Genomic DNA, 56,078 nt, shown 5'->3' with positions numbered 1-56,078 from the left:
GACGCGGTGAGGAGCGCGCTCGGCGAGGCGGATCGGGCGGCCTACCTGCGGGACCGAGAGCAGCCGGACGAGTTCTGGGAAGAGGTGGAAGCGTGGGGTGACCGGTGAATCGCGGCGAGGTGTGGTGGGCCGAAGCGGGCGGAAAGCGACGGCCGGTGGTGGTGCTCACCCGATCCGAGGTCATCGATGTGCGGGAGTCGGTGACCGTTGCCGAGGTGGCCACCAGAATTCGGGGTCTGGCGGTGGAGGTTCCGATTGGTGACGACCAGATGCCCCTGTCCCGACCATCGGTGGTCAATTGCGACGGCCTGCACACCATCCGGATCTCCGCCCTCGCCGGGCGGGTGGGCGTGTTGAGCGAGGCGACCATGCAGCAGATCTGCCGATCGGTGGCCTACGCCTTGGGCTGCTAGCAGTCGGGGCCTCGGCAAAGCCTTCGTTGACCGGATGGGCGCGGCGGTAGTTTTGACGGCGGTGCTGGATCGAGTGGACCTGCGAGGTGAGGCCGACCCCCTCGGCCGTCTGCCCCGACCGGAACCGGTCCCGGCGGCCTCGGTGGCCGCGGTACGCGCCATCGTCGACGCGGTGCGCGCCGAGGGCGACGCTGCGGTGGCCCGGTACACCCGACAGTTCGACGGCGCCGTGCCCCCCACGTGGCGGGTGGCGGCGGCCGATGTCACCGCCGCCCGGGCCCGCATCGACCCCGAGTTGCGGGAGGCCCTGGAGGCGGCGGCCGAGTCCATCGACGGGTTCCACCGGCATCGGAAGCCAACGACGCACGTTCACCGCCGCGACGGCCTGGTCATTCGGAGCTGGGATCAGCCGGTGGACCGGGCCGGGTGCTACGTGCCCGGGGGCCGGGCCGCCTACCCCTCCACCGTGCTGATGACCGCGCTGCCCGCCCGGGCGGCGGGCGTGGACCAGGTGGCGGTGTGCGTTCCCCCCGGCCCCGACGGACGGGTGGCCGATGTCACCCTGGCCGCGGCGGCCGTTGCCGGGGTCCACGAGGTGTACGCCATGGGCGGCGCCCAAGCGGTGGCGGCGATGGCCTACGGCACCGAGTCGGTCGCCGCGGTGGACGTGATCGTGGGGCCGGGCAACGTGTACGTGGCCCTGGCCAAACAGTTGGTGGCCGGGGAGGTGGGCGTGCCGGCGGCCTTCGCCGGACCGTCGGAGATCGTGGTGGTGGCCGACGGCACCACCCCGGCGGAAAGCGCCGCCATCGACCTCCTCGTGCAGGCCGAGCACGGTCCCGACGGCCTGGCGTGGCTCATCACCTGGGACGAGGCCGCGGCCGATGCGGTGGAAGCATCGGTGGCCGAGCTGCTGGTGTCGGCGGCTCGCCGGGAGGACATCGCCGCCACCTTCGCCCGCAGCGGCCACATCGTGCTGGTGGACGGTCCCGAGGCGGCGGCCGAGGTGGTGAACGGCATCGCCCCCGAGCACCTGCAGGTCATGACCGCAGCACCGGAAGCGGTCATCGAACGGGTCCGCCATGCCGGGGCCATCTTCCGGGGCGCGTGGACGCCCGCCACCCTGGGGGATTACGTGGCCGGCCCCTCCCACGTGCTGCCCACCAGCAGGACCGCCCGCTTCTCCGGGGCCTTGGGCGTGCGGGATTTCGTCAAACCCATGCACGAGATCACCGCCACCCCCGAGGGCCTGGCCGCCGTGGGCCCGTGGGCCGCCACCATGGCCGACGCCGAGGGCCTGGACGCCCACGCCCGGTCGATCCGCCTGCGGACCCGCGCCCAACCGGACCAGGAGCACCACCCATGAGCAACTCGGCGCGACTGGCCGCCCGCGACAGCGTGGCGCTGATGGCGGGCTACCACTCGCCTCAGCTCGACGTGGCCGTGCGCCTGAACACCAACGAGTCGCCCACGCCCCCGCCCGAGGGCTGGGCCGACGAGGTGCGGGCCGCCCTGGCCGACATCGACTGGCACCGTTATCCCGATCGGGGCGCCCACGAGTTGCGGGCCGCGCTGGCCCGACACGAACGGGTGGCCCCCGAGCAGGTGTTTGCGGCCAACGGTTCCAACGAGGTGCTCCAGTGTCTGCTGTTGGCCTTCGGCGGGCCCGGTCGCAAGGCCCTGGCCTTCGAACCCACCTACGCGCTGCACTCCCACATCGCCGGCCTGACCGCCACCGAGATGGTGTCCGGGGAGCGAAACGGGGACTTCACGCTGGACGCCGACCAGGCCATTGCCATGGTGGGACGGCACCGGCCGGCGGTGACCTTCCTGTGCTCGCCCAACAACCCCACCGGCATGGTGGAACCACCGGATCTGGCCATGAGGCTGCTGGAGCACGTGTCGGCGCTGCCCGGCATCTTGTTGGTGGACGAGGCTTACGGGCAGTTCAACCCCCACTCGGCGGTGGGCGAGGTGGACGAGAGCCGCCCGTTGGCGGTGTCCCGCACCTACTCCAAGACGTGGTCGATGGCCGCGGCCCGACTCGGCTACCTGGTGGCCCCCACCTGGGTGGTGGCCGAGCTGGACAAAGTGGCCCTGCCCTATCATCTGGACGCCTTCAAGCAGGTGGCGGGCCGCTTGGCCTTGGCCTACGAGGACGACATGAAGGCCCGGGTGGCCGAGTTGGTGGCCGAGCGGGAACGGTTGGCCGCCGGGCTCGACTCGCTTCCCGTCCGCCAGTGGCCGTCGGGGGCCAACTTCATTTTGTTCCGCCCCGACTCGGGCGACGGCGACGGCGTCTGGCAGAGGCTCGTGGATCGGTCGGTGCTGGTGAGAAACTGCTCGTCCTGGCCCCGGCTGGCCGGGTGCCTGCGGGTTACCGTGGGAACCCCGGCGGAGAACGACGCGTTCTTGGCCGCGTTGCGAGAGGTGCTGTGATGACCGGCCCATTCCCCTACCCGCTCTCCCCGAGGAACTGATCCCGAGGTACTGACATGGCCCCTTCTGTTCGCACCGCCACGACGTCTCGGACCACGGCCGAGACCAGCATCGACATTGCCATCGACCTGGACGGCGACGGCCGGGGCGAGGCGGCCACCGGTTTGCCGTTCTTCGACCACATGCTGAGCCAACTCGGACGCCACGGCGGCTTCGGGCTGCGCGTGGAGGCCACCGGCGACCTGGAGATCGATGCCCACCACACGGTGGAGGACGTGGGCATCCTGCTGGGCTCATGCTTCGCCGAGGCCCTGGGCGACAAGGCCGGGGTGCGCCGCTTCGCCTCCATCTCGGTGCCGCTGGACGAAGCGGTGGTGGAGGCGGTGGTGGACCTGTCGGGTCGACCGTTCCTGCACTACGACGTGCAGCCCCCGGGCGAGAAGATTCTGGGCGACCCGCCGTTCGACCCGCAGCTCTGCGAGGAGTTCTGGCGGGCGTTCGCCACCTCGGCGGCGCTGACCCTGCACGTCACCATGGTCCGGGGCCGCAACACCCACCACATCATCGAGGCCAGCTTCAAGGCGGTGGCCCGGGCCCTGCGCGACGCCGTGCGGGTGGAGGGCACCGGCATTCCCTCCACCAAAGGGGTTCTGTGATCCCCAACGGGTCTGCGGGGGCCAATGGATGACCGACCGCTGATCGCGGTGCTGGACTACGGCATCGGCAACCTCCGCTCGGCCCAGAAGAGCCTGGAGCGCATGGGGGCCGACGCCCGGCTGACGGCCGATCCCGCAGTGGTCGCCGACTCCGCCGGGGTGGTGCTGCCCGGCGTGGGGGCGTTCGGGCCGTGCATGGCCGCCCTCGAACGCACCGGCCTCGACCACCAGGCCCGGTGGGCGGTGGCCGCCGGGCGGCCCTTTCTCGGCATCTGCATCGGCCTGCAGCTTCTCTACGAGGGCTCGGAGGAGGCGCCGGGCGTCGCCGGTCTGGGCATCCTGGGTGGCCACGTGCGCAAGCTGCCCGACACCGTGAAGCGTCCGCAGATGCAGTGGAACCGGCTGGAGGTGCGACGGTCGGACCCTCTGCTGGAGGGTTTGGAGGACGCCTGGGTCTACTTCGTCCACTCCTACGCCGCGCCCCCGGCCGACAACGTGGTGGCGGTGTGCGACTACGGCGGCCCGGTGGCCGCGGTGGTGGCCGAGGGCAACGTGTGGGCCACCCAATTCCACCCCGAGAAGTCGGCCCGCCCCGGTCTGAAGCTGCTGGAGAACTTTGTGCACCGGGCCCGGGCGGCCTGAGGTGCAGCTCTACCCGGCCATCGATCTGCGGGGCGGCCGCTGCGTGCGCCTCTACCAGGGGTCGTACGACGCCGAGACCACCTACCGGGACGACCCGGTGGCCCAGGCCCGGGAGTTCGCCGCCGCCGGGGCCTCGTGGCTGCACGTGGTGGACCTCGACGCCGCCCGGAGCGGGGATCCGGTCAACCTGCCGGTGATCGCGGCCATGGCCGAAGCGGTGGACGTGCCCCTGCAGACCGGCGGGGGGGTCCGCAACCGGGACGCGGCGGCCGCGCTGGCCGACGCCGGGGCGGCTCGGGTGGTGATCGGCACCGCCGCGGTGGAGAATCCCCGATTGGTGGAACAGGTGGCGGCCCGCCAGCCGGTGGCGGTGGGATTGGACGCCCGGGGTCGGGAGGTGGCCACCCACGGGTGGGAACGATCGGGGGGCGCCGACCTGTTGGAGCTGGCCGCCCGCTTCGAGTCGTCGGGGGCCGAGGCGGCCATTGTCACCGAGATCAGCCGGGACGGCACCATGGCAGGGCCCGACACCGAGGGGCTGACCACGGTGTTGGCGGCCACCGGTCTGGCGGTGATCGCCTCCGGTGGGGTGGCCGAGCTGGCCGACCTGGAGGCGTTGGAGGCCGTGAGCGCCGGGGGTCGGGGACTGGCCGGGGTGATCGTGGGTCGGGCCCTGTACGAGGGTCGATTCACCGTGGAACAGGCTCTGGTGCGGTTGGCCCCGTGAGCGAGTCGGGGATCGGCATTCCTTCCCTGAAGGAGCCCTACTGTCGGATGTCGGCGCCGTGAGCCCGCAGGTGCCCGCGGCCACCAACGCCCGGGTCATCCCCTGTTTGGACGTGGACGCCGGGCGGGTGGTGAAGGGGGTCAACTTCGTGGACTTGACCGACGCCGGCGACCCGGTGGAGCTGGCCGCCCGCTACGACCACCAGGGAGCCGACGAGGTGGTGTTCCTGGACATCACCGCGTCCAGTGACCGGCGGGAGACGACGGTGGAGTTGGTCCACCGCACCGCCGAGGAGGTGTTCATCCCGTTCACCATCGGCGGGGGCATCCGCACGGTGGACGACGCCCGTCGTCTGCTGCGGGCCGGGGCCGACAAGGTGTCGGTGAACACCGCGGCGGTCAACCGGCCCCAACTGGTGGCCGAGATCGCCGATGAGTTCGGCAGCCAGTGCGCGGTGGTGTCCATCGACGCCCGCCGGACCGGTGGCGGGCCGTTCCCGTTCGAGGTGTTCACCCACGGGGGTCGTACCCCCACCGGCATCGACGCCGTCGCCTACGCCACCCGGGTGACCGAATTGGGGGCTGGGGAGATCCTGCTCACCTCCATGGACCGCGACGGCACCCGCGACGGGTTCGATCTGGAGTTGACCCGGGCGGTGGTCGAGGTGGTCAACGTGCCGGTGGTGGCCAGCGGGGGGGTGGGCACCCTGGATCACCTGGTGGAGGGTGTGCTCCAAGGCGGGGCCGACGCGGTGCTGGCCGCCTCCATCTTCCACTTCGGCGAGCACACCGTGGCCGAGGCCAAGGTGGCCATGGCCGCCGCCGGTATTCCCGTCCGCCCCGCCGAGGCTCCCGCCCCCCGTTAGCCGATCGGGGCACCCGGCGGCGCCGTCACTCAGGTTTCCAGTTCCCTCAGGAGTCCAGTTCCCTCAGGTACCCAGTTCCCTCAGGTGCCCAGCGTGTCCAGGAACCGGTCGACGAGCACGTTCAGCCGGTCGGTGCGCCCGACCAGGAAGTGGTCGGCGCCCGCCACGGGGTGGACCTCGGTGTTGATCCAGTCGGCGGTGGCGGTTCGGGCCTGATCCGGGGGATTGAACTGGTCGCGCTCGGGCACGGCCAACCACGTGGGACGAGGATCGGGGCCCGCCTTGAACCGGCCGGGGTCCAGCACCCGCAGCGGCGGGGCGACCAGGAACCAACCGGCCACCTCGGGCGCGGTGCAGGTGGCGGCCAGATCGGCCCCGAACGACCAGCCGGCCAGCACCACCGGGACCGGAGCGGGCCCGGCGTCGGCCAGGGTGGCCACCGCGGCGGCCACGTCGAGCTGTTCTCCCTCCCCGAAGTCGTGCTCGCCCTCCGAACCGCCCACCCCCCGGAAATTGAACCGCAGCACGGCACAACCGGTGTCCACCAGATGGGTGAACAGAGTGGACACCACCAGCGAGTGCATGTTGCCCCCGTGCTGGGGATGGGGGTGGGCGATCACCACCGTGGAGCGGGGCCGGGCGGGTCGGACCCACTGGGCCTCCAGGTGGAGGCCGTCGGCGGTGGTCACGGTGGTGGGGGCGGGCGCCAAGTCGTCTGTCATCCACCTGCAGGGTAGCGTTGACCGTCCATGGCCAAGCCCGCGAATCCGGTCTCCCCCAAGGACAAACTTCCCATCAAGATGCTGAACGACCGCATCCTGGTGCAGATCGCGGTGCCCGAGGGAGAACGGCGATCCACCGGGGGCATTCTCATTCCGGCCACCGCCCAGGTGGGCAAACGCCTGGCTTGGGCCGAGGCCATTGCCGTGGGGCCCAACGTGCGCACCGTGGAGGCGGGCGACCAGGTGTTGTTCAACCCCGAGGATCGCTACGAGGTGGAGGTGCGGGGCGCCGACTACCTCATCCTGCGGGAACGGGACATCCACGCGGTGGCCGCCCCCCGCCTGGACGAGGGAAGCACCGGCCTCTACCTCTGACAATACCTCTGACAATGCCTCTGGCAGCCTGGGGTGCCTCCAAGGTCCCGGCGCGGGGTGGCGGTCGGACGGGCAAATGGCTCTGTCCGACGGGGGATGCGCTCCTACCATGGGACGATGCCGGAGACCGTGTCGCCCGAGTTCACGCCACAGACAGCCCCCGAGGCCACGCCCATCGTGGCTGCGCCCGGGGCATTGGATCACGTGACGTTCGACCGGGACGGGCTGGTGCCGGCCATCATCCAGGAGCACGAGGGCGGGCAGGTGCTCATGATGGCCTGGATGAACCGGAAATCGCTGGAGCGGACGCTGGAGACCGGGCGAACCTGGTTCTGGAGTCGCTCCCGCCAGGAGTACTGGTGCAAGGGGGAGACCTCCGGCGACCGCCAGTACGTGCGGTCGGCCTACTACGACTGCGACGGTGACACCCTGTTGTTCACCGTGGAGCAGGAGGGCCGGGGGGCGTGCCACACCGGGGTGTACTCCTGCTTCTTCCGGGCCTTCGACGATCCGGTGTCCCCGCCCCCGGAATGATCCGCCGAGGAGCGCCGTGATCAGCCCCGATCGCCCCACCTTCCACCGGCTGGCCGCCGAGTGGACCGTGGTCCCGGTGTGGCAGGAGCTGGTGGCCGACCTCACCACCCCGGTGGCCGCCTTCATGCGCACCGTGGGCGACGAGCCCGGATTCCTCCTGGAGTCGGTGGAGCACGGCGAGCGCTGGAGCCGGTTCTCCTTCATCGGCCGACGGCCGTTGGGAACCCTGGTGGCCCGGGGCCAACGGGTCACCGCCACCGGGGCGATTCCCGACGGCACCCCCCTCGATCAGGGGATGCTGGCCGCGGTGGAGCACCTGTTGTCGCGGTGGCGGTCCCCGGCGATCGACGAGCTGCCGCCGCTGCACGGCGGGCTGATGGGCTACCTGGGCTACGACGTGGTGCGGGAAGTGGAGCACCTGCCCGAGGTACCGACCGACGACCAGGGCCTGCCCGACGCAGTGCTGTCGGTGATCGGCGAGCTGGCCGTGTTCGACCACTGGCGCCAGCGGGTCACCCTCATCGAGAACGTGATCATTCCCCCCAACGCCTCCCCGGCCGACATCGACGCCGCCTACGACCGGGCCGGGGCGGCCCTGCAACAACTGGCCGCCGACGGCGCCCGACCGGTGGACGAGCCCCTGTTGGAGCCACCGCAGCCCGACGAGGAGCTGCCCGAGGTGGAGTCCACCATGGGGTCCCGGCTCTACTGCGCCGCGGTGGAGGCGGCCAAGGAGCACATCCTGGCGGGCGACATCTTCCAGGTGGTGCTGGCCCAGCGCTACGACTTCGACCTGGAGGCCGAGCCGTTCGACGTGTACCGCTCACTGCGACAGGTCAACCCCAGCCCCTACATGTACTTCGTGCGGCTGCCCGAGGTGTCGTTGGTGGGATGTTCCCCGGAGCCCATGGTGCAACTCCTCGACGGGCGGGTCATCTCCCGGCCCATTGCCGGCACCCGGCGCCGGGGCCGCACCGAGGCCGAGGAGCGGCGGATGGCCGCCGAGCTCACCGAGCACCCCAAGGAGGTGGCCGAGCACATCATGTTGTTGGACCTGGCCCGCAACGACGTGGGCAGGGTGGTGAGGTTCGGCTCGGAAAAGGTGGACGAGATGATGACCCTGGAGCGCTACAGCCACGTCATGCACCTGACCTCGCAGGTGTCGGGTGATCTGGCCCCCGGTTGCACGCCGGTGGACGTGCTGCGGGCCACTCTGCCCGCGGGCACGGTGTCGGGGGCGCCCAAGGTGCGGGCCATGGAGATCATCGACGATCTGGAACCGGTGAAGCGGGGTCCCTACGCCGGGGTGGTCGGCTACCTGGACTTCTCGGGCAACATCGACACCGCCATCGCCATCCGCACCATGGTCGTCCAGGGGGGTCGGGCCTCCATCCAGGCGGGGGCCGGGATCGTGGCCGACAGCATCCCCGAGCAGGAGGATCTGGAGTGCCGCAACAAGGCCCGGGCGCTGCTGGAGGCCGTGCCCGCCGCCCGGCGCATGCACCGAGGCCGATCCACATGAGCGCGCCGGTGGACCTGCGCACCCAGGTGGGGGTCTGCCCCACCGAGCGGGCGGTGCTGGCGGCGACCGGGCCCGACTCCGAGACCTTCCTGCAGGGCCAACTCAGCCAGGACATGGTCGCGCTGGCTCCCGGCCGGTCGGCCTGGTCGTTGATCCTGCAACCCCAGGGGCGCATCGACGCCTTCGTGCGGGTCACCCGCCGCACCGCCGAACGGTTCGTGCTGGACACCGATGGGTCGTTGGAGCAGGTGGTCGCCCGGTTGCGGCGGTTCATGCTGCGCACCGACGTGACCCTGGAGCCGCTGGACTGGAAGTGCCTGGCGGTGCGAGGGCCCGGCGCCGCCGAGGTGCAGGCCGCCGGGGAGATCGTGGCCCCGGTGCCCACCGGTGGGATCGACGTGCTCGGCCCCGCCCCGGAGGTGTCCCCGGCGGTGCCCCGGGTCCCCCCCGAGGTGCTGGAGGCCCATCGGATTTCCGCGGGGTTTCCCCGCATGGGGGTCGACATCGACGACCGCACCATCCCGGCCGAAGCCGAGGTGGTGCCCTGGACGGTGAGCTTCACCAAGGGGTGCTTCACCGGCCAGGAGTTGGTGGCCCGCATGGATTCCCGGGGCAGTTCCGCTCCCCGGTATCTGCGTCGGTTGGCACTGGACGGGCGCCGGGAGGTGGCCGCCGGCGACCCCGTGGCCGACACCGACGGTGCCGAGATCGGGGCCGTGACCAGTGCGGCCTACGACGCCGTGGCTGACGCCACCGTGGCGCTGGGCTACCTCAAGCGCTCGGTGACCGTGCCCGCTGAGGTTGTGGTGGCCGGGGCCCCGGCTCGGGCCACGGCCGTACCCCGCGCCCAACCCCCGACCTGAGGCCGGCGAAAGGTAGTTTGGGCAGCAGTGTTCATCAAGATCTGCGGCATCACCAACGCCGACGACGCCCTGCTGGCCACCGCCCTGGGGGCCGACGCGGTGGGTTTCATCCTGGCGCCGTCGTCCCGGCAGGTGGCGCCGACCCGGGTGCAGGAGATCACCCGTCGGCTGCCGCCCGGAATCCTCACCGTCGGCGTGTTTCGCGACGAGAGCCCCGACCGGGTGGCCGAGTTGGTGGGCCGCTGCGGCCTCAAGGCCGCCCAACTGCACGGGCGGGAGAGCGTGGCCGACACCCGGTCGGTGCGCGCCGAGGTGCCGGTGGTGATCAAGGCCTTCCCCGGCGGTCGGGCCTCACTGACCGAGGTCCGGCGGTACGGCGCCGACATGGTGCTTTTGGACGCCGACACGCCGGGTTCGGGGCGGGTGTTCGACTGGTCCCTGGCCGAGGACGCCCCCGCCGGGGTTCGGCTCATCATGGCCGGCGGTCTGACCCCGGAGAACGTGACCACCGCCATCGCCAAAGTGCGCCCGTGGGGCGTGGACGTGGCCACCGGCGTGGAGATCTCTCCCGGTCGCAAGGATCCTGAGCGTCTGCGAGCCTTCATCAACGCCGCCCGGTCCGCGGCGGGGGCTGTCCCGTCGGCCTCCTCGCACCGCCGGACCCCCGCCGATGAACCTTACGACTGGCGGGACGAGGAGCCCCGGTGACCATGGCCGAGCCCGCAAGCGGGCGCTTCGGGGATTTCGGCGGGCGGTTCGTGCCCGAGACGCTGGTCCCGGCCTGCGAGGAGCTGGAGGCGGCCTTCCGCACGGCCTGGGCCGACGACGACTTCCGCGGCGAGCTGAACCGGCTGTTGGCCGACTACGCGGGCCGACCGTCGCCGCTGACCGAATGCCACCGCCTGTCGGAGGAGTTGGGACTGCGCCTGCTGTTGAAGCGTGAGGATCTCAACCACACCGGCTCCCACAAGATCAACAACGTGCTCGGCCAGGCGCTCTTGGCCGTGCGGATGGGCAAGACCCGGCTGGTGGCCGAGACGGGGGCGGGCCAACACGGCGTGGCCACCGCCACCGCCGCCGCCCTGTTGGGCCTGGAGTGCGTGGTGTACATGGGGGAGCTGGACATGGAGCGCCAGGCGCTGAACGTGTTCCGGATGCAGCTCCTGGGCGCCGAGGTCCGCAGCGCGGTCTCGGGCAGCCGCACCCTCAAGGACGCCATCAACGAGGCCATGCGGGACTGGGTGGCCACCGTGGAGTCGTCCCATTACTGCCTGGGCTCGGCCATGGGTCCCCACCCTTATCCGTGGATGGTGCGGGAACTGCACCGGGTGATCGGCGACGAGGCCCGGGCACAGTGTCGGGACCGTTTGGGCCGCGATCCCGACGTGGTGACCGCCTGCGTGGGCGGCGGCAGCAACGCCATCGGCATCTTCAGCGGGTTCGTGGACGGTGATGCCCAGCTCGTGGGGGTGGAGCCCGCCGGCGGGGCGGCCATCGGGCGGGGGGTGCCCGGCGTGGTACACGGCTCCAAGTCGTACCTGATGCAGGACGAGCACGGGCAGGTGCTGGAGGCGGCGTCGATCTCGGCCGGGCTGGACTATCCCGGCATCGGGCCGGAGCACTCCCATCTGGCGGCCATTGGTCGGGCCCGCTACGAGTCGGTCACCGACGAGGAGGTCATCGCCGCCTTTGCCGCCCTGTCGCGGGCCGAGGGCATCATCCCCGCCCTGGAGCCCGCCCACGCCCTGGCCTGGGTGCTGCGGGCCCGCCGAGAGCTGGCCGGCCGGACGGTCCTGTTGAACCTCAGCGGCCGCGGCGACAAGGACGTGGACCAGATGATGGGCCACCTGGACGTGAACCCCGGCGCCAACGGGGAACTCGGGCCGAACGGATGACCAGATGACCGGGAGCACGGTTCGGGCCGGGTCGGTGGCCGGATGACGGTGCCCGTTGATCCCGGCCCCTTGGAGGCTGCCCTGCGGGCCCGCCGCTCGGGGGGCGGCAAGGCCCTGGTTCCCTACCTGACCGGGGGACTGGGCGACTGGCAGGCCGCCTTGGCCGCGGCCGCCGATGCCGGGGCCGACGCGGTGGAGGTGGGGATACCGTTCTCCGACCCGGTGATGGACGGCCCGGTCATCCAGGAGGCCAATGATCGGGCCCTGGCCGCCGGGGTCACCCCGGTGGGTGTGCTGGACGACCTGGGTCGCGTGGACGTGGGCATCCCGCTGGCGGTGATGACCTACTACAACATCGCCTTCCGCTTCGGGTTGGAGCGGTTCGCCTCCGTGCTGGCCGACCGGGGGGTGGCCGCGGCCATCCTGCCCGATCTGCCCCTGGAGGAGACCGGCCCGTGGGCGGAGGCGGCCGACGCCGCCGGGGTGGAGACCGTGCTGTTGGCCGCCCCCACCGCCACCGAGGAGCGGCTCCGCCGCATCTGCGCCCGGACCCGGGGCTTCGTCTACGGGGTGGGCCTGTTGGGGGTGACCGGCGTGCGCGACGAGTTGGCGTCGTCGGCGGTGGACATGGCCGCCCGGCTCAAGCAGATCACCGACACGCCCGTGCTGGTGGGCGTGGGGGTGGGCACCCCCGAACAGGCCCGCCAGGTCTGCCGGGTGGCCGACGGCGCAGTGGTGGGCTCGGCGGTGGTGCGCCGCATGTTGGACGACGGGGGTCCGGTGGCGGTGGGCGGGCTCGTCGAGGGGTTCCGCCGGGCTTTGGACGACAGCGGTGTCTCCGGCTGAGCATTTCTTCACCCGAACTTTGCATTGCCCGTGAGGGCTGTTTGACTCTTAGGGCTTTGTGGCAGCCACAAGGCGATTGAGGCGCCCGTGCCTCAACGATCCGTTCGAATGATTCACCAACGAGGGAGGATTCCATGAACAAGGCAGAGTTGGTCGGCGCCATCAGTGCCCGCACCGGCGAGAGCAGGGCCACCGTGGAGGCGGTCATCAACAGCTTGGAGAAGACGGTGACCGAGCAGGTCATCCTGGGGGAGAAGGTGGCCATCACCGGGTTCGTCTCCTTCGAGCAGACCTCGCGGGAGGCTCGCACCGGTCGCAACCCCCGCACCGGCGAGACCATCCAGATTGCGCCCACCAAGGGGTGCAAGGTCACCGCAGGGGCCCGCCTGAAGGCCGCGGTCAAGGGCACCTGAGCCGGTAGGGTCTTGGCCATGACCGATTGGCTCCTGTCCCCAGGGGACGCAGCACCGGCCTTCTCCTTGTCGAACCAGCACGGCGACCAGGTGTCGCTGGCCGACTTCGAGGGTCGACGCCTGTTCATCTTCTTCTACCCGAAGGCGCTCACCCCCGGTTGAACGACCCAGGCGATCGGCGTGCGTGACATTGCCGCAGAACGACCGGACCTCGCCGTGGTGGGCATCAGCGGGGACAAGCCCGACCGGCAGAATCGCTTCGAGGAGAAGAACAGCCTGGGCTACACCCTGCTGTCGGACGCCGACCACGAGGCCGCCGAGGCCTACGGCGTGTGGCGGGAGAAGAAGATGTACGGCAAGACCTACCTGGGTATCGTCCGTTCGGCTTTCCTGGTGGGGGCCGACGGCCGCATCGAGCACACTTGGTACAAGATCAGCCCCAAGGACACGGCCAAGAAGCTGGCCGCGGCGCTGGCCGACGGGTAACGGAGGGCCGGGCCACCCTCATGAGACCTCCCCACGAGGTTCTGCCCCATCGCGATCCGTTCTTGTTCCTGGATGAGGTGACGACCCTGGAGGCCGGGGAGCGGGCCGAGGGGCATTGGCAGCTCCGGGGTGACGAGCCCTTCTTCGCCGGGCATTTCCCGGGCCGGCCCACCCTCCCGGGGGTGCTCATGGCCGAGGCCATCGCCCAGCTCGGGGCCTACGTGGTGCTGAACGACGAGCGGTTCGCGGGCAAGCTGCCCCTGTTCGGCGGCTTGGACGGGGCCCGCTTTCGCCGACAGGTCAACCCCGGCGAGCGCCTTGACCTGGAGGTGACCATGACCCGGCTCTCGGCCCGGGCGGGCCGGGGCCACGGGCGGGCCTCGGTGGACGGCGAGACCGCGTGCGAGTGCGACTTGCTGTTCGTGGTGGTGGACGCCGACTGATCCGCGGCGGGGGCGGGGCGGGCGCCGGTCAGGCCGGCGGGGGCCCGATCACCACGGTGCCGTTGTGGCCCCCGAAGCCGAAGGAGTTGGACAGGGACGGGCCCGGTGTCCACGGAGCCGCCTCACCGGCCACGATACGGATGGGGGCCATGTCGGGATCGGGGGTGACGTACCCGTAGGTGGGGGGAATGAGGGCCCGTTCCATGGCCAACAGCACGGCCACGGCCTCGATGGCCCCGGCGGCGCCCAGGGCGTGTCCGGTGACCCCCTTGGTGGAGGTGACCAGCGGCCCCGGCGTGCCGAACACTTTGACGATGGCCTCCGCTTCGGCGGCGTCGTTCAACGGGGTGGACGTGCCGTGGGCGTTGATGTGGACGATGTCGTCCGGTTGGAGCCCGGCGTCGGCCACGGCCAGCTCCATGCACCGCACCGCCCCCGCGCCCCCCGGTGCGGGCGCGGTGATGTGGTGGGCGTCGGCCGTGCTGGCTCCGCCCATGATCTCGCCCAAAACGGTGGCCCCCCGACCGCGGGCCACCTCCAGTTCCTCCAGCACCAAGATGGCAGCCCCTTCGGCCTGGATGAACCCGTCTCGTTCCAGGTCGAACGGCCGGCTGATGTTGGAGCCGGACACGGCGGTCATGTTGCGGAAGGTGGCCTCGCCGGTGGTGGAGTTGGAGGCCTCGGTGCCCCCGGTGATGACCGCGTCGCAGCGGTTCGAGCGAATGAGCTGGGCGGCGTTGTAGATCGACTGGGTGCCCGCCGCGCACGCCGTCACCGTGTTCTCGCAGGGGCCGGAATAGCCGTAGCGCATGGAGATGGCCGCCGAGGCGGCGTTGGCCATCATCATCGGAACCAGGAACGGCGACACCCGGCGCTCGCCCCGGTCGATGCGAACCTGGATCTGGTCTTCCAGCGTGCGCAGGCCCCCGACCCCCGTTCCCACCCACACTCCGGTGCGGTCGGGCGTGGTACCGGGTTCCCCGGATTGCTCGAGGGCCTCGGCCACTGCGGCCAGGGCCATCTGGGTGAACCGGTCGGTGCGCCGGGCCTCCTTGGGGTTGTCGAACCAGGGGAGGGGGTCGAAGTGGTCCATCACTCGCTTGCCCTCGGCCGGGGCGTCCAACAGGCCCTGCCAGAAGGCGTCCTGCCCGAAGCCCGGCCAGGCCAACACCCCCATGCCGGTCACCGCCACGCGGCGCGGCTCGGTCATGGCCCGGTGCTCCGGGGTAGGGCGTCAGCGGTGCTGCGATCGGCCGGCGGCGGGGTCATCCCAGCTTGACGGTCACCAGGTCGAAGGCTTGGCCGACGGTGGCGATGTCCTCCAGCTCCTCCTCGTCGATGGTGATGTCGAACTCCTCTTCGAGAGCCATGACCAACTCGACCAAATCGAGGCTGTCCGAGTCCAGGTCATCGGCGAAGCTGGCCTCAAGGGTGACCTGATCGGCCTCCACCGAGAGCACCTCGACGGTGCAATTCTGGAAGCGGGTGAAGTTGTCGTCGCTCACGCTAGTTTCCCTCCTGTTCGGGACCGGTTGTCCCCACGTGGTTGTTGCGGAACCTCATCCTCCCATGCCCAAGCCCCCGTCCACCGGTATCACCGCGCCGGTGATGTACCCGGCGGCGTCGGAAGCCAGGAATGAGATGGTGGCGGCCACCTCGGAAGGTTCGCCCAATCGGCCGAGGGGCACGGCCTCAATGATGGCCGAACGGCGGGTCTCGTCCAATTCATCCAACATGTCGGTACCCACCGGGCCGGGGGCCACCACGTTGGCCGTGATGTTCCGGCCGGCCAGTTCCTTGGCCACCGAGCGGCACAGCCCGACCAGGCCGGCCTTGGAGGCGGCGTAGTTGGCCTGGCCCGCTTGGCCCATCTGCCCCACCACCGAGGACACGAACACGATGCGGCCCCAGCGGTTGCGCATCATGGTGCGGGCCGCTCGCTTGGCCACCCGGTAGCCCGCGGTCAGGTTGGCGTCGATCACGTCGGTGAAGTCGGCCTCGCCCATGCGCAGGAGCAGCTTGTCGCGGGTGATGCCCGCATTCGACACCAGCACCTCCACCGGTCCGAGCTTCTCCTCGATTTCGGTGAAGGCGGCTTCCACCTGCTGTTCGTCGGTGACGTCACAGCGCACGGCCAACAGGCTCGGGGAATCGATGTCGGCCGGCGGCTCCTGCCGGTAGGTCACCGCCACCCGGTGCCCCTCGGTGGCGAGCAGGGTGGCGATCGCCCGTCCGATGCCCCGGTTGCCGCCGGTGACCAGGACAACCCGCGACGTGCTCACTGGCCCCAGCGTAGCAGCGCGGCGGCCACGCTCATCCCGGCCCCGAAGCCGACCAACAGCACGATGTCGTCGTCGGAGATGGCCCCCTTCTCGCGGGCGGCGTTCATGGCCAGCGGGATGGACGCCGACGAGGTGTTGCCGGTCACCTCCAACACGGTGGCCGCTCGATCCTGGGCGACGCCCAGCCGCTTCATGGCGCTCTCGATGATGCGGAGGTTGGCCTGGTGGGGAATCACCACCGAGACGTCGGATGCCTCCAGCCCGGCATCCTCCAGCACCCGCCGGCTGGCGGCCACCATGACCCGTACCGCCTGGCGGAACACTTCCTTGCCGTCCATGCGGATGTAGTCGCCGAAGTCGCACACCAACAGGTCGGCGAACCGGCCCTCGGAGCCCATGAAGGTGCTGAGCACGCCCCGGTCCTCGTTCTGGGCCGCGGTCATGACCACCGCCCCGGCGCCGTCGCCGAACAGGATGGCGGTGGTGCGGTCCTCCCAGTCGGTGAAGCGGCTGAGGGTGTCCACCCCCACCACCAGCACCCGCTCCATGCCCGCGGCGATCTGGGACTGGGCCAAGGTGACGGCGTAGGTGAACCCCGAGCAGGCGGCGTTCAGGTCGAAGGCGCCGCAGACCGCGCCCAGCTCCTGTTGCACCCGGTTGGCCACCGCCGGGAACACCTGGTCGGGCGTGCAGGTGGCGCAGATGATCAGGTCGAGATCGGCGGCGTCCACGTCGGCCTCGTTGAGGGCGAGCCGGGCCGCCTGGGCGCCCAGCTCCAGGCAGCTCCCCCCGATCCGGCGTTCGTGGATGCCGGTCCGCTCCACGATCCACTCGTCGCTGGTGTCGAGGGACTCGGCCAAGTCGTGGTTGGTGACCACCCGGTGGCCAACCGCGGTACCCAACCCGGCGATGGTCGCCCTGGTCATCGGTGTCCGCCCCTCAACCGGTTCGCAGCCAGGCGATGGGCTGGCTGGCGGTGACCCGTTCGCCCTCCACGGCCAGGAATCCCATGATGACCCCACCCCAGGGCGTGTGGACCTCGGCATCGCCGACGTGGCCCAAGAGCTGCCCGGCGGCCACGGTGGTTCCCACCACCTGGTCGGCCACCGGCTGGAAGACCCCGCCCGCCGGGCTGACCACCAGCCGCTCGGTGGCGAACAAGGTCTCACCCTCCAACGGCCCCACGGCGGCCACCGGCGGTCCGGCCAGGGCCTCCAGCACGGTGTCGATGTCGGCCGGGGCGTTCACTTTGAGGGCTCTGCACTCCTTGGCGGTGCGCTTCACCGTGCCGGTGAGCACCGCGCCCGGTCCCAGCTCCACGAACGCGGTGTAGCCGGCGTCGCACATGTTGTGGACCGACTGGCGCCAGCGCACCGGGCTGGTGAGCTGGGCCCTCAGCAACTCCGCCCACGCCTCGGCGTCGGCGTGGGCGGCCGCGTCCACGTTGGCGTACACCGGATGGTCGGGTACCCGGAACTCGGTCTTGTCCACCGCTTTGCCCAGGCGGTCCTGGGCCGACGCCATGAACGGGGTGTGGAAGGCCCCGCCCACGGGCAGGGGCATGGCCCGCTTGGCCCCCTGTTCCTTGGCCACCGCCCCGGCCGCCTCCACCACGGGGGGTGATCCGGCGATGACCACCTGGCCGGGGGCGTTGTAGTTGGCCACCCACACCTCGCCGTCGGCCTGCTCGCACACCGCTTCCACCACGTCGTCGTCCAGGCCCAGTACGGCGGCCATGGTGCCCTCTTGCTCCTCGGCGGCCACCTGCATGGCCTCACCCCGCTCGGCTACCAGGCGAACGCCGTCGGCAAAGTCGACCACGCCCGCGGCCACCAGGGCGGAGTACTCACCCAGGCTGTGGCCGGCGTGGCCGGCGGTCTCGATGCCCACCCGGGTGACGGCGTCCAGGGCGATCATCGAGGTCACGAAAGTGGCGAGCTGGGAGTTGCGGGTGTGGCGCAGCTCCTCGTCGGGGGCCTCGAGCAGCAGACGGGCCACGTCGCGCCCCGCCGCCTCGGACGCCTCGGCCACCAACTCCCAGGAGGGGTGGTCGACCCAGGTCGACCCCATGCCGGCCTTCTGGGATCCTTGGCCGGGATAGGTGAAACAGATCATCAGGGGTCAGACCTCTCAAGCAACGGTGGGGTTTCAAGTTGGGCAAAGTGGTGAGCGTTCGGCGCCCGAACACTCTAAACTGCCTCTTCCCCGTCGAACCGCTTTTGCCGGCCCAGCGCCCTGAGCCGGCCCCTGCCCGGGTGGTGGAATTGGTAGACGCGCCGGACTCAAAATCCGGTTCCCGCAAGGGAGTGAGGGTTCGAGTCCCTCCCCGGGCACTGTTCGCCGGCGATGGTGGGTTCCTGGGACGGCCTCCCGGGAGTCAGCGCAGGGCGGGCAGGTCGGCCACGTTCATGACGCGACAGGCCGGGGGGATGTCCTCGGCCACCTGGTTGTAGCGCAGGCCCATGCAGCCGTGGCGGTGGTGGGAGGTGTCGATCCAGTTGGCGAATCCGGGGTCCTCGTCGGCCACGATGAGCCGGGCCGTGCCGTCGGGTTCGTACACCGCGGTGTGCTTGTTGACGGTCACCTGGCGCCACTCGTAGTCGAGCGACTCCTCCCAGATGTTGTTGAGCTGGAAGTTCCAGTAGTACACGTCCACCGGGGGCACGTCGATGACCAACGCCTCTCCCGGTTCCAGCGTCCAGTAGCCGTGACGGAACGTCTGGGTGGGGTCGCCCCAGTGTCCGGCGCCGTTCTGGCGGGGCAGGACGTCCAGCGTGTTGGGCCGCTCTCGGAACATGTGCAGCCAGCCCACGAATCGCCCGACGGTGCCGTGGACGCCCATGGCGGCGCCGTGGAGGCCCCGGACGAGTTGGGCCCTGCTCATGGGGGGAGGGGGATCGGCGGGGCCGTTGAGGCACTCGATCTGGAGTTCGGAGGGCCGCTCCCCGGTGCGGTCGAGGAAGAAGTTGCGTATGACGATCTGGTTGGTCTCCCGTCCGATTTCGAGCCACCGTTGATTGGGCTGGAGCCCCTCGGGTTCGGTCATGGAGGCGATTACGTCCACCATCTCGCCGGGCTGGGGGTCGTTGAAGGCCAGCGATCCCTGGCGGCCGGGAGGGGCGGCCCCTTGGCCGAACCCACCGGAGAGGGCGTTCATGCTCAGGTAGTTGACCGTGCCCCGAGGGCCTCGGATCCGGTAGTCGAACGCCCCGTTGATGCTGACGCCCTGATAGAGGGCATCGGGGTTGTCGCAGCCGATCTTCACGTTGTAGGAGATGGGCAGGATCCGGGGGTAGGCGGGCCCTTGGTGCTCCAGGCGGCGCAGCTCCCCGCGGGTGAGGCGGCTCAGGTAGCGGAACCCCTCCAGGCGATCGATCTCGTCGGTGCTGTTGTCCAAGATGAGGTCGCCCGCTTCCTTCAGGCGGTCGCAGAAGTCGGCCCAGGCCGTTCCGTCCACGGCACTCTCGGCGGCGTTCTCGGGGTTGGCGGGACGGGCGTCGTTCATCGGTCTTCTCCTGTCGGGGCGGGGACGGTCAAGCCCCGGTGACTCTACTGCCTGGGCCTGGTAACGCTTCTGGGCCTGGCGACACTGCTGGGCCCGGCGACACGGCCTGGTTCTGGCCGTGCCACCGGCGCCTCGGCCGCCTTCGGTGTACCGGTGGAGCCCCGGTGCCGGTGGGGGAATAGCATCGGAGGGTGAGCCAAACCAGGGTGGAGCGGCGACTGGCCGACGTGGGAAGCAGGCTGAAGCGACTGCGGGCCGACCTGGCGGTGGCCGAAGAGCAGTGCCTGCACTTCGACGACCTGGCCGACGACGCCCGGTTGCGGGCCCTGGTTTCGGAGACCCCGGCCATGGAGCGCCAGCACCGCGACGCCGCCCGACAGGCCCAAACCATGGCCAAGCACCGGGCTCGGCTCCAGGAGGAGATCACCGCCCTGGAGCAGACCCAGGACGACCTCTTGGACAGGTTCTACTCCGATGCCTGAAGTGACGGCGGCGCCTTCCAGTGAAGCCGGCGAGACGGCGGCGACGGACCCGGTTCGGATCGTGCTGGCCGAGGACGAGGCCATCATCCGCCTGGACTTGCGGGAGACCCTGGAGGAAGAGGGCTACCAGGTGGTGGGCGAGACCAGCCGGGGTGACCAGGTGCTGGATCTGGTGCGGGAGAAGCGCCCCGATGTGGCCATTCTCGACGTGAAAATGCCGGGGACCGACGGCATCACCGTGGCCGGCCAGATTCGCGACGAGAAGCTGTGCGCCGTGCTGTTGCTCACCGCCTTCAGCCAGCGGGACCTGATCACCCGGGCGGCCGACGCCGGGGCGCTGGCCTACCTGGTCAAGCCCTTCGAGCGGGCCGAACTGGTGCCTGCGGTGGAGGTGGCCCTGGTGCGCTTCCGGGAGTTGGTGGAACTCAACCACCAAGTGGCCCGGGCCGAGGCCCGTCTGGAGGCCCGCAAGGTGATCGACCGGGCCAAGGGGCGGCTGATGGACCTCAGCGCCATGTCGGAGGCCGATGCCTACCGGTATCTCCAGCACCAGGCCATGAGCGGGCGCCGATCCATGGCCGACGTGGCCGCCGAGATCATCGAGGCCGACGCCCATCGGCTCCGGGCGCTCCAGGGGGAACAGGCCGATGGCTGAGCCGGGATCGGGGCCGGTCATGTTGGTGGACGGCCACTCGCTGGCCTACCGGGCCTTTTTCGCCCTGCCCGAGGACATGGCCACCGCGGGCGGCCAGGCCACCAACGCGGTGTTCGGCTTCACCCGGATGCTGCTCACCCTGTTGCGCGACCACCGCCCCGGCCGAATGGCCGTGGCCTTCGACCGGCCCGAGCCCACCTTCCGGCACGAACGCACCGACACCTACAAGGCCAACCGCCGGGAAACTCCGGAAACCCTGCGCCAGCAGCTCGGGCTGGTGCGCGAGTTGGTGGACACCCTGGGCATCACCGCGGTGGACCACGCGGGCGTCGAGGCCGACGACGTGATCGCCACCTTGGCCTCGCAGGCCCGGGACCGAGGGGAGGACGTGATCGTGGTGACCGGCGACCGCGACGCCTACCAACTGGTGGAGGACCCTCATGTCCGGGTTCTCTACAACAAGCGGGGGGTGTCCGACTACGCCCTGTACGACGAGGCGGGCATCGAGGAGCGCACCGGCGTGCGACCGGCCGACTACGTGGCCTACGCCGCGCTGCGGGGGGATGCCTCCGACAACCTGCCCGGCGTGGACGGCGTGGGGGAGAAGACGGCGGCCAAGCTGATCAACGCCTACGGCGGCATCGACGAGCTGTACCGCCACCTGGACGACCAAACCCCCAAGCTCCGCCAGAACCTGGGCGACGCCGAGGACCGGGTGAGGATGAACCTGGAGCTGATGGAGCTGCTGCGCGACGTGCCCTTGGCCCAGGGGGTGGACGATCTGGCCTTCGGCCAACCGGACGTGGGCGAAGTCAACGCCCTGTTGGACTTTCTTGAGTTCAAGGGCCTGCGCAATCTGGTGGCCGACGGGCTGGGCGTTGATCTCGGGGCTGCCGACGACCCCACCAGGGTGCTGGAGGCGGCGGTGACCGTGGTGGGCACCGCTGCGGCCGCAGCCGACGCCCTGAAGGCCCTGGCCGCCCCCGGCGACTCGGTGGCGCTGGCCGCCAGTTGGGGTGACCCCATCGATGCCCGCCAACCCCTTCGCCGCCGCCTGGAGGGCCTGGCCGTGGTGGACGACCGGGACCAGGGCACGGTGGTGTGGCTTCCGGGCGAACTGCTGGAGACCGTGGCGGCGTCGCCGGAGCGGGCGGCGATGGCCGAGTTCTTCGGCGGCGGGGTCGGATTCGTGGCCCACGACGCCAAACCCCTGGTGTTGTGGCTGTTGGGTCACGGCGTCGACGCTACCGGGTTGGCCCTCGACACCCGCATCGCCGCCTATCTCCTGGATCCGGCGGGCGAGCGCTACGAGTTGGCCGATCTGCTCTCGGCCTACACCCCGATGGAGTTGCCCGGCGACGATCCCGGCGACGAGACCCGGCTGTTCGACGACGACTCCGGCGATGTGGTGGAGCGGTCCACCCGGGCCGGCCTGGACGCCCTGGCCGTGGCCCACCTGTGCGCCCCGCTTCAGGAGGCCCTGGACGCCCAGGGGCTGCGGGCCGTCAACGACGACATGGAGGTGCCCCTGGTGCGGGTGCTGGCCCGCATGGAGCACGTGGGCATCGGCGTGGACGTGGAGGTGCTCACCCGACTGCGGGACCAGCTCGTGGCCGACGCCGACCGTCTTCGGGCCACGGTCATTGAGGCCGCCGGTGGCGGGACGTTCAACGTGAACTCCTCCAAGCAGATCAGCGAGCTCTTGTTCAACCAGCTCGGGCTGCCCCCCCAGAAGAAGACCCGGACCGGGGCCTACAGCACCGACGCCGCCACCCTGGAGAAGCTGCGGGGCCAACACCCGGTGGTGGATGCCCTGTTGGACTACCGGGAAGTGGAGAAGCTGCGCTCCACCTACGGGGAGGGCTTGGTGGCCGCGGTGGCCGTTGAACCCGACAACCGCATCCGAGCCACCTTCAACCAGACGGTGGCCCGCACCGGCCGCCTCAGCTCCGATGCCCCCAACCTGCACAACATCCCGGTGCGCACCGAGACCGGCCGGGTGTTCCGGCAGGTGTTCGTGGCCGCCGACGGCTGTGTGCTGCTGGTGGCCGACTACAACCAGATCGAGCTGCGCTGCATCGCCCACCTGGCCGAGGATCCCGGACTCATCGCCGCCTTCGAGTCCGGTCAGGACGTCCACACGTCGGTGGCCGCCCAGGTGTTCGGCATCGATCCCGGCGCGGTGGGCCCCCAGGAGCGGTCCACCGCCAAGATGGTGTCCTACGGCTTGGCCTACGGCATGGAGGCCTACGGACTGGGCCAGCGGCTGAGCATCCCCACCGGGGAGGCCGGGGTGATCCTGGATGCGTACTTCTCGGCGTTCCCCGCGCTGCGGGAGTACATGGATCGAACGGTGGAGGAGGCCCGGGCCCGGGGCTACACCGAGACGCTGTTCGGTCGCCGCCGCCGGCTACCCGAGATCAACTCGCCCAACCCCCGGCTGCGCCAGGCGGCCGAGCGCCAGGCCATGAACTCCGGCATTCAGGGGCTGGCCGCCGACATCTTCAAGGTGGCGCTGGTTCGCCTCGACCACGCCCTCGACGACCAGGGGTTGGCCAGCCGGATCATCCTTCAGGTACACGACGAGGTGATCCTGGAGGTCCCCGAAGGGGAACATGACGCGGTGGCCGACCTGACCACCCGCACCATGGCCGAGGCTTATCGGCTCCGGGTGCCCCTGGAGGTCCACTTATCCTCGGGACGCACCTGGGCCGACGCGAAGTAGCCCGCTCCCACCGGCGCTGTTACCATGACCGGGCCGGTTCAGGCTTTTGAACCGCGCCCTCAGTCGTATCCGCATCCTCCCGTGAGGCTTCATCAACCGTGTCCGACCCCACCACCGCCCCATCCGAACCTCCTGCGGCCCCGGCCGCGGCGACCGCAGTGCTCGAAGCCCCCCACGGTGTGGGGACGTTCGACGCCGAGGGCAATTACGTCCCCCGCCAGATCACCGACCAGGACATCGAGGATCAGTACCTGGAGGACGCCTACACCGCCAGCATGGTGCAGGTGGAGGACGGCCAGATCGTGGCGGGCAAGGTGGTCAAGGTCGACCGGGACGAGGTGCTGCTGGACATCGGCTACAAGGCCGAGGGGATCATTCCCTCCCGGGAGCTGTCCATCCGCAACGTGGCCGATCCCGGTGAGATCGTCACCCTCGGTGAGGAGATCGAGGCCCTGGTGCTCCAGAAGGAGGACAAGGACGGCCACCTGATCCTGTCCAAGAAGCGGGCCCAGTACGAGCGGGCCTGGGGCAACATCGAATCGGTGAAGGAGAACGAGGGCACGGTGTCAGGACCGGTGATCGAGGTGGTCAAGGGCGGCCTGATCCTGGACATCGGCCTGCGGGGCTTCTTGCCCGCATCGTTGGTGGAGTTGCGGCGGGTCCGCGACCTGCAGCCCTACATCGGCCAGACCCTGGAGGCCAAGATCATCGAGCTGGACAAGAACCGCAACAACGTGGTGTTGTCCCGGCGGGCCTGGCTGGAGGAGACCGAGAAGGAACAGCGAGAGGCCTTCCTGGACAACCTCAAGCCGGGGGAGCGCCGCAGCGGTGTGGTGTCCTCGGTGGTGAACTTCGGGGCCTTCGTGGACCTGGGTGGCATGGACGGGCTGGTCCACGTGTCCGAGCTGTCGTGGAAGCACGTGGATCACCCCAGCGCGGTGGTGCAGGTGGGCGACGAGATCGAGGTGCAGGTGCTCGAGGTGGACCTGGACCGGGAGCGGATCAGCCTGTCGCTGAAGGCCACCCAGCAGGATCCCTGGCAGGAGTTCGCCTCCAGCCACCAGGTGGGCGAGCTGGTGTACGGCCGGGTGACCAAGCTGGTGCCGTTCGGGGCCTTCGTGCAGGTGGGCGAGAGCATCGAGGGCTTGGTGCACATCTCGGAGATCTCCTCCCACCACATCGACCTGCCCGAACAGGTGGTCACCCCCGGCGAGGAGCTGTGGGTGAAGATCATCGATCTGGACATCAACCGCCGCCGCATCAGCCTGTCGATCAAGCAGGCCGCCGAGGGCGGGGTGGTGGCCGCCGAGTTCCAGGAGCATTTCGGCGAGCACGCCTACGACGACGAGGGCAACTACATCGGTGGGGTGACCGGCGACGTGGCCGCCGACCAGGACGAAGCCTGGGCCGAGTACTACTCCGACGAGGGTGAAGCCATCGCTGCTCCACCCACTGGGGCCGAAGACCATGAAGCCGCCACCCCCGCCCCCGAACTCGAGGGAGGGGATGACGGGGCCGACGCGGCCGTGGACGCTGCCGGGGCCTCGGTGCCGGAGGATGCCGAATTGGCGGAGGGGCCCATCGCCGAGGAGACCCCCGAACCGGTCTGATCCGGCGCGGCCGGACCGCCCTCAGGCCGCCCGAGGGTCGGCCAGGGCGCAGTCGGATCAGCCGGAAGACTCTTCAGGCTCCGTACCGGGAAGCTCCACGGTGAACTGCGTCCCAACGGGGTGTCGGCCGGCCACGCTCACGGCGCCGTTCATGGCTTCGGCCAGTTCGGCCACGATGGCCAGGCCCAAGCCCGAACCGGCCTCCTTGGCCTGGGGCGTGTGCCGGGCCACGTAGAGACGCTCGAACACGTGAGGGCGGTCCTGTTCGCTGATGCCGGGCCCGTCGTCGGCCACCGTGATGATCGTCCGGGCCCCGACGGCCGGGTCGTCGCTCGAGTCCTCCATCCGGCACTCCACCTGGACGATGGTGTCGGCGAACCTGAGCGCGTTCTGCACGAGATTGGCGATGATCTGGGCCAGACGCCCGGGGTCGCACCAGGCCATGACCGGGGCTACCCGGCCCGTCTCCGCTGGCATGAGGGCGCGCAGTTCGAGTTGCCGGTCGGCGGCAACCTGGGCGAACCCGGCGCACACCTCCTCGATCACGGTGCCCACATCGACCAGGCGAAGATCCAGGGTGAACTCCCGGGCATCCAGCCGAGCCAGATCCAGGAGATCGTTCACCAGCCGCTCCAAGCGCGCCGCCTCGGAAACGATGATCTCGGCGGCCTGGGGTTCGTCGGCGGCGGTGCCGTCGACAATGGCCTCGCTGTAGCCGCGAATGGAGGTCAGCGGTGTCCGCAGGTCGTGGGAAATCGACATCAAGAACTGTCGCTCCACGTTGTGGGATCGCTCCAGCGAGGCGGCCATGTCGTTGATGGAGCTTGACAGGTCGCCGATCTCGTCGCGGCGGCCCGCCTGGATCGGCACCCGGGCGCTGAGGTCGCCGTCCGCGATGGTCAAGGTGGCGTCGCGGGCCTGGCTCAGAGGGCGGGTCAACCGGCGGCTCAGGACCGCGGCCACCACCGCAGCGAGTCCCAGGGAGATCGCCGCCGACACCACCGACCACCGCACCACCGTGCCCAGAAGCTGGTCGGCGTCGTCGGTCAGCACCACCGCCGTGGGGAGCCGTCCCGGTCGCTCGCCCACGGCCGCCGCCCACGCCGTGGATCCCCGGATGCCGCTCACTTGCCGCTCGGAGCCCGCGGCCAGGGGGTGAAGATCCTCGGGCAGGACCTGGTCGGGGAACTCTCCCAGCACGGCCCGGTCCCGCAGCAGCAGGACCGTCACGTCGTTGCGGCGCAGCGTCTCCGCCGCCAGCAACAGGCGGGGGTTGGGATGCCGCAGGTCGAAGGGATTCGTCTCCATGAGTTCGGCCAACACGGTGGCTTCCTGCTCGAGGGCCCGCTGGGTGGCCTGGCGATCGGCCCGGCGGACCAGGCTGAGGGTCACGATGCCGGCCAGAAGCAGCGACACCAGCACCGTTCCCAGCAAGGCAATGGTCAGCCGCCGCCGCATGCCTTGGCTCCTGCTCGTCGCTTCCGCACGTCCGACCCTTCAGTCCAGCCGGTAACCCACGCCCCGCACGGTGGCCACTTGCAGGGCGTCGCCCAGTTTCTTGCGGAGTTGGAGTACGTGTACGTCCACGGTCCGTTCGTCACCCACCCAGTCGTAGCCCCACACGCCGTCCAACAACTGTCGACGGCTGAGGGCCAGCCCCCGGTTTTCGGCCAGGTACCTGAGCAGGTCGTATTCCCGGGCGGTGACCGCCACCGGGGCGCCGTGGAGTCGTACCTCTCGGCGGGCGGTGTCCACTTCCACGGGGCCCACATCCAGCACCGGGGGCAAGTCGGCCCGAGGATCCCTCTCGATACGGCGCAACACCGCCCGCACGCGAGCCACCAACTCCCGAGGGGAGAAGGGCTTGGTCACGTAGTCGTCGGCCCCCAGCTCCAAACCGAGCACTCGGTCGATCTCGCTGTCCCGGGCGGTGAGCATGATGACGGGCACGTCGGAAGAAGCCCGCAGCTCGCGGCACACCTGAATACCGTCGAGATCGCCGGGCAGGCCGATATCGAGGACGACCAGCTTGGGCCGGTGCCGGCGGATGCGTTCCAGCCCGGTCTGGCCGTCGGCCGCCTGATACACCCGGTACCCGTCCTGGCGCAGGTACATGTCGACCAGGTCGGCGATGTTGGGATCGTCCTCCACCACGACGACCACTGGTTCTCCGTCCACCGTCACCGCCGCCCATCTTCCCATGCAAGTGTGAGCAATTGATTATGGGTCCGTCACGACCTCGATGAATCGGGCGCCGGTAGCATCGGTGCGGTGAACTCGTCGGGGGACGCCGCCTTTCGGATGGTCTCGTCGTTTCGACCGGCGGGGGACCAGCCCAAGGCCATTGCCGCCCTGTCCGAAGGACTCGGGCGGGGCGACCGGTTCCAAACCCTGTTGGGCATCACCGGTTCGGGCAAGAGCGCCACGGTGGCCTGGACGGTCGAGCAGGTGCAGCGCCCCACCCTGGTGCTGGCCCCCAACAAATCGCTGGCCGCCCAGTTGGCCAACGAGATGCGGGAGTTCTTCCCCGACAACCGGGTGGAGTACTTCGTGTCCTACTACGACTACTACCAGCCCGAGGCCTACATGCCCGCCTCGGACACCTACATCGAGAAGGACTCCTCGGTCAACGACGAGATCGACCGACTGCGCCATTCCACCACCGAGGCGCTGCTCACCCGCCGTGACGTGATCGTGGTGGCCTCGGTGTCGTGCATCTACGGGCTGGGGGCGCCCGAGGAGTACCGGAACCTGCTGTGCATTTCCAAGGTGGGTCAGAGCTACGACCAGCGCGACCTGCTGCGGCGGTTGGTGGACATGCAGTACGAGCGCAACGACGCCAACCTGGTGCGGGGGCGCTTCCGGGTGCGGGGCGACGTGATCGAGGTCCACCCGGCCTACGAGGAGTACGTGGTGCGGATCCAGCTCTTCGGCGACGAGGTGGAGCAGATCACCACCGTTGATCCGGTGACCGGGGAGCGACTGCAGAGCCTGAGCGAGGTGGTGGTGTTTCCCGCCACCCACTACGTGGCCGGGACCGAGCGCATGCAGCAGGCCATTGCGGGCATCGAGGCCGAGTTGCAGGAGCAACTGGCCCGCTTCGAGAAGGAGGGGAAGCTGCTGGAGGCCCAGCGTCTGCGGATGCGCACCACCTACGACTTGGAGATGATGCAGGAGATCGGCTTCTGCAACGGCATCGAGAACTACTCCCGCCACATCGACGGCCGGGCGCCGGGGGAGCGGCCCTTCACCCTGTTGGACTACTTCCCCGACGACTTTGTGACCGTGATCGACGAGTCCCACGTGGCCGTGCCCCAGCTCCACGGCCAGTACGAGGGGGACCGGAGCCGCAAGCAAACCCTGGTGGAGCACGGCTTCCGGCTGCCCTCGGCGGTGGACAATCGCCCGCTCCGGTTCGAGGAGGTCATGGATCGGGTGGGCCAGGTGGTATTTCTGTCGGCCACCCCCAGCGACTACGAGCTCAACGTGTCCGACCAGGTGGTGGAACAGATCGTGCGGCCCACCGGACTGGTGGACCCCGAGGTGCAGGTGCGGCCCACCAAGGGTCAGATCGACGACCTGATGAAGCTCATCGAGGACCGCACCGAGCGGGGCCAGCGGGTGCTGGTCACCACCCTCACCAAGAAGATGGCCGAGGATCTGACCGAGTACCTGTTGGAGTTGGGGGTGCTCGTGCGCTACCTGCACAGCGAGGTGGACACCATCGAGCGGATCGAGATCCTGCGGGATCTGCGGCTGGGGGAGTTCGACGTGCTGGTGGGCATCAACCTGCTGCGGGAGGGGCTGGATCTGCCCGAGGTGTCGCTGGTGGCCATCCTGGACGCCGACAAGGAGGGGTTCCTGCGGAGCGAGACCTCGCTGATCCAGACCATCGGCCGGGCGGCCCGCAACGTGGACGGCCAGGTGATCATGTACGCCGACGTGGTGACCGACTCCATGAAGCGGGCCATATCCGAGACCCACCGGCGGCGGGGGTTGCAGCAGGCCTTCAACGAGCAGCACGGCATCAACCCCCAGACCATCCGCAAGGCGGTCAGCGACATCCTGGCCGAGCTGCGCCCGGCCGAGGACGGGGCCCCCATCCCGGGGGGTGGCCGACGCTCCCGCACCCTGGACCGGGGGCGGCGCGCGACTGAGGTGATCGAGCTGGACTCCGGCGGGATCGAGCGTCTGATCCACACCCTCACCGAGGAGATGAACGAGGCCGCCGGCGAGTTGAAGTTCGAGTACGCCGCCCGCCTGCGCGACGAGATCAAAGACCTCCAGCGCGATCTCCGGGCCATGGTCTGAGGACTCGCCCGGCTGCGCATTCGGTGGGCGCCGATCCCGGCCACCCGCGCCGGCCGCTCAGATCGCCCGTCCCACCCGGGCCCCGGCATGGATGGCGGCCATGATGCTGTTGGTGCCGTTCACGTCGCCCACCAGGTGCAGGTTGTACGAACCGGTGTCGCTCCGGTCGGCCGCCGTCCAGTCGGCCAGCTCCCGGTTGCAGTGGTGGTAGCTCACCACCACCACGGTGTCGGCGTCGAACGACCGCTTCCGGCCGGTGCCCAGATCACCGGTGACCACGGTGCCGAACCCGTCGGTGCCCGGCGCGGTGATCTCCTCCAGGGCCACCGCCGGGGTGAAGGAGAACGCCCCGCTGAACAGCCGTTCCCGGCTGGCCTCCACTGTGGCCGGCGGATAGGGGATGGCCGCGCCCACCTGCTCCAGCCGGCTGAGCAGGGTCACCTCCGCCCCCGCGGCCAGTAGCGCGTCGCACACCGAGATGGCCTCGAAGGTGCCGGTGTCGTCGAAGACCACCGCCCGGCGGCCGATGGCGGCCCGCCCCCCGAATCCCAGCACCTCCCAACTGGTGAACACGTGGGGCAGGTCGGCACCGGGGATCGGCCGCGACGGCGCGGAGATCTGAAAGCCGCGACGGGGGGTGGTGCCGGTGGCGATGATCAGCTCGTCGGGGTGCTCCTCGGCCACCACGTCGGGATCGACCGGTGAACGGAGCCGCACGGTCACCCCGAGACGGTCGAGCTCGTCGGCCAGAAAGGCGGTGATGGCCCCCAGGTCGGACCGGGGCGGCACCGACGCCGCCATGCGCACCTGACCCCCGAGCGCCCCGGTCATCTCGTGGAGCACCACCTCGTGCCCCCGCAGAGCCGCCGCTCGGGCGGCTTCGAGCCCCGCCGGTCCGCCCCCGGCCACCAGCACCCGCTTGGGCCGGGGCGCCTGGTCGACCACCTCGAACGCCACGCGGGTCTCCTGCCCGGCGGCGGCGTTCACCACGCAGCGCATCTGGCCCGCCACCATGAACCGGGCCACGCAGCCCACCGAGGTGCCGATGCACGGCCGGATTTCCCGCTCCCGGCCCTCTCGGGCCTTCACCACCAGGTCGGGGTCGGCGATCATCCCCCGAACCACCGACACCATGTCGGCCACCCCGCTTCTGATCAGGTGCTCGGCGTGGTCCAGGGTGGTGATGCGACCGGTGACGATGGCGGGCACCTCCACCGCCCGGGTGACCACCTCACTGGTGGGCACCTCGTAGCCCAGACCCTCGTCCAGGGTGGACAGCAAGCGGTGGAAGCGCCAGTACGACGACAGGGACACGTCGAGGAAGTTGATGTCGGACTCCACCCGCCGGGCGATGGCCGCCGCCTCCTCGGGACGGATGCCGCCCTCGATCTGGTCGTCGGCCGACAGGCGGATGCCGACGGGGAATCCGGGGCTGGTCTCCTGGCGCACCGCCGCCAGGACTTCTCGCAGGAACCGGGTGCGATTCTCCAGGTCGCCGCCGTAGCCGTCCTCCCGCAGGTTGGTGGCGGGGGAGAGGAACTGCCCGATCAGATAGCCGTGGGCGGCGTGCAGCTCCACCCCGTCCAGGCCGCCTTGTTCGCAGCGTCGGGCGGCGGTGGCGAAGGCCTCCACCAGCTCGTCGATCATGGCCGTGGTCAGCGCCTGGGGCACGATGCCGACCATGGGATTGGGCACCGCGCTGGGGGCCACCGGGGTCCGGAATCGGGTCAACGACCGTTGTTCCACCGCGGCCCCTCCGTGCCAGAGCTGCTGGAACACCCGGCCACCGGCGGCGTGCAGGCGGGCGGCCATCTCCTCGTAGAACGGCAACACCTTGTCGGAGTACACCGGGATGTCGGTGGCGGAGGCGGGATGCACCCCGGCGATCTGCAGGACGGTGAGCGCCGCGCCCCCCCGGGCCCGGGCCTCGTGGTAGGCGATCAGGGCCTCGCCGGTGGCCCCGGTGCTGTGGGCGGCCCGGACGATCCGGTTGGAGAGCGTGCAGCCTCCCAACTCGAGGGGTTGGAACACGTGGGGGTAGGGCACTGACCTGCTATCTCCGGCTGCATCGAGGCATATTTCTGCCCCCGTTCGGCGGTTCTCTTGTCTCCGTCTCGGCGTCGCCCGGTAAGTTCACGGCGTGGCCGACGAAATCGTCATCCAAGGGGCGCGTGAGCACAATCTGCGCGACGTGCAACTGACGATACCTCGTGACCGGCTCATCGTTTTCACCGGCATCTCCGGGTCGGGGAAGTCGTCGCTGGCCTTCGACACCATCTACGCCGAAGGGCAGCGCCGCTACGTGGAGTCCCTGTCGGCCTATGCCCGTCAGTTCCTGGGCCAGATGGACAAACCCGACGTGGACTTCATCGACGGTCTGTCGCCGGCCATCTCCATCGACCAGAAGAGCGCCTCGCGCAACCCCCGCTCCACCGTGGGCACCATCACCGAGGTGTACGACTACCTGCGGCTGCTGTTCGCCCGCATCGGTATTCCCCACGACCCCGAGACCGGCGAGCGGCTGGTACGCCAGACCCCCCAGCAGATCGTGGACCGGGTGATGGAGATGCCCGAGGGGGTGCGGTTCCAGGTGCTGGCCCCGGTGGTGCGGGGGCGCAAGGGCACCTACGACACCCTGCTGGGCGAGTTGGCCTCCGAGGGATTCGCCCGGGCCATCGTCGACGGTGAGCAGATCGAGCTGGACGGCGGCATCGACACCCTCGATCTGGCCCGCTACGAAATGCACAGCATCTCGGTGGTGGTGGATCGGCTGGTGATGCGGGAGGGCATCGAGCGCCGGCTCACCGAATCCATGGAGACGGCCCTGGGTCTGGCCGAGGGCGTGGCCGAGCTGATGATCATGCCCCAGGAGCCCGATGACGAGCCCGAGACGATCACGTTCTCCCAGCACCTGTCCCGGCCGTCGGACGGGAAGTCGTTCGAGGAGTTGGCCCCGCGGAACTTCTCCTTCAACTCCCCCTACGGGGCCTGCCAGGGTTGCGACGGGCTGGGCATGGTGTTCCAGGTGGACCCCCGCCTGGTGATTCCCGACCCCGACCTGAGCCTGGAGGACGGGGCCATCGCCCCCTGGTCCAAGGGCCACAACCAGTACTTCAAGCGGTTGGTGGAGTCGGTGGCCGAGGACCGGGACATCCCGATGGACGAGCCCTGGGGGAGCCTGGACCGCGACCATCACGACCTGCTCCTCTACGGCAAGGGCATCGCCAACCAGCGCACCGAGGTCCGCTTCCGCAACCGCTACGGCCGGGTCCGCCGCTACAACGCCCGCTACGAGGGGGTCATCCCCTATCTGGAACGCCGCCACAGCGAGTCGGACTCCGACGCGGTCCGGGCCCAGATCGAGGGCTACATGCGGGAGGTGGCCTGCTCGGGGTGTGACGGCGCCCGGCTCAATCCGCTGGCCCGGGCCGTCACCGTGGACGGCCGCACCATCGACGACGTGTGCTCGCTGTCCATCCGGGACTCCGCCGCCGCGTTGGCCACCTTGGCGCTGTCGGAGCGGGATCAGACCATCGCCGGGCAGGTGCTCAAGGAGATCAACGCCCGGCTCAAGTTCCTGCTCGACGTGGGGCTGGAGTACCTGACCCTGGGACGCTCGGCGGGGACGCTGAGCGGGGGGGAGGCCCAGCGCATCCGGTTGGCCTCTCAGATCGGCAGCGGCCTGGTGGGCGTGCTCTACGTGCTGGACGAGCCCTCCATCGGTCTGCACCAGCGGGACAATCGGCGCCTCATCGACACCCTGGAGCGGATGCGAGATCTGGGCAACACCGTGCTGGTGGTGGAGCACGACGAGGAGACGGTGCGGGTGGCCGATCACGTGGTGGACATCGGACCTGGTGCCGGTGAGCACGGGGGCACCGTGGTGCACTCCGGCACGGTGGCCGAGTTGATGGACAACGAGCGGTCGCTCACCGGGCAGTACCTGTCGGGCCGCAAACAGATACCGGTCCCGGCCCGCCGCCGGGCCCCCGGAGACCACTGGCTGACCATCCGGGGCGCTCGGGAACACAACCTGGGCGACATCGACGTGGACATCCCGCTGGGGTGTCTGGTGACCGTCACCGGGGTGTCGGGCTCGGGCAAGTCCACCCTGGTGAACGACATCTTGTACCGCTCCCTCATGCAGCGGATCTACAAGTCCAAGATTCCCCCCGGCCTGCACAAGGGGATCGACGGCACCGAGGCCCTCGACAAGGTCATCAACATCGACCAGCAGCCCATCGGCCGCACCCCCCGGTCGAACCCGGCCACCTACACCAGCGTGTTCGACCACATCCGCAAGCTGTTCGCCCAAACCCCCGAAGCCCGGGTGCGGGGTTACATGCCCGGCCGCTTCTCCTTCAACGTGAAGGGCGGTCGGTGTGAGGCCTGCTCCGGGGACGGGACCATCAAGATCGAGATGCACTTCCTGCCCGATGTCTACGTGCCCTGTGAGGTGTGCAAGGGGGCTCGCTACAACCGGGACACGCTGGACATCGAGTTCAAGGGGCGCACCATCTCCGAGGTGCTGGACATGTCGTGCGCCGACGCCCTGGAATTCTTCGGGAACCAGCCCGCCATCGTCCGCCACATGCAGACCCTGGTGGACGTGGGGTTGGGGTACGTCCGCCTCGGTCAGCCCGCCCCCACCCTCTCGGGGGGCGAGGCCCAACGGGTGAAGCTGGCCTCCGAGCTGGCCAAACGGCCCACCGGCCACACCATCTACATCCTGGACGAACCCACCACCGGCCTGCACTTCGACGACGTCCGCAAACTCTTGGCCGTGCTCAGCCGCCTGGTCGACCAGGGCAACACCGTGTTGGTGATCGAGCACAACCTGGACGTGGTCAAGACGGCCGATTGGATCGTGGACCTGGGCCCCGAGGGCGGCGACAACGGGGGCACCGTGGTGGCCGAAGGCCCGCCCGAACTGGTGGCCCGATCCGACCACAGCCACACCGGCAAGTTCCTCCGCCCCGTCCTGGGCCTCTGACCTGGCCCTGCCCTTGCTTTAGCCAGGGCTGTCCGCTCGCCCACGGCACCAATCGGAGGCGACGCCGTGATGGGATAGGTGGTGTATACTCCAAGAATGCGGCGTATACAGCTCTACCTGGACGAGGAGGTGGACGAGGTGTTGACGGCCGAGGCGGCCCGGCGGGGCACCTCTCGTTCGTCGCTGCTGCGAGAGGCCATCCGGGCGTCACTGGCCGACCAACTGCAGGCCACCACCGATCCGGTGGACGAGTTGATCGGCCGCGTGGACGTGGATCCCGACGAGGACCTCGATGCGGTCATCTACGGGTTGGCAGAATGAGGTTCGCCGATACGTCGTTTTGGGTCGGGCTCCAGGTACCTCGCGACCGCCGCCACGAGGATGCCCGCCAACTGTGGCAAGGCGACCGAAGCCCGGTTCGCACGTCGAATCTGGTGTTGGGGGAGACCTGGACATGGTTGCGGCGGCGGGCAGGTCATTCGGCTGCCGACCGCTTTGTGGAGTCGGTGCGGAGTTCCGGCCGTGTGTCGGTCGTGGTGGTGGACGATGCCGTCGACGAACGGGCGTGGCAATGGCTGCACTTGAGGGACGAGCGCCCCTATTCCTATGTGGACGCCACCAGCTTCGAGATCATGCGTCGGGAGCGCATCGGAGAGGCGTTGGCCTTTGGCGGTGATTTCACGGCCGCGGGGTTTGTCGAGGTGAGGCCGGTTCCCTAGGGCGGGCCGGCGTCGGGCAGACTGGCGGGGTGTTGGTGGTGGACAGCCATACCCATGTGATCGCCGACGACCATCAGCGGTATCCGCTGCAGTTGGCCGACTATCCGGGGGTGGAGTGGGTGCGGGAGGCCCCGGTGACGGTGGACGAATTGGTGGGGGAAATGGCCCGAGCCGGGGTGGACCGGGCCCTGTTGGTGCAGGCCCAGGGGGGCTACGGCACCGACAACTCCTATCTGGTGGACGCCCGGGCGGCTTACCCGGAGCGGTTCGGGGCGGTGGCCATCGTGGAGGACGCCGCTGAGCTGGAGGCCCTCGCCGCTTCTGGGGTGGGCGGGGTGCGCTTCTTCGCCATCGCCGGGGGAGGACCCCTGCAGGACGAGGCGATGTGGGACGCCGCCCGGGGGCTGGGCCTGCGGGTGAGCGCCGCCACCGTCCCCGAGCACCTCGAAGCGGTGGGGGAGGCCCTGGCCCACCACCCCGACGTGGTGGTGGCCCTGGATCACTGCGGGTTCGCCCCCGACACCATTGGCCGATTCGCCCACCTGTCCAACCTGTACCTCAAGGTCACCCCCCACGTGCTGGACTCCGGCGACCCCGAGGCCACGCTGGAACGGTTGGTCGGGCAATTCGGCGCCGACCGGCTGCTGTGGGGGTCGGACTACTCGCAAACCCACGATCGGCCCTACGCAGTGTTGGTGGATCAGGCCCGGACCGCGTGCCGCGGCCTCACCCAACGGGAGCAGGCCCGGTTCCTCGGGGGCACCGCTCTGGAGTTGTGGCCGGAACTGGCCTGAGCCGTCCGTAACCGGCCTGAGCCGGTCAGTCGTTGACGATCGGGTGGCTGAGTTCCTCGGCGCTCAATCGCCCAGTTCCAGCATGCGGTCGATGACGTGGGCCATCGACTCAGCTCCGCGCTCGGCGTCACGGGATTGGCCGCCCGCGTCCAGGAAACGTTGCATCAGGGGGACGTGTTGGCCGGAGGCCGCGCAAGCCGCCATGCCCTGGGTTTCGACCAACAGCCCCGGCGTCACCGGACCCAGCGCGGCGTCCACCGCCTGCTTGGCCCGGGCGATCGACAGCGGGGGCGACGCCGCGATTCGCCGAGCGACCTGGGTGGTGTGGGCCCGCAGTCGGTCGGTGGGCAGCACCCGGTTGACGTAGCCGATGGCGGCGGCTTCCTCCGCCTCCACGTCATTGCCCGACAAGATGATCTCCAGGGCACGACTGCGCCCCACCAGGCGGGCCAGGCGCTGGGTACCACTGGCGCCGGGGATGATGCCCATGGCCACCTCGGGTTGGCCCAGCAGAGTACGGGGACCGGCAAATCGCATGTCCAGGGAGAGCAGGAACTCCGAGCCGCCCCCGCGGGCCACCCCGTTGATCATTCCGATGGTGGCCACCCCGATGGTCCGGCAGCGGTCGAAGGCGGCCGCGGCCACGTTGGGTTCGGTGGGTTCCTCGTCGGGCGGGCGCATGGTGAGGATTTGTTCCACGTCGCCGTGCATCAGGAAGAAATCGGGGTCGGCGCTCTCGAACACCAGCACGCCCGCCCGGTCGTCGGCCTCTACCGCGTCGAGCAGGCCGATCAGCCCCCCGATGAAGGCACCGTCCACCAGGTGCTTGGGCGGGTGGTCGATGGTCACCCAGCCCACCCGGCGGTCGATCCGCAGGTGCAACGGTCCAAACTGCTGTTCGCTCATCGCGGCCATGACCGCCACCGTAGTCCTGGGGGGTCGTTGTGGGGCGCAGTAGTGGGGCGCAGTAGTGGCCGGGACGGCGCGGCGGTAGCCTGCACCCATGGCCCAGCGACATCGCATCTCCATCACCTACTGCGTGCCGTGAGACTACTCCGAGCGCGCCGTGAGCGCCGCCCGAGACCTGCTGACCAACTACCAGCACATCATCGAGGAACTGACCCTGGTCACCGGTAGCTCCGGCGTCTTCGACGTGACGGTGGACGGGGAGCTGCTCTTCTCCAAGGACGCCACCTGTTGCCACGCCGAATCCGGCGAGGTGCTCAAGCTGTTCGCCGTCCGCTACGGCGCCGGAGTGCGCCGCTACGGAACCTAGCCGGGATCTACGGCACGTAGCCGGGGTGGGAACCGCTCAGCTCAACCGCTCGACGATCATGGCCATGCCCTGGCCCCCGCCCACACACATGCTCTCCACGCCGATGGTCTTGTCGGCGTCCTCGAGCCCGTTGAGCAGCGTGCCCATGATGCGGGAACCGGTCATGCCGAAGGGATGTCCGAGGGCGATTGCGCCGCCGTTCACGTTGAGCTTGTCGAAATCGATGCCCAACTCGTCGGCGCACGGGATCACCTGAGCGGCGAACGCCTCGTTGATCTCCACCAAGTCGACGTCGTCGATGGTCATGCCCGCCCGTTCCAGCACCTGGGCGATGGCCGGAATGGGGCCGAGCCCCATGACCTCGGGGTTGACCGCGGCCACCGCCGAGGCCACGATCCGGGCCAGCGGCCGAACGCCCAACTCGGCGGCCTTGGTGTCGCTCATCACCACCACCGCGGCCGCCCCGTCGTTGAGCGGGCAGGCGTTGCCCGCGGTCACGGTGCCGTCGGGTCGGAACACCGGCTTGAGCTGCGACACCTTGTCGATGACGGTGCCGGGGCGGATGCCGTCGTCGGCGCTCACCACGGTGCCGTCGGCCAGCGGGAACGGGGTGATCTCCCGCTCGAAAAAACCCCGATCCTGGGCGGCCTCGGCCCGGTTCTGAGACAACACCCCGAACTCGTCCTGGCGTTGGCGGCTCACCCCCTTGAACTGGGCCACGTTCTCGGCGGTCTGGCCCATGGCGATGTAGATGTCGGGCAGGCCCTCGGGGGGTGCCCAGTCGGGGGTCCCATCACCGCTGCGATCGGCCGATCGGGCCTCGGCCTCGGCGAACTTCTCGTTCTTGCCCCCTCGGTCGGCTGCCCCGGCGCCGAACCGGCTCACGCACTCCACGCCCCCGGACACGAACACGTCGCCCTCGCCCGCCCGAATGGCGTGGGCCGCCATGCGGATGGTCTGCAGCGAGGACGAGCAGTACCGGTTCACGGTCACGCCGGGCACGTCCAGCCCGGCCATCAGCCCCGACAGCCGGGCGATGTTGTAGCCGGCTTCGCCCGCGGGCTGGGCGCAGCCCCACATCACGTCCTCGACCTCGGTTCGGTCGAGGGGGGCAACCTTGCCCAACACGTCGTCGATGATGAACGCCGACATGTCGTCGGGACGGACGTCGACGAGCGATCCCTTGACGGCCCGACCGATGGGGGTGCGGGAGGTGGCGACGATGACTGCTTCGGGCATGGTGGCTCCTGGTCTGGGTAGGTGGGGGGTGGGTTCTGGTGGGGGAATGGCGGGTCAGGCCAGCTCCACCTGGCGGGTGTCGCTGCCGCTGCGCAGGTGCTTGCCGGGGCGGGCGTCGGTGAACTGCCCGTGGCGGACGATCTCGGCGCCGTTGCAGAACACGTGGTCGATGCCGTCGGCCTCCCCGTACAGGCGGGGGGCCCCGGCGGGCAGGTCGGCCAGCGTGGTGAGGGGGCGGGCGCCCACTCGGGTCTCGTCCATGACCACCACGTCGCCGTGCCAGCCCTCCTGGAGTTGGCCCCGCTCCCGAAGCCCGTACAGTCGGGCCTGCACGTCGGTCATCAGGTGGACTGCTTCCTCGGTGGAGATGAGGCCCTGTTCGCGCATGCACTGGCCCAGCATGGTGGTGGCGTAGTTGGCGGTCATGAACAGGTCGAGGTGGGCGCCGGCGTCGGAGGCGCCGATCACCGCCCGACCGTCCCGCCAGATCTCCATGCGGGCCTTCCAGTCCTCGGGGGAGGAGACCGGTGGGGCCGTGCCGAAGGAGGTCCGCAACTCGTCGGCCACCACGATGTCGCACAGGGCGTCGAACGGGGTCTTGCCCTCGTCCTCGGCGATCTCGCCCACCGTGCGCCCCTCGTACTGCTCGTTCTCGGGAGCGAAGGTGTCGAAGATGATCTTGGTGGACCAGTCGGCCACGCCCTGCAGGGGGCCGGGCTGGGCGGCCAGCCCGGCCAGCCGGTCACGCTCGGCCTGATCGGACAGCAACGCCAACTTCTCCGCCGGGGGGGCCAGCATGGCCGATTCCCATTCGGGCAGGGCGTCCAGCACGAATCCGCCCGCCATGCTCAGGCGCACCGAGAAGGCCATGGGCACGGTGAGGGCCACCACCTTGCCGCCGTGGGCCCGGGCGTGGTCGCTGGCCCGCAGCTTGGCGTAACAGTCGTCCAGGTTGGCCGCGCCCACCGTCATCACGTTCCAGTTGAGCTGGGTCTGGGCCGCCACCGACATGTCGGTCATGAGCGAGATGGCGTCATCGTCGAACGGGCCGACGCAGGGGATCAGCTCCAAAGAGGTCCCCTCGAACTCCGAGCACACCCGGGCCAGCTCCACCAGCTCGTGGCGGCCGGCGTAGCGGCTGGGCACCATGTTGCCGAACGGGTCGTTGTGGGTGCGGGCCCACGAAGACGAGAACCCCAGGGCCCCGGCCTCCAAACCGGCCCGGAGGAGGCTCTTCATCTCCTCCAGCTCCTCGGGGGTGGCCTCCCGGCGCACGCAGTCCTCGCCCATCACCACCCGGCGCAAGGCGGAGTGCCCCACCTTGAAGGCGGTATTGATGGAGAGGGTGCCGTCGAAGGCGTCGAAGTACTCGGCGGTGGACCGCCAATTCCACGGCACGCCCTCCTGCAGCGACTCCAGCGGCATCCCCTCCACCCGGGCCAGCATGTGCATGAGGTACTCGCCGTCGGCGGGGTTGTCGCTGAGCGGGGCGATGGTGAACCCGCAGTTGCCCCCGATGACGCTGGTCACCCCGTGCAGGGGGGAGGGGCTGAGCGTGGTGTCCCAGAACACCTGGGCGTCCAGGTGGGTGTGGACGTCGATGAAGCCGGGGCACACCGCCTTGCCGGTGGCGTCCACCGTGTCGGCCGCCTGGGCCGCGCTCAGGTCGCCGATGGTGGCGATCCGCCCGTCCCGCAGGCCGAGGTCGGCCCGATAGCGGGGACTGCCGGTCCCGTCGATGATGTCGCCGCCCGTGATGATGGTGTCGAACATGGCTTGTCCCCCGTGCGTGTGGCTGCAGTGCGAGTGGTGATCAATCTAGGGCATCGCCGGGGGCATTGCCGAGCAACCCGGCGCCGGGTGAACGCCGTGTGCCCCTCCGCCGATACACTCGGGGCCCATGGCAGACATCCCTCGCATCATCTCCGTGGACGACCACGTGGTGGAGCCCCCCGACTTGTGGACCAACCGGCTCCCCCGCAAGTACCACGACCGCTGCCCGCGGGTGGAGCGCGACCGGGCCAAGTTCCACTTCGAGGGGGGGGTGTTCAGCTACGAGAAGGGGGTGCCCGACGGCACGTGGGGCGACTGGTGGCTCTACGACGACCTCATCTACCCGTTTCCCAAGCTGTCGGCCGCCATCGGGTTCGAACCGTTGACCAACACCCCGGTGACGTTCGACGAGATCCTGCCCGGTTGCTGGAAGCAAACCGAGCGCCTGCAGGACATGGACGCCAACCACGTGGAGGCGTCGATCTGCTTCCCCAACGTGTTGCCCCGGTTCTGCGGTCAGGCCTTCCACGAGCGGGAGGACAAGGAGCTGGCCCTGTTGTGCGTCAAGGCCTACAACGACTGGATGATCGACGAGTGGTGTGCCGGGGACGGCCAGGGGCGCCTGATACCGCTCACCATCATCCCGCTGTGGGACGCCCGCCTCGCCGCCGAGGAGATTCACCGGTGCGCCGACAAGGGCAGCTTCGCGGTGGCCTTCTCCGAGAATCCCTACCACCTGGGGCTGCCCTCGATCCACGACCCGAGCGGGTTCTGGGAGCCGTTCTTCGCTGCCTGCGAGGAGACGGGCACGGTGGTGAACATGCACATCGGGTCGTCCTCCAAGATGCCCACCACCTCGCCGGATGCGCCGTTCGCGGTCAGCTCCACCATCACCTTCAGCAACGCCATGGGATCGATGTGCGACTACGTGCTGTCGGGGGTGTTCGAGCGGTATCCCGGCCTGCGGGTGGCCTACAGCGAGGGTCAGGTGGGCTGGATGCCCTATGTGATCGAGCGCATGGACAAGCTGTGGGAGGAACGGATCAACAACGACGACGGCGACTTCGGGGTGAACCTGCCCAATCCGCCGTCCTCCTACATCGCCGGTCACGTGTGGGGCTGCATGTTCGACGACGAGGTGGGGCTGCGCAACCGGGACTTGATCGGCATGGACCAGATCACCTTCGAGGTGGACTATCCCCACGCCGATTCCACCTTCCCCCACACCAAGGAGGTGGCCACCAGGATCGTGGCGCAGGCCGGGCTCGACGACGAGGAGACCTACAAGCTGCTCCGGGGCAACGCCATCGAGCTGTACGGCCTCGAGAAGTTCGGCATCGCCGCCTAGTGGTTGTTCGTAGCGGCCAGATCGCCGTTCGGCGCCTTCGGGACAAAGGGGGAGCCCCATGACCCCACCAGAGTGGGATCCGGTGAACGTCGACGAGGAGTACCGCCTGTTCATCGGGGGTGAATGGGTGCTGCCGGACTCGGGCATCTACCAGATCGTCAATCCCAACACCACCGAGGTGATCGGCTACGCGCCGGAGGCGTCGGTGGCCCAGGTGGCCGACGCCGCCGCTGCGGCCAAGGAGGCCCTGCCCGGCTGGCGGGACACCCCGGTGGCCGAACGATGTGCGTTGTTGGGCCGGGCCGCCGATCTGATGGATGAGCGGGTCGGGCGGTTGGGGGGCCTGGTCCAGGCGGAGACGGGGGCCACCGTCAACCTGACCGAGGCCGTTCAGTTGCCGGTGTGTGCCGAGCGCTTCCGCTACTACCAAACGCCGGTGAACGTGGACGAACCCATGGAGCCCTACCCGGTACCGGAATCACCGCTGGGTCCGGCCGGTCTGTCGGGCGCCCATGTGGTCCGTCAGCCGGTGGGGGTGGTGGCCTGCATCACCCCCTACAACGTCCCGCTGACCAACGTGGCCGGCAAGATCGCCCCCGCGCTGGCCATGGGCAACACCGTGGTGATCAAGCCCGCCCCCCAGGATCCGCTGGCCATGATCAAGCTGGTGGCGATCATCGAGGAGGCCGGCTTCCCGCCGGGGGTGGTCAACATCGTCACCGACTCGGGGGCCGCGTCGGGGGCGGCCCTGGTGGCGTCGCCCGACGTGAACATGATCAGCTTCACCGGCTCGTCGGTGGTGGGGGCCAAGATCATGGAAGCCGGGGGGGCCACCATGAAGCGGCTGCTCATGGAGCTGGGCGGCAAGGGTGCCTGCGTGCTGACCGACGACTGCAACATGGACGCCGCGGTGGGGGCGGTGGCCACCGTATGGGGGTTCCACAGCGGCCAGATCTGCACCGCGCCCACCCGGGTGATCGTCCACCACTCCCGGTACGACGAGTTGGTGGAGAAGCTGACGGCGGTGGCCCCCCTGCTCAAGGTGGGCGACGCCCTTGAGCGCGACACCGTGGTGGGTCCGGTGATCACCGAGGTCCACCGCGACCGGGTGGAGCAATTTGTGGCCGACGGGGTGGCCGGGGGTGCCACCCTGGCCTGTGGCGGGTCTCGGCCCGACCAGCCCGGCTACTTCGTGGCCCCCACCCTGCTGGTGGATTGCACCCCCGACATGCACGTTGTGCAGGAGGAGGTCTTCGGTCCGGTGGTGGTGGTGTTGACCCACGACGACGACGACCACGCCGTGGCCCTGGCCAACGACAGCCACTACGGGCTGTTCAGCTACGTGTTCGCGGGCAGCACGGCCCGGGCCTTCGAGGTGGGCCGCCGCATCGAATCGGGCAACGTGGGTCTGAACTCCATCCAGCCCCACGTCCACGCCCCGTTCGGGGGCTTCAAGATGAGCGGAGTGGGGCGCGACCGGGGGGTCTTCGGGCTCCACGCCTACAGCGAGATCCAGGCCCTGAGCTGGCTGGCCACGTAGTTCTTGCTGGGCAATTGCTGGGTGCCTGCTGGGCACCCACAAGTCACCGCCCCGCCGGGTGGCGAGGTACCAGGACCCAGGATGCCGGGTGGCCCGTGACTCGCCGGAGTGGCTTGACGGATGAGCTGGGCGGGTGAGCTTGACCGGTGAGCCTGGCCGGTCAGTTGGACCGGAGAGTCGGACCGGCGAGTAGGGTGCGGTTCCATGTTGAGCGAAGGAATTGAGGCCCCGGCATTCACGGCCCCCGACCACAACGGCGAGGATTTGTCGCTGGCGGACTTGCGGGGCCATTGGGTGGCCTTCTGGTGGTACCCGAAGGCGTCCACCCCCGGTTGAACCATCCAGGGACAGGGATTCCGTGATCGAATCCCCGAGTTTGAGGCCCTCGGTGCGGTCGTGGTGGGGGCGTCGTTCGACAGTGTCGAGGAGCAGAAGGCCTTTGTCGAGGGGGAGGGTTTCCCCTTTGCCTTGATCTCCGACCCCGACCGGACCGTCGGGCGGGCCTACGACGCCGAGCGGGCCGAGGGCGAGGACTACTACGAGTACGGCCTGCCCCGACGGATCAGCTATCTGATCTCCCCCGAAGGCAAGGTGGCCAAGGCTTACGACCTCGAAGGCCAGGACCTGGCCCAACACGCCGCCGACATCATCACCGACATCAAGGCGCTGACGTCGTCCTGATCAGTAGGTCCTGATCAGTTCGTACTGATCCATTGGTTCTAATCAGTTGGTTCTGATCTATTCGTCCTGATCCGGCGGGCCCGGTCGGCTCGGCCGCCGCCAGCCGGGGTCAGAGCAGGCTCGGATCAGAATTCGATGACCCAGCGGCCCCGGGTGCCGCCTGCCTCGAGCCGGGCGTGGGCCTCCGAGGCCCGCTCCATGGGGACGGTTCCCGCCACCCGAAGGCTCACCCGGCCGTCTTCGGCCTGTTGGCGCAGGCCGTCCAGGCGGGAGTGGTCGGTGGCGTAGTCGAACACCCAGGTGACGTGGAAGTCGATGCCGCGCTCGCCGTTGCCCGGCCATCCCCGCACCGAGGCGAAGCCCCCGCCGTCACGGACCGCAGACACCAGGGGCTCCATCTGCACCGATCCGTCGGCCAGGCCGTCCACCCCGTCGGGGGCGTGCTCGCGGATGCGGTCGGCCACGTCGGGGCCTCGTCGCACCACCACGTCGGCTCCCATGGAGGCCACCAGTTCCTCGTCGGCCTCCGAGGCGTCGGCGATCACCCGCAGACCGTCGGCCTTGGCCAGCTCCACCACGTAGCCGCCGTAGCACCCGGCGGCCCCGGTGACCGCCAGGGTCTGTCCGGGTTGCAGGGCGAGCTGGTCCAAGCTGAGGCGGGCGGTGAGCCCGTTCATGGGCAGGGTGCTGGCCTCGGCGAACGTCGCTCCCGAGGGCATTCGGGCCAGCGATCCCGCCGGTAGGGCCACGTACTGCGAGTAGGCCCCGTGGGAGCCCCGGGGCACCACGATGGCCATGACGTGGTCGCCCACCTGTAGGTCCGTCTCAGCCCCCTCGCCGATCTGGTCCACCACGCCGGCCACGTCCATGCCCGGCACATAGGGGGGCGGGCCGGTCTTGGCCTGCTGCTCGGCCCGAGTGCCGGCCCGCACGTGGGTATCGGTGGGGCTGACGGCCGCAGCCCGCACCCGGATTCTCACCTGTCCGAGTCCCGCCTCGGGCGTGGGCAACTCCACCACCTCCAGAGCCTCGGGACCGCCGTAGTTGATGACACCAACCGCTTTCATGCCGATCACGCTACCCCGCGGGCAGCTTGCACCCTGCAGAAGGCACGCAAGGGTTCTGGTCCGCGTTCCATCTGACGGTTCGTCTGGCAGTCCGTACGGTTTTCAGCTTGGCGCTTACCTTGGCCTTCAGTCTGGGAGCTTCTCGATGCCGGATCCCCTGGTGGAGCCCGCGGCTCCGTTCATCAGTTCAGGAGAGCGAAACGGTTTCGGGCGCTGTGGCCGGATTCGGTGGCTGGTCGCAGGGTTCGGCCCGCCGAGACAGTTTGTGGCGGCGTCGCTTGTAGTAGGCGTGTTGGTGGTCGTCGCGGTGGGCTCGGCGGTGGCATTTGGGGCAGAGCAGGACCAGGTTGTCGATGTTGGTGGGCCCGCCTTGTTCCCAGGGGAGGATGTGGTGGATGTCGCACGCTTGGGCGGCCAGACCGCAGTCGACGCAGTGCTGGTCTCGGGCGAACAGCGCCATCCGTTGGGCCTGGTTGGGAGCACGCTGGGTGCGGCCTAGGTAGAGGGGTTGGCCGTCGGAGCCGAAGATGGCGGGGATGATGTCGGCGTCACAAGCCAAACGGCGCAGTTCCTCGACCTCGATGGGGGTACCGTCAACGAGTTCGGCGTCTTGGAGCACCCCGTAGATGGGGTCGTACTCTGCGGTGACCACCAACACAGTCTTCTGCGGCGCCGGTTCGCAGTCGGTGTCCTGAACGTGATCTGACTCGTCGGCCCCCGGAGGCAGGGACAACCCGTTGGCCGCCATACCCGTCCCGCCGGCCTGGCCTGCTGGCTGTTGGGTCATCAAAGCCACCAAGGCATCCGCGTTGCGTTGGTGGTAGGTGCGTTCGTGGCCGGCCTTGGTGTCGTGGTGGAGCAGGCGGGTGCTCATGGCCGAAAGCGCGTTCTTGACGCGTTGGCCTGCGATGGCGTCGAGTTCGGCGTGGAGAATGACCATGTCGTCGTCACCGTCGAACACGCTGGCGGTGCGCCGGGCCCGTTGGCGTTCGGTGCGGGACAACCCGTCGACCGAGGCCCGTTGGTCCTCGCGGGTGGCCAGGGTCTTCTTGAACTGGTCACAGTCCTGGTGCATGGCCTCGAGAATCAGGTCCAGGGGTTCACCTTCGCCCAACGGTGCTCGGGTGTGGGAGGCGGAGATCATCTCGGCGTGGTCCATGGAGATGTACCCGTCCTTGACGGCCCCCAACACATCGGGAAGGGCTCGCAATCCCGATGCGACCTTGGCTTGGCGGTTGGCCTTGTGGGCCTTGATGCCGAACTGCTTGCACACCGCGAACATGGCATCGTCACCCTCGAGGTCGCCGAACCGGCCCAACACTCCCGCCAGGTACCCGTCCAACTGGCGGCGGGCCACATCACCCTGCAACGCCAACTTCATCAAGTCCGACGTACCCAACCCCGAATAATCAACCAACTCAAAACCAGCAATCACCGGCCTTGTCTCAGCACAATTGCAGCAACCCTGGCCTGCAGAGGCCCTGTCAGATGTCTCGGCAGAAGAACCAAACTCCATACATGAAAGTATACCGACCAGGGTGACAACAACTCCCCTGATTTAGAGGAATAATCGCTAGCAAAATTCCAACTAATTCGAATGTGAGGGTACCCAGTCTTGAGGTAGTCGGAGGAGGTTCTCAATTAGCCCCAGCAGCGGATGGTTTCGTTTTCTTGTAGGCCGCAGATGTGGGTGGGGCCGGAGGAGATGGCGAGGAAGCGGCTGCCCGGGGCGTCGGTAGCCGGGCCGGTGCCCCAGCAGCGAACGGTCTGGTCGTCCCGGATGCCGCAGGAGTGGTTCGTGCCGACGGCCAAGGCGGTGTAGAGGCTGAGCGGCGGGGCGGCCTTCCCGTCGGTGTTGTCCCCCCAGCATTCGGCCGTGCCGTCGTCTCGCAACCCGCAGGCGTGGGTGACGCCCACCGAGACGGCGGTGAAGCGGCCGGCGGGGGGAGCGGCCCAGGTGTCGCTGCCCCAACAGTGGGCGGTGCCGTCGGTACGCAGCCCGCACGACGCCATCCCCCAACCGGCGTCGACCGCCCGAAACTCACCCGTAGGCGTGTCGGTAGGCGTCGGGCCGCCTACCTCGTTGCCCCAACAGACAAGGGCCCCGCCCTCCCGAACGCCGCACGAGCGGACGGCCCCCACGGAAATGGCGTCGAAGCGACCGGGTGGGGGATTGACCGCGGTCCGGTAGTTGTCTCCCCAGCAGTGGGCGGTGCCGTCGTCGCGAAGGGCGCAGGCATAGCCGATACCGGCGGAGACGGCGGTGTATCGCCCGTCGAGGGAGACCGCCGAACCCGGGTTGGACCAAGCCTCGCCCCAGCAGGGCACCCCGCCCGGGTCGCGTTCGGCGTAGTCATGGCGTACAGCGCAGGAGTGATCGCCCCCCGCCGAGACGGCGGCGAATTGCCCTCCTGGGGAGTCGGACTTCTCAACGCCGCAGGCCGCCACAACGATCACCGGCACGACCAACGCCAAGGCCAGTCGCCAAACCCGGCGGGCCCGGGGTTGGCGTAGGAGGTTCATGGGGCGGGGGAGCGGGAGGCGACAACGTCGGCGAAGTCCACGAACGAGCGCAGGGTGTGGCCCCCGTCCACGGTGATGAACTGGCCGGTGGTGAAGCTCGATTCCGGTCCGGCCAGGTAGCGGATGGCCCAGGCGATGTCATCGGGGTGGCCGATGCGCTGGAGGGGCTGCTGTTCCAGGTACTGGGCCACCACGTTGTCGTTGTTCACCAGACCCACGGTGGCGTCGGTGGCGGTCAGGCCCGGACGCACGGCGTTCACCCGCACGCCGTGGGCCCCCAATTCGTCGGCGGCTACCCGCACCAGGGCGTCCACCCCGGCCTTGCCCGCGCAATAGGCCGACAGAAAGCGGCACGACTGGACGGCCGCCGTGGACGACACCGCCACGATGGACCCGCCCCCGGATTCGGCTCCTCCCACGGAGTCGGCCATGGCGCGCCCCGCGTGCTTGATCATGAGGAACGGGGCCATGACGTTGAAGTTCACCACGTCGGCGAACTGTTCGGGCTCACAGTCGAGCACCGAGGCCATGGCCCCACCTCCGGGCACCGAGACAGCCATGTCGATGCGACCGGTGGGCTCGGAGGCCTGCACGACCGCGGCGCGTACTTGCTCGCTGTCGGTGGCGTCGCAAACGGCCCAATCCACGGAGCCCCCCGATTCGGCGGCCAAGGGAGTCAACTCGTCCGCGGTCTGTTGCAGGTGTCCCGGGTTGCGGCTGGCGATCAGCACGTGGGCCCCGTCGGCCACCAGCAGGCGGGCGGTCGACCGGCCGATGCCCCCGGCCCCTCCGGTGACCAACGCGGTTTTGCCCGCCAGGGGCCGGGCTGTCGACAATTCGCTCACAGGTCGCTCACCCCCTCTCGAACCTCGGTACACAGCAACTCCACGTGGCGGCGGGTCAAGTCGTCGGGCATACCGGCGACGGCGGCCCAGCAGTAGGCCTCCACCATGGGGAGGCCGTCGGCCAGTCCCCTCAGGTGGGCTATGGCATCGTCGGGGGTGAGCACCTCCAGCGGGGAGATGACCCCCATGGTGCTGCGCCCCTCCCGTAGCTTCTCCACCGTCAGCGGCTTCGGCGTCTTGCCGGTACCCGACGCCCCCGCGGCCCGATAAGTGTTGAGCTGCCAGGCCAGATGGGGCAGGATGCGCTCGTAGGCCTCGTCGGGGTCGTCGGCCACCACCAGGGGAACCAGTCCGGCCATGCGGGCCACCGAGGCGTCATGGCCGCCCTCGGCCAAACCCTCCCGGTAAGGGTCCAACGACGCCGGATTGACGGACAGCAGGCCACAGCCCAACCGCCCGGCCCGGCGGGCACCCTGCGGGCCGTTGTAGCCCAGCCAGATGGGGAAGGGGCGCTGCACCGGGGGCGGGGTGACGATGTCGCCGTCCAGCAGTTCGCGCACCTGCTGCACCCGCTGGTCGGTGGCGGTGTAGCGCCGGGACAGGTCGGCCCCGTAGGCGGCGAACTCGTCGTGGACGTAGCCCGCGCCCAGCCCGAGGTCGATCCGGCCGTTGCTGATCTGGTCGGCCACGGCCACCTCCTCGGCGATCTGGGGCGCCACCCGCAGCGGGGCCAGCAACACCGCGGTGCCGATCCTGAGGCGCTGGGTGCGGGCGGCCACCGCGGCGGCAAAGGTGAGGGGCTGGGGTAGGTAGCCGTCCTCGAAGAAGTGGTGCTCGCTCAGCCACACCGAGTCGGCCCCCCACGCCTCGGCCTGGACCACGAGCTCCAGCGACTGCCGGTAGAAGTCGGGCCAGGGCTTGCGCCACTCGGGAGGGTTCCGCAAGTCCAGGTAGATGCCGATACGCATGGGCTGACCCTAACGGCGAATGAGGAAGCGCCACCAAAGGGCCCGGTCGAGCACCCGCATGAGGCGACCCAATCCCCGCTATTGGTCGACGGTGGCCTCGGGCATCCAGTCGGGCCAGTGGTCGGCCAGGGTCAGCGACCACTCCGGGGGACGCTTCTCCAGGAAGGCCATCACCCCCTCGGTGGCGTCGGGCTGTCCCATCAGGTGCAGGTGGATACGGCGCTCCAGATCGTTGATCGGTCCCTGGTCGGCGGGGGAGGTGGTCCACAACAGCCGCTTGCTGAGGGCCACCGACACCGGCGCGGCGTTGACGGCGATGTCGGTGGCCGCCTCCAGGGCCGCGGGCAGCACCTCGTCGGCGGGCAGGGCGGCGGTGGCCAGGCCCATTTCGGCGGCCTCGGCTCCGGTGTACATCTTGCCGGTGAGCAGGATCTCCAGGGCCTTGGCGTGGCCCACCGTCCGGGGCAGGGTCCAGTGGGAGCGCAGGTCGGGCAGCACCCCTCGGCGATTCTGCACGATGCCCCACCGGGCGTCGGTAGCGATGTAGCGGATGTCGCACTGCAGGGCCAGCGTCATGCCGAGGCCCACGGCGTGGCCGTTGACCGCGGCGATCACCGGCTTGCGCACGTCCCACGGGTGGAAGGCCAGCGGGTCGGAGCGGAACCCGTCGCCGGTCGGGGAGCCGAACACCCCCGGCCCCCCGGACAGGTCGGCCCCGGCGCAAAAGGCCCGACCGGCCCCGGTCACCACCACGGCCCGCACGTGGTCGTCGGTGTCGGCCCGGCGCAGGGCGTCGGCCAACTCGGTGCCCATCAGGCTGCTGAAGGCGTTCAGCTTCTCGGGCCGGTTCAGGGTGATGACCGCCACCCGGTTGTCCACCGCGTAGGTGATGTCTCCGTAGCCGTCGGGCGCCTCGCCGGAGGGTTGGCCGCTCACGGTCGCTCGTACCGTCGCAAGGCCCGGGGAATGGTGATCACGGCGGCCCCGGCGATGGCCACCGCCACCATGGTGGGAATCCACATCCACGGCGGGGGGCCGTCCAACTCGAAGAAGTCCCGGGCGAACGGCCACGCCATTACCACGGCGTACGACCCGGCCATGGCCAGGGCCAGGCCGATTTTCCAGGGACGGAGGGGCCGGCTGATCACCACCAGGATCACCAGTCCCACCCCCAGCAGGGTGAAGGTGGCCACCGTGCGGGCCTCGGGCAGGGAGACCTCGTCGTGGCGGCGGGCGATCTCGTAGACGGTGAAGGAGGCGAAGGCGGCCAGCATCCCGGCGGGAACCGAGAACCGCAGCACCCGGATCAGAAAGCCGGGGCGGATCAACTCGGTACTGGGGGCCAGGGCCAAGAACAGGCCGGGCACCCCGATGGAGAAGGTGCCCACCAGGGTGAGGTGGCGGGGCAGGAACGGGTACTCCACGGTGAACATGCCCACCAGCAACGTGAGGAGCACGGCGTAGGCCGCCTTGGTCACGAACAGATTGGCCACCCGCTCCACGTTGTTGATCACTTTGCGCCCCTGGGCCAGCACCTCGGGCAAGGTGGCGAACGAGTTGTCGAGCAACACCAACTGGGCCACCGCCCGGGTGGAAGCCGACCCGCTCCCCATGGCGATCCCCATGTCGGCGTTCTTCAGGGCCAGCACGTCGTTGACCCCGTCTCCGGTCATGGCCACGGTGTGACCACGGGACTGCAACGCCCCCACCATGGCTCGCTTCTGTTGGGGGGTGACCCGGCCGAACACCGCGTTGTCGGCCAACACCGTCGCCAACTGATCGGTGTCCTCGGGCAGGTCTCGGGCGTCCACATGGGCCTCGGCGTTGGGGATGCCGGCCCGCTCGGCCACCGCGGCCACCGTTGCGGTGTGGTCGCCGGAGATCACCTTGAGGTTGACGCCCTGCTCCTTGAAAAAGGCCAGGATCTCGGGAGCGTCGGGGCGGATGGTGTCCTCCAACAGAACCAGGGCCCAAGGCGTGCGCTGTCGGGGCAGCGTTTCGTCGGCCAACGGGTCGGGGCTGTGGGCCAACAACAGGGTGCGTCGGCCGGTGGCGGCGTGGACCGCCACCCGGTCCATCACCTCGGCCAGGTCGCCCGCGAGCACGTCGGGGGCCCCGAAGTAGTAGGCGCCCTGCCCGGAGAACTCGATGGCCGACCATTTGCGGGCGCTGGAAAAGGGAACGGCGGCGTGCGGCGTCCAGTCGTGGCCGTCGACGCCCGGAGGGACGTCGTAGGCGTCGCGCACGGCCAACATGGTGGCGTTGGGGGCGGCGTCGGCATGAGCCATGGCGGCCAGGGCGGCCGCGGCCCGGCTCCGATCCACGCCGGGCAGGACCTCGAGGTCACCGAAGCTGATGTGGCCGGTGGTGATGGTGCCGGTCTTGTCCAGGCAGAGCACGTCGGTGCGGGCCAGCAACTCCACCGTGGCCAGCTCTTTGGCCAAGGCCCGGCGGCGGGCCAGGGCGATCACCCCGGCCACGAAGGACAGGCTGGTCAGCAACACCAGACCGTCGGGCACCATGGCCACCGCGGCGGCCACCGTTCCCTGCAGGGCGTTCTGCCAGTGATCCTCGGTGTCGAGCAGCACCAGGATGAGCAGCGCCGAGGCCGGGGGGATGATCACGATGAGCCACCGCAGGATGGTGTCGATGCCCCGACGCAGCTCGCTGTTCACCAGTACGAAACGACGGGCCTCCTCCGACAACGAGCTGGCGTAGGAGTCGGCGCCGATGCGGGTGGCCTGATAGCGACCGCTGCCCGCGGCCACGAAGCTGCCCGACAACAGTTCGTCGCCGGCCGCCTTCTCCACCGGGTCGGCCTCGCCGGTGAGCAGGGACTCGTCGGCCTCCAGGCCGGCGGAGGTACACACCATCCCGTCCACCACCACCTGGTCGCCGGGGGTGAGTTCGATGATCTCGTCGGCCACCACCTCGCTGACCCCCACCTCGGAGATCTCACCGTCGCGCACGACGCGGGCCTTGGGGGCGCTGAGCACGGCCAGTTTCTCCAGTTCCCGTTTGGCCCGGATCTCCTGGGCCACGCCGATGACGGCGTTGGACACCACCACCCCCACGAACAGCCCGTCCCGGGGGAACCCGGCCACCAGGATGGCCGCGAACAGGGTCAGCATGATCCCGTTGACGGGGGAGAACACGTTGGCCTTCAGGATCTGGGGCAGGGTCCGCACCGGGGCATCGGGCACCCGGTTGGTGCGTCCGGCGGCCACCCGCTCGGCCACCTGCTCGCCGGTGAGGCCCCGCGCCACGTCCACGTCGGATGCCGGCTGCCCGGACGACGCCGTCTGTCTGGTCTCACCCACCATCAGGCCCCGAAACTAGCCGGTCGGGTCGGTGCCTCACTGCCGGATGCGGAGGGTGCCCTTGGTCAGGGCGGCCCTCGGGGACGACGGTGGTCACGTCATTGCCAGATGCGCAGGGAGCCCTCGACGGTGGCGGCGGCCAGCGACAGGGTGCCGTCGGGACGGGTGAGCACGGCGATGTTGGTGGCCAGCGTGCCGCCCAGGGGCCGGGTCCACATCTCTGCCGCCCCTTCCGGGCCGTGACGCACACCGGCGATGCTCTGGCGGTCTCGGGTGGGGACGATCACCTCCAAGTGGTTGTCCCGGTCCACATCGGCGACCACGGCCTGCTCCAGGTTGCGGGTGCCGAAGGCGTGCGACCGGTAGCCGTCGGCGGCCGCGGCCACATGCAGCGTGTCCCCCTGCAGGCTCAGGAATCGCAGCGAACCCTGCGTGTCGGGGTAGACGACCTCGGCGATTTCCGTCTGGCCGTTCGGTCCCAGCGGTCCCACCGCCACCAATTGCCGCCAGCCCAACCGTCGCTCCACCGGGTCGCTGATGGCCAGCACCCCCGCGCCGGTGCCGTCGGCCACCACCACCCAGATGTCGCGATCATTGCTGACGGTGAGGACCACGTCGCCGGTGCCGTCACCGTTGACATCGGCCAGCAGGGGGGCGATGGCTTCGATCACGGCGTCGTGGGCCTGATAGATGAACTCCACGTCGTTCACCCCCACGGTCACCAGGGCCACCGCGGTGGCCTCCTGGTTATCGCCCAGCGCCGCATGGGGATGGCGGTCGGTGGGCTCGGCCAGAACGAGCACCTGGTCGACCCCGACCTGCGCCACCCGGGAATCGGCCAGCACCTCCACGTCGGGCCGCCACAGCGTGCCGTCGGCTTCCAGCACGGTGAATCGACCGAGATTGTCCATGTAGGCGGTCCGGTGGCCGGTCAAACGCACAGGCACGCTGTTGGGCGAGGCGTTGGCCGGCGTGGTGGCCAGGCGAACGGCGCTGCCCTGCACGGCCAGCACCGGCGGTTGACCGGGGGCCAGCCGGTCGCCGGGGATCTCGACGGGCTCCGGTTGGCCGCCCATGGGCACCCGGTAGCCCGCCACGGTGCCGTCGGCCAGGGCCACGGCCCACACGTCGCCGTCGGGCGTGCTGGTGCCGGTGATCCACGTGGGCACCTCACCGAGGTTGACGTCTCTAGTGGTGACCTGCTGGATGAACCCGGTGCTCAACCCCACCCCGTCGGCCAGCCGGTTGCCGTCGGGCTGGAAGACGGGGTCGACGTGGGTCACCGGGCCTTGGGCCGCCGGCGTCGGGTCGGCCTCGGTCGGAGCGGCGGTGGACGTGGGCGTGGGGGGAACGTCCGGCTGGTCGTTCGTGCTGGGGTCGGATGCACACGCCACGAGGACCATCAGGGCAGCCATGAGGACGGACATCACGAGGGTGGCCGCCGAAACCAGGGGGGACCGCCGGATTGAGGCCCGGCTCGGGGAGCGAGCGGTCATGTGCGCTCGAAGCGCCACCCGTCCCGGTGGAGGGTGAGGCGATGGCGGGGGCCGGGTGCGCCCGCATCGTGGGTGTCGTAGCCGGCGTCGCCGTGCCACAGCGACACCGGCACCTCGCCGTCCAGGGCGATGTGGGTGGCGTAGTGGGGGATGTCGTCGGCTCGGCTGCGGGCTGCGGCCAACGCGTCGCCCACGGTGGGATGGTCGGCCAATTCCATGAGGGTGATGTAGGTGGGCGGCACCATCTCGATCTCGCCCGCGGCTTGGCGGGTCAAAGTGTGGGCCGGTCGCCACCAGGCGTGCTCTTTGATCTCACCGCCGTCCACGGTGACCGTGCCCTCCGGTGCGGGGGCCAGGAAGAACCAGGTGGCGAACCGACGGTTGAGCGAGGTCGGGGGCACCCAATGGGAGTAGGGCACCAGCGTGTCGATGGCGATGTCCAGGTCGGCTTCCTCGGCGGCCTCTCGCACCGCGGCCGCCCGGCTGGCGGCCAGGGTGTCGTCGGGGCGGTCGGGCGGGTAGTCGCCGGGGTCCACCCGGCCACCGGGGAACACCCACATCCCGCCCACGAAGCTGAGCTTGGAGCTGCGCCGCATCATCAGGGTCTCCAAGCCGTCGTGGCCGTCGCGCAGCACCACCACCGTGGCCGCCGCCACCAGTTCCGGGGCCTCTTCGGCCGGGTCGGCGCGTTCTGCTGGGTTGCGAGGTCTGTCGGTGCCCTCGGCGTCGGTCATCTTGGTCCCTGCCGCATTGGCGTCACCCTACGACACACCACTGGCCGGCCTAATTGCCGGCTGGCGACGAAGCCGAGATTTCAACGCCAGAGGTGACCTCTCCCTGCCCATCGGGCGGGGGTGGGACGGTCCACTAGGGTGTGTCCATGGCTGTCGTGGATCTGGCCCCTCGTCTCCCCCAATTCGACACTCTGGACTTTGATGAGTTCCATGCCGAGGAATTGCCCCGGCGCCTGGCCGCCGGAAACGGCCGTCTGGCCGCGGGGATCGGGGCCGGGGCCTTGGTGAAGCGCTTTGCCTGGAAGCTGGACGACGGCCGCTCGGTGACCTACGAGATCGCCGATGGCGAGGTGCGGATCACCCCCGGCGACGACGCCGAACTGGTGGTCCGGCTCAGCGAGCAGAACTGGTCGAACTACGTGGCCGAGCTGTGGACCTGGGTGGGCCTGCTGTACACCGACGCCGCCGAGATGGTGCGGGGCGATTTCGGTCTGTTCGAGGACTTCGAGCCCGTGCTGTTGGCCATGTACCACGGCCGACCCCTCTACGAGGGGTGGGCCCCCACGGTGGACCTGACCCGCAGCTTCGCCCCCGGTGACGACCCCGAGGAGATGCGCCGCTTCTTCTCCGAGGCGGGGTTCCTGCACATCAAGGGCGTGTTCAGCGCCGAGGAGGTGGACGCCTTTCGCCGTGAGGTGGAACGCCAGCGCAGCGCGGCCACCCCCGACGACCACCGCTCCTGGTGGGCCACCAATGCCGACGGCGAGGAGGTGTGCTGTCGGGTCACCCACATGGACGATCGCAGCGACCTCATGCTGGGCCTGACCGACGACCGTCGCCTGGACGCCATCGGGGCCCTGGCCGGGGACGACTTTGCCGCCTACCCGGAGCGGGGCGACGGCGTGTCGGTGGTGATCAAGCTGCCCGACATCGTGGAGGGCCTGGCCGATCTGCCCTGGCACCGGGACTGCGGTACCGGCGGGCACTCCATCACCTGTCCCACGGTGAACATCGGCATCCAACTCGACGAGTGCAACGAGGCCAACGGCCAACTGCACTACCTGGCGGGCTCCTATCGGTCCAGCAATCGGGCTCGTCAGGTGCGAGACGACTGGCCCACGGTGGCCGTCAGCGCCTCTCCCGGCGACGTGACCGTCCACTACGGCCACACCCTGCACGCCGCCCCGCCCCCCACGGCGGCCCCCGAAACCGGGGGGCGGCGCACGGTGTACGTGAGCTACCACACGCCCATCTGGGCCGAGTTCATCCCGCCCGGCCAGGGCTACAACGACATCCTCTTCAAGGACGGCGGTCGCATCCGCAGCCCCGAGGAGCACCAGGAGCAAAGCGG

53 protein-coding genes, 1 tRNA gene and 1 pseudogene (2 of these 55 only partly in view) are annotated in these 56,078 nt (G+C 69.7%); 33 read left to right on the top strand and 22 right to left on the bottom strand.

Translation table 11 applies throughout. The features are described 5' to 3' along the window. From ACOQPQ_RS04455 to hisF, 8 genes are all read left to right on the top strand, one after another. On the top strand, positions 1-108 hold the 3' portion of the coding sequence (locus tag ACOQPQ_RS04455) for a type II toxin-antitoxin system CcdA family antitoxin (RefSeq protein ID WP_420638242.1). The gene continues 102 nt to the left of window position 1, outside the view; the window shows 108 of its 210 coding nt (coding positions 103-210); its start codon lies beyond the left edge, outside the window; the stop codon is at positions 106-108. Continuing rightward, the gene (locus ACOQPQ_RS04450; protein WP_420638241.1) at positions 105-413 is read left to right on the top strand and encodes a type II toxin-antitoxin system PemK/MazF family toxin; all 309 of its coding nucleotides are present in this window, start codon (positions 105-107) and stop codon (positions 411-413) included. The genes ACOQPQ_RS04455 and ACOQPQ_RS04450 overlap by 4 nt, the downstream gene beginning before the upstream one ends. A 61-nt stretch (positions 414-474) precedes the next feature. Next, positions 475-1,779 carry a histidinol dehydrogenase gene (gene hisD / locus ACOQPQ_RS04445; protein WP_420638240.1) on the top strand — a complete coding sequence of 435 codons (1,305 nt, stop codon included), beginning with the start codon at positions 475-477 and terminating at the stop codon, positions 1,777-1,779. Next, positions 1,776-2,852: a histidinol-phosphate transaminase gene (gene hisC, locus ACOQPQ_RS04440; protein WP_420638239.1), complete on the top strand. Its 1,077-nt coding sequence runs from the start codon at positions 1,776-1,778 to the stop codon at positions 2,850-2,852. The genes hisD and hisC overlap by 4 nt, the downstream gene beginning before the upstream one ends. 56 nt (positions 2,853-2,908) lie before the next feature. Then, positions 2,909-3,508 carry an imidazoleglycerol-phosphate dehydratase HisB gene (gene hisB, locus ACOQPQ_RS04435; protein ID WP_420638238.1) on the top strand — a complete coding sequence of 200 codons (600 nt, stop codon included), beginning with the start codon at positions 2,909-2,911 and terminating at the stop codon, positions 3,506-3,508. A 24-nt stretch (positions 3,509-3,532) separates the two neighbouring features. Further along, entirely contained in the window at positions 3,533-4,150 is a 618-nt protein-coding gene (gene hisH, locus ACOQPQ_RS04430; RefSeq protein ID WP_420638237.1) for an imidazole glycerol phosphate synthase subunit HisH, read from the top strand. Position 4,151: 1 nt separating this feature from the next. After that, positions 4,152-4,877, top strand: coding sequence for a 1-(5-phosphoribosyl)-5-[(5-phosphoribosylamino)methylideneamino]imidazole-4-carboxamide isomerase (gene hisA, locus ACOQPQ_RS04425; RefSeq protein ID WP_420638236.1), 726 nt, complete (start codon positions 4,152-4,154; stop codon positions 4,875-4,877). A gap of 58 nt (positions 4,878-4,935) precedes the next feature. Continuing rightward, entirely contained in the window at positions 4,936-5,742 is an 807-nt protein-coding gene (gene hisF, locus ACOQPQ_RS04420) for an imidazole glycerol phosphate synthase subunit HisF (RefSeq protein ID WP_420638235.1), read from the top strand. Between the two features lie 80 nt (positions 5,743-5,822). Here the strand turns inward: hisF and ACOQPQ_RS04415 are convergent, their stop codons facing one another. Continuing rightward, positions 5,823-6,464, bottom strand: coding sequence for an alpha/beta hydrolase (locus ACOQPQ_RS04415; protein ID WP_420638234.1), 642 nt, complete (start codon positions 6,462-6,464; stop codon positions 5,823-5,825). A 27-nt stretch (positions 6,465-6,491) separates the two neighbouring features. Between ACOQPQ_RS04415 and ACOQPQ_RS04410 the strand changes: the two genes are divergently transcribed. The 10 genes from ACOQPQ_RS04410 (at position 6,492) to fabZ (ending at position 13,841) form a co-directional block, all read left to right on the top strand. Further along, the gene (locus tag ACOQPQ_RS04410; RefSeq protein ID WP_420638233.1) at positions 6,492-6,839 is read left to right on the top strand and encodes a GroES family chaperonin; all 348 of its coding nucleotides are present in this window, start codon (positions 6,492-6,494) and stop codon (positions 6,837-6,839) included. A gap of 117 nt (positions 6,840-6,956) precedes the next feature. Continuing rightward, positions 6,957-7,373 carry a phosphoribosyl-AMP cyclohydrolase gene (gene hisI / locus ACOQPQ_RS04405; RefSeq protein WP_420638232.1) on the top strand — a complete coding sequence of 139 codons (417 nt, stop codon included), beginning with the start codon at positions 6,957-6,959 and terminating at the stop codon, positions 7,371-7,373. 16 nt (positions 7,374-7,389) lie between these two features. Continuing rightward, the gene (gene trpE, locus ACOQPQ_RS04400; RefSeq protein WP_420638231.1) at positions 7,390-8,895 is read left to right on the top strand and encodes an anthranilate synthase component I; all 1,506 of its coding nucleotides are present in this window, start codon (positions 7,390-7,392) and stop codon (positions 8,893-8,895) included. Next, entirely contained in the window at positions 8,892-9,758 is an 867-nt protein-coding gene (locus tag ACOQPQ_RS04395) for a YgfZ/GcvT domain-containing protein (RefSeq protein ID WP_420638230.1), read from the top strand. Before trpE ends, ACOQPQ_RS04395 begins: the two co-directional genes overlap by 4 nt. A gap of 27 nt (positions 9,759-9,785) precedes the next feature. Then, positions 9,786-10,466, top strand: a complete 681-nt coding sequence (locus tag ACOQPQ_RS04390; RefSeq protein WP_420638229.1) for a phosphoribosylanthranilate isomerase — start codon at positions 9,786-9,788, stop codon at positions 10,464-10,466. A gap of 2 nt (positions 10,467-10,468) precedes the next feature. Next, complete coding sequence (trpB, locus tag ACOQPQ_RS04385; RefSeq protein ID WP_420640353.1) at positions 10,469-11,653, top strand: tryptophan synthase subunit beta; 1,185 nt, start codon at positions 10,469-10,471, stop codon at positions 11,651-11,653. Positions 11,654-11,695: 42 nt separating this feature from the next. Beyond that, positions 11,696-12,499, top strand: coding sequence for a tryptophan synthase subunit alpha (gene trpA, locus ACOQPQ_RS04380; protein ID WP_420638228.1), 804 nt, complete (start codon positions 11,696-11,698; stop codon positions 12,497-12,499). Positions 12,500-12,633: 134 nt separating this feature from the next. Beyond that, positions 12,634-12,912 carry an HU family DNA-binding protein gene (locus ACOQPQ_RS04375; protein ID WP_420638227.1) on the top strand — a complete coding sequence of 93 codons (279 nt, stop codon included), beginning with the start codon at positions 12,634-12,636 and terminating at the stop codon, positions 12,910-12,912. Between the two features lie 18 nt (positions 12,913-12,930). Further along, a complete protein-coding gene (bcp, locus tag ACOQPQ_RS04370; RefSeq protein ID WP_420638226.1) occupies positions 12,931-13,398 on the top strand; it encodes a thioredoxin-dependent thiol peroxidase in 468 nt (155 codons plus the stop codon). Positions 13,399-13,418: 20 nt separating this feature from the next. Continuing rightward, a complete protein-coding gene (fabZ, locus tag ACOQPQ_RS04365) occupies positions 13,419-13,841 on the top strand; it encodes a 3-hydroxyacyl-ACP dehydratase FabZ (RefSeq protein ID WP_420638225.1) in 423 nt (140 codons plus the stop codon). Positions 13,842-13,869: 28 nt separating this feature from the next. Here the strand turns inward: fabZ and ACOQPQ_RS04360 are convergent, their stop codons facing one another. The 5 genes from ACOQPQ_RS04360 to fabD are packed head-to-tail and all read right to left on the bottom strand — an operon-like array spanning position 13,870 to position 18,238. Beyond that, positions 13,870-15,051: a beta-ketoacyl-[acyl-carrier-protein] synthase family protein gene (locus ACOQPQ_RS04360; RefSeq protein WP_420638224.1), complete on the bottom strand. Its 1,182-nt coding sequence runs from the start codon at positions 15,049-15,051 to the stop codon at positions 13,870-13,872. Between the two features lie 55 nt (positions 15,052-15,106). Further along, positions 15,107-15,346, bottom strand: a complete 240-nt coding sequence (acpP, locus tag ACOQPQ_RS04355; protein ID WP_420638223.1) for an acyl carrier protein — start codon at positions 15,344-15,346, stop codon at positions 15,107-15,109. Between the two features lie 54 nt (positions 15,347-15,400). After that, a complete protein-coding gene (locus tag ACOQPQ_RS04350) occupies positions 15,401-16,123 on the bottom strand; it encodes a beta-ketoacyl-ACP reductase (RefSeq protein WP_420638222.1) in 723 nt (240 codons plus the stop codon). Beyond that, positions 16,120-17,049 (bottom strand): beta-ketoacyl-ACP synthase III, encoded by a 930-nt coding sequence (locus tag ACOQPQ_RS04345; protein ID WP_420638221.1) that lies wholly within the window; start codon positions 17,047-17,049, stop codon positions 16,120-16,122. The genes ACOQPQ_RS04350 and ACOQPQ_RS04345 overlap by 4 nt, the downstream gene beginning before the upstream one ends. 13 nt (positions 17,050-17,062) lie before the next feature. After that, complete coding sequence (gene fabD, locus ACOQPQ_RS04340) at positions 17,063-18,238, bottom strand: ACP S-malonyltransferase (RefSeq protein WP_420638220.1); 1,176 nt, start codon at positions 18,236-18,238, stop codon at positions 17,063-17,065. A gap of 134 nt (positions 18,239-18,372) precedes the next feature. On the opposite strand from fabD, the gene ACOQPQ_RS04335 reads away from it, so the two are divergent. Then, positions 18,373-18,456 (top strand) — tRNA-Leu (locus ACOQPQ_RS04335). Between the two features lie 44 nt (positions 18,457-18,500). Here the strand turns inward: ACOQPQ_RS04335 and ACOQPQ_RS04330 are convergent. Next, on the bottom strand, positions 18,501-19,628 hold the full coding sequence (locus ACOQPQ_RS04330; protein WP_420638219.1) for a hypothetical protein: 1,128 nt from the start codon (positions 19,626-19,628) through the stop codon (positions 18,501-18,503). A 191-nt stretch (positions 19,629-19,819) separates the two neighbouring features. Between ACOQPQ_RS04330 and ACOQPQ_RS04325 the strand changes: the two genes are divergently transcribed. The 4 genes from ACOQPQ_RS04325 to rpsA all read left to right on the top strand — a co-directional run bounded on the left by ACOQPQ_RS04325 (position 19,820) and on the right by rpsA (position 25,100). After that, positions 19,820-20,110: a hypothetical protein gene (locus tag ACOQPQ_RS04325; protein WP_420638218.1), complete on the top strand. Its 291-nt coding sequence runs from the start codon at positions 19,820-19,822 to the stop codon at positions 20,108-20,110. Next, positions 20,103-20,765, top strand: a complete 663-nt coding sequence (locus tag ACOQPQ_RS04320) for an ANTAR domain-containing response regulator (protein WP_420638217.1) — start codon at positions 20,103-20,105, stop codon at positions 20,763-20,765. The genes ACOQPQ_RS04325 and ACOQPQ_RS04320 overlap by 8 nt, the downstream gene beginning before the upstream one ends. Continuing rightward, positions 20,758-23,490 (top strand): DNA polymerase I, encoded by a 2,733-nt coding sequence (gene polA, locus ACOQPQ_RS04315; RefSeq protein ID WP_420638216.1) that lies wholly within the window; start codon positions 20,758-20,760, stop codon positions 23,488-23,490. The genes ACOQPQ_RS04320 and polA overlap by 8 nt, the downstream gene beginning before the upstream one ends. A 98-nt stretch (positions 23,491-23,588) precedes the next feature. Beyond that, positions 23,589-25,100, top strand: a complete 1,512-nt coding sequence (gene rpsA, locus ACOQPQ_RS04310) for a 30S ribosomal protein S1 (protein WP_420638215.1) — start codon at positions 23,589-23,591, stop codon at positions 25,098-25,100. Positions 25,101-25,157: 57 nt separating this feature from the next. On the opposite strand, the gene ACOQPQ_RS04305 is transcribed toward rpsA, so the two are convergent. Further along, positions 25,158-26,558: a sensor histidine kinase gene (locus ACOQPQ_RS04305; RefSeq protein WP_420638214.1), complete on the bottom strand. Its 1,401-nt coding sequence runs from the start codon at positions 26,556-26,558 to the stop codon at positions 25,158-25,160. 39 nt (positions 26,559-26,597) lie between these two features. Beyond that, positions 26,598-27,284, bottom strand: coding sequence for a response regulator transcription factor (locus tag ACOQPQ_RS04300; protein WP_420638213.1), 687 nt, complete (start codon positions 27,282-27,284; stop codon positions 26,598-26,600). Between the two features lie 117 nt (positions 27,285-27,401). Here ACOQPQ_RS04300 and uvrB point away from each other — a divergent pair, with 117 nt between their 5' ends. Beyond that, complete coding sequence (uvrB, locus tag ACOQPQ_RS04295; RefSeq protein WP_420640352.1) at positions 27,402-29,411, top strand: excinuclease ABC subunit UvrB; 2,010 nt, start codon at positions 27,402-27,404, stop codon at positions 29,409-29,411. A 57-nt stretch (positions 29,412-29,468) separates the two neighbouring features. On the opposite strand, the gene ACOQPQ_RS04290 is transcribed toward uvrB, so the two are convergent. Next, on the bottom strand, positions 29,469-31,442 hold the full coding sequence (locus tag ACOQPQ_RS04290) for an FAD-dependent oxidoreductase (RefSeq protein WP_420638212.1): 1,974 nt from the start codon (positions 31,440-31,442) through the stop codon (positions 29,469-29,471). 109 nt (positions 31,443-31,551) lie between these two features. Here ACOQPQ_RS04290 and uvrA point away from each other — a divergent pair, with 109 nt between their 5' ends. The 4 genes from uvrA to ACOQPQ_RS04270 all read left to right on the top strand — a co-directional run bounded on the left by uvrA (position 31,552) and on the right by ACOQPQ_RS04270 (position 35,917). Beyond that, positions 31,552-34,404, top strand: a complete 2,853-nt coding sequence (gene uvrA / locus ACOQPQ_RS04285) for an excinuclease ABC subunit UvrA (protein WP_420638211.1) — start codon at positions 31,552-31,554, stop codon at positions 34,402-34,404. 96 nt (positions 34,405-34,500) lie between these two features. Next, positions 34,501-34,725, top strand: coding sequence for a CopG family transcriptional regulator (locus ACOQPQ_RS04280; RefSeq protein ID WP_420638210.1), 225 nt, complete (start codon positions 34,501-34,503; stop codon positions 34,723-34,725). Next, entirely contained in the window at positions 34,722-35,123 is a 402-nt protein-coding gene (locus ACOQPQ_RS04275) for a type II toxin-antitoxin system VapC family toxin (RefSeq protein ID WP_420638209.1), read from the top strand. Before ACOQPQ_RS04280 ends, ACOQPQ_RS04275 begins: the two co-directional genes overlap by 4 nt. A gap of 29 nt (positions 35,124-35,152) precedes the next feature. Further along, positions 35,153-35,917: an amidohydrolase family protein gene (locus tag ACOQPQ_RS04270; RefSeq protein WP_420638208.1), complete on the top strand. Its 765-nt coding sequence runs from the start codon at positions 35,153-35,155 to the stop codon at positions 35,915-35,917. A gap of 63 nt (positions 35,918-35,980) precedes the next feature. On the opposite strand, the gene ACOQPQ_RS04265 is transcribed toward ACOQPQ_RS04270, so the two are convergent. Beyond that, the gene (locus ACOQPQ_RS04265) at positions 35,981-36,832 is read right to left on the bottom strand and encodes an enoyl-CoA hydratase/isomerase family protein (protein ID WP_420638207.1); all 852 of its coding nucleotides are present in this window, start codon (positions 36,830-36,832) and stop codon (positions 35,981-35,983) included. Between the two features lie 148 nt (positions 36,833-36,980). Here ACOQPQ_RS04265 and ACOQPQ_RS04260 point away from each other — a divergent pair. Beyond that, positions 36,981-37,193 (top strand): annotated as a pseudogene (locus tag ACOQPQ_RS04260) (Rdx family protein); the annotation flags it as partial. A 36-nt stretch (positions 37,194-37,229) separates the two neighbouring features. On the opposite strand, the gene ACOQPQ_RS04255 reads toward ACOQPQ_RS04260, so the two are convergent. After that, positions 37,230-38,432: an acetyl-CoA C-acetyltransferase gene (locus tag ACOQPQ_RS04255; protein ID WP_420638206.1), complete on the bottom strand. Its 1,203-nt coding sequence runs from the start codon at positions 38,430-38,432 to the stop codon at positions 37,230-37,232. Positions 38,433-38,486: 54 nt separating this feature from the next. After that, positions 38,487-40,205: an N-acyl-D-amino-acid deacylase family protein gene (locus ACOQPQ_RS04250; RefSeq protein ID WP_420638205.1), complete on the bottom strand. Its 1,719-nt coding sequence runs from the start codon at positions 40,203-40,205 to the stop codon at positions 38,487-38,489. 127 nt (positions 40,206-40,332) lie between these two features. Here ACOQPQ_RS04250 and ACOQPQ_RS04245 point away from each other — a divergent pair, with 127 nt between their 5' ends. The 3 genes from ACOQPQ_RS04245 to ACOQPQ_RS04235 all read left to right on the top strand — a co-directional run bounded on the left by ACOQPQ_RS04245 (position 40,333) and on the right by ACOQPQ_RS04235 (position 43,774). Continuing rightward, positions 40,333-41,553, top strand: coding sequence for an amidohydrolase family protein (locus ACOQPQ_RS04245; protein ID WP_420638204.1), 1,221 nt, complete (start codon positions 40,333-40,335; stop codon positions 41,551-41,553). Between the two features lie 58 nt (positions 41,554-41,611). Further along, on the top strand, positions 41,612-43,093 hold the full coding sequence (locus ACOQPQ_RS04240; protein ID WP_420638203.1) for an aldehyde dehydrogenase family protein: 1,482 nt from the start codon (positions 41,612-41,614) through the stop codon (positions 43,091-43,093). A gap of 204 nt (positions 43,094-43,297) precedes the next feature. Then, complete coding sequence (locus ACOQPQ_RS04235; protein ID WP_420638202.1) at positions 43,298-43,774, top strand: peroxiredoxin; 477 nt, start codon at positions 43,298-43,300, stop codon at positions 43,772-43,774. Between the two features lie 125 nt (positions 43,775-43,899). On the opposite strand, the gene ACOQPQ_RS04230 is transcribed toward ACOQPQ_RS04235, so the two are convergent. From ACOQPQ_RS04230 to ACOQPQ_RS04190, 9 genes are all read right to left on the bottom strand, one after another. Further along, complete coding sequence (locus ACOQPQ_RS04230; RefSeq protein WP_420638201.1) at positions 43,900-44,841, bottom strand: NADP-dependent oxidoreductase; 942 nt, start codon at positions 44,839-44,841, stop codon at positions 43,900-43,902. Between the two features lie 187 nt (positions 44,842-45,028). Beyond that, positions 45,029-46,276, bottom strand: coding sequence for a DUF222 domain-containing protein (locus ACOQPQ_RS04225; RefSeq protein ID WP_420638200.1), 1,248 nt, complete (start codon positions 46,274-46,276; stop codon positions 45,029-45,031). Between the two features lie 206 nt (positions 46,277-46,482). Beyond that, a complete protein-coding gene (locus ACOQPQ_RS04220) occupies positions 46,483-47,364 on the bottom strand; it encodes an RCC1 domain-containing protein (RefSeq protein ID WP_420638199.1) in 882 nt (293 codons plus the stop codon). Continuing rightward, on the bottom strand, positions 47,361-48,209 hold the full coding sequence (locus ACOQPQ_RS04215) for an SDR family NAD(P)-dependent oxidoreductase (RefSeq protein ID WP_420638198.1): 849 nt from the start codon (positions 48,207-48,209) through the stop codon (positions 47,361-47,363). The genes ACOQPQ_RS04220 and ACOQPQ_RS04215 overlap by 4 nt, the downstream gene beginning before the upstream one ends. After that, positions 48,206-49,177 carry an LLM class flavin-dependent oxidoreductase gene (locus ACOQPQ_RS04210; protein ID WP_420638197.1) on the bottom strand — a complete coding sequence of 324 codons (972 nt, stop codon included), beginning with the start codon at positions 49,175-49,177 and terminating at the stop codon, positions 48,206-48,208. The genes ACOQPQ_RS04215 and ACOQPQ_RS04210 overlap by 4 nt, the downstream gene beginning before the upstream one ends. A gap of 78 nt (positions 49,178-49,255) precedes the next feature. Further along, on the bottom strand, positions 49,256-50,113 hold the full coding sequence (locus tag ACOQPQ_RS04205; protein WP_420638196.1) for an enoyl-CoA hydratase-related protein: 858 nt from the start codon (positions 50,111-50,113) through the stop codon (positions 49,256-49,258). Next, positions 50,110-52,500 carry an HAD-IC family P-type ATPase gene (locus ACOQPQ_RS04200; protein WP_420638195.1) on the bottom strand — a complete coding sequence of 797 codons (2,391 nt, stop codon included), beginning with the start codon at positions 52,498-52,500 and terminating at the stop codon, positions 50,110-50,112. The genes ACOQPQ_RS04205 and ACOQPQ_RS04200 overlap by 4 nt, the downstream gene beginning before the upstream one ends. Positions 52,501-52,595: 95 nt before the next feature. Next, positions 52,596-53,912, bottom strand: a complete 1,317-nt coding sequence (locus tag ACOQPQ_RS04195; RefSeq protein WP_420638194.1) for a hypothetical protein — start codon at positions 53,910-53,912, stop codon at positions 52,596-52,598. Between the two features lie 77 nt (positions 53,913-53,989). Further along, positions 53,990-54,727: an NUDIX hydrolase gene (locus ACOQPQ_RS04190; protein ID WP_420638193.1), complete on the bottom strand. Its 738-nt coding sequence runs from the start codon at positions 54,725-54,727 to the stop codon at positions 53,990-53,992. 146 nt (positions 54,728-54,873) lie between these two features. On the opposite strand from ACOQPQ_RS04190, the gene ACOQPQ_RS04185 reads away from it, so the two are divergent. Next, positions 54,874-56,078 carry the 5' portion of a phytanoyl-CoA dioxygenase family protein gene (locus ACOQPQ_RS04185; protein ID WP_420638192.1) on the top strand. 4 nt of this gene lie beyond the right edge of the window, so only the first 1,205 of its 1,209 coding nucleotides appear in the window; its start codon is at positions 54,874-54,876; its stop codon lies beyond the right edge, outside the window.

The organism is Candidatus Poriferisocius sp. (assembly GCF_965219775.1).
Classification (GTDB): Bacteria; Actinomycetota; Acidimicrobiia; order Acidimicrobiales; family Bin134; genus Poriferisocius.
This window is presented reverse-complemented; position numbering and strand designations above follow the sequence as displayed.

Excerpts from the sequence above, each read along its gene's own strand:
- ACOQPQ_RS04275 (WP_420638209.1), top strand. The coding sequence starts at position 34,722 with ATGAGGTTCGCCGATACGTCGTTTTGGGTCGGGCTCCAGGTACCTCGC.
- hisI (WP_420638232.1), top strand. The coding sequence starts at position 6,957 with ATGCCGGAGACCGTGTCGCCCGAGTTCACGCCACAGACAGCCCCCGAG.
- trpB (WP_420640353.1), top strand. The coding sequence starts at position 10,469 with ATGGCCGAGCCCGCAAGCGGGCGCTTCGGGGATTTCGGCGGGCGGTTC.
- ACOQPQ_RS04210 (WP_420638197.1), bottom strand. The coding sequence starts at position 49,177 with ATGCGTATCGGCATCTACCTGGACTTGCGGAACCCTCCCGAGTGGCGC.
- ACOQPQ_RS04415 (WP_420638234.1), bottom strand. The coding sequence starts at position 6,464 with ATGACAGACGACTTGGCGCCCGCCCCCACCACCGTGACCACCGCCGAC.
- hisH (WP_420638237.1), top strand. The coding sequence starts at position 3,533 with ATGGATGACCGACCGCTGATCGCGGTGCTGGACTACGGCATCGGCAAC.
- ACOQPQ_RS04375 (WP_420638227.1), top strand. The coding sequence starts at position 12,634 with ATGAACAAGGCAGAGTTGGTCGGCGCCATCAGTGCCCGCACCGGCGAG.
- hisB (WP_420638238.1), top strand. The coding sequence starts at position 2,909 with ATGGCCCCTTCTGTTCGCACCGCCACGACGTCTCGGACCACGGCCGAG.
- ACOQPQ_RS04395 (WP_420638230.1), top strand. The coding sequence starts at position 8,892 with ATGAGCGCGCCGGTGGACCTGCGCACCCAGGTGGGGGTCTGCCCCACC.
- ACOQPQ_RS04220 (WP_420638199.1), bottom strand. The coding sequence starts at position 47,364 with ATGAACCTCCTACGCCAACCCCGGGCCCGCCGGGTTTGGCGACTGGCC.
- ACOQPQ_RS04255 (WP_420638206.1), bottom strand. The coding sequence starts at position 38,432 with ATGCCCGAAGCAGTCATCGTCGCCACCTCCCGCACCCCCATCGGTCGG.
- ACOQPQ_RS04195 (WP_420638194.1), bottom strand. The coding sequence starts at position 53,912 with ATGGCTGCCCTGATGGTCCTCGTGGCGTGTGCATCCGACCCCAGCACG.
- ACOQPQ_RS04230 (WP_420638201.1), bottom strand. The coding sequence starts at position 44,841 with ATGAAAGCGGTTGGTGTCATCAACTACGGCGGTCCCGAGGCTCTGGAG.
- fabD (WP_420638220.1), bottom strand. The coding sequence starts at position 18,238 with ATGATCTGTTTCACCTATCCCGGCCAAGGATCCCAGAAGGCCGGCATG.
- fabZ (WP_420638225.1), top strand. The coding sequence starts at position 13,419 with ATGAGACCTCCCCACGAGGTTCTGCCCCATCGCGATCCGTTCTTGTTC.
- ACOQPQ_RS04280 (WP_420638210.1), top strand. The coding sequence starts at position 34,501 with ATGCGGCGTATACAGCTCTACCTGGACGAGGAGGTGGACGAGGTGTTG.
- ACOQPQ_RS04345 (WP_420638221.1), bottom strand. The coding sequence starts at position 17,049 with ATGACCAGGGCGACCATCGCCGGGTTGGGTACCGCGGTTGGCCACCGG.
- ACOQPQ_RS04200 (WP_420638195.1), bottom strand. The coding sequence starts at position 52,500 with ATGGTGGGTGAGACCAGACAGACGGCGTCGTCCGGGCAGCCGGCATCC.
- hisC (WP_420638239.1), top strand. The coding sequence starts at position 1,776 with ATGAGCAACTCGGCGCGACTGGCCGCCCGCGACAGCGTGGCGCTGATG.
- trpA (WP_420638228.1), top strand. The coding sequence starts at position 11,696 with ATGACGGTGCCCGTTGATCCCGGCCCCTTGGAGGCTGCCCTGCGGGCC.
- ACOQPQ_RS04360 (WP_420638224.1), bottom strand. The coding sequence starts at position 15,051 with ATGACCGAGCCGCGCCGCGTGGCGGTGACCGGCATGGGGGTGTTGGCC.
- ACOQPQ_RS04305 (WP_420638214.1), bottom strand. The coding sequence starts at position 26,558 with ATGCGGCGGCGGCTGACCATTGCCTTGCTGGGAACGGTGCTGGTGTCG.
- polA (WP_420638216.1), top strand. The coding sequence starts at position 20,758 with ATGGCTGAGCCGGGATCGGGGCCGGTCATGTTGGTGGACGGCCACTCG.
- ACOQPQ_RS04330 (WP_420638219.1), bottom strand. The coding sequence starts at position 19,628 with ATGAACGACGCCCGTCCCGCCAACCCCGAGAACGCCGCCGAGAGTGCC.
- ACOQPQ_RS04240 (WP_420638203.1), top strand. The coding sequence starts at position 41,612 with ATGACCCCACCAGAGTGGGATCCGGTGAACGTCGACGAGGAGTACCGC.
- ACOQPQ_RS04265 (WP_420638207.1), bottom strand. The coding sequence starts at position 36,832 with ATGGCCGCGATGAGCGAACAGCAGTTTGGACCGTTGCACCTGCGGATC.
- uvrB (WP_420640352.1), top strand. The coding sequence starts at position 27,402 with ATGGTCTCGTCGTTTCGACCGGCGGGGGACCAGCCCAAGGCCATTGCC.
- ACOQPQ_RS04245 (WP_420638204.1), top strand. The coding sequence starts at position 40,333 with ATGGCAGACATCCCTCGCATCATCTCCGTGGACGACCACGTGGTGGAG.
- ACOQPQ_RS04410 (WP_420638233.1), top strand. The coding sequence starts at position 6,492 with ATGGCCAAGCCCGCGAATCCGGTCTCCCCCAAGGACAAACTTCCCATC.
- ACOQPQ_RS04250 (WP_420638205.1), bottom strand. The coding sequence starts at position 40,205 with ATGTTCGACACCATCATCACGGGCGGCGACATCATCGACGGGACCGGC.
- ACOQPQ_RS04320 (WP_420638217.1), top strand. The coding sequence starts at position 20,103 with ATGCCTGAAGTGACGGCGGCGCCTTCCAGTGAAGCCGGCGAGACGGCG.
- ACOQPQ_RS04190 (WP_420638193.1), bottom strand. The coding sequence starts at position 54,727 with ATGACCGACGCCGAGGGCACCGACAGACCTCGCAACCCAGCAGAACGC.